The sequence below is a fragment of the Vibrio gallaecicus genome (assembly GCF_024347495.1).
GTDB classification, from domain to species: Bacteria; Pseudomonadota; Gammaproteobacteria; order Enterobacterales; family Vibrionaceae; genus Vibrio; species Vibrio gallaecicus.
Map to the genome: position 1 here is coordinate 1,730,146 of NZ_AP025491.1, position 57,671 is coordinate 1,787,816.

40 protein-coding genes (2 of these 40 only partly in view) are annotated in these 57,671 nt (G+C 41.9%); 19 read left to right on the forward strand and 21 right to left on the reverse strand.

The window, feature by feature from the left end; all coding sequences use genetic code 11:
- The 7 genes from otnK to OCU78_RS22610 all read left to right on the forward strand — a co-directional run.
- Positions 1 to 577: the final stretch of a 3-oxo-tetronate kinase gene (gene otnK / locus OCU78_RS22580; protein ID WP_137371892.1), read on the forward strand. It extends 680 nt beyond the left edge of the window; only the last 577 of its 1,257 coding nucleotides appear in the window; its start codon lies off the left edge, out of view; its stop codon occupies positions 575 to 577.
- Positions 578 to 588: 11 nt separating this feature from the next.
- Positions 589 to 1,236 (forward strand): 3-oxo-tetronate 4-phosphate decarboxylase, encoded by a 648-nt coding sequence (otnC, locus tag OCU78_RS22585; RefSeq protein ID WP_180033657.1) that lies wholly within the window; start codon positions 589 to 591, stop codon positions 1,234 to 1,236.
- On the forward strand, positions 1,236 to 2,012 hold the full coding sequence (gene otnI, locus OCU78_RS22590) for a 2-oxo-tetronate isomerase (protein ID WP_137371893.1): 777 nt from the start codon (positions 1,236 to 1,238) through the stop codon (positions 2,010 to 2,012). The genes otnC and otnI overlap by 1 nt, the downstream gene beginning before the upstream one ends.
- Before the next feature lie 165 nt (positions 2,013 to 2,177).
- Positions 2,178 to 3,632, forward strand: coding sequence for a GntP family permease (locus tag OCU78_RS22595; RefSeq protein ID WP_137371894.1), 1,455 nt, complete (start codon positions 2,178 to 2,180; stop codon positions 3,630 to 3,632).
- 163 nt (positions 3,633 to 3,795) lie between these two features.
- Complete coding sequence (locus tag OCU78_RS22600) at positions 3,796 to 4,959, forward strand: glycerate kinase (protein ID WP_137371895.1); 1,164 nt, start codon at positions 3,796 to 3,798, stop codon at positions 4,957 to 4,959.
- A 282-nt stretch (positions 4,960 to 5,241) separates the two neighbouring features.
- Positions 5,242 to 6,693 (forward strand): catalase, encoded by a 1,452-nt coding sequence (locus tag OCU78_RS22605; RefSeq protein ID WP_137371896.1) that lies wholly within the window; start codon positions 5,242 to 5,244, stop codon positions 6,691 to 6,693.
- 216 nt (positions 6,694 to 6,909) lie between these two features.
- Positions 6,910 to 7,782 carry a patatin-like phospholipase family protein gene (locus tag OCU78_RS22610; protein WP_137371897.1) on the forward strand — a complete coding sequence of 291 codons (873 nt, stop codon included), beginning with the start codon at positions 6,910 to 6,912 and terminating at the stop codon, positions 7,780 to 7,782.
- Between the two features lie 255 nt (positions 7,783 to 8,037).
- Here the strand turns inward: OCU78_RS22610 and OCU78_RS22615 are convergent, their stop codons facing one another.
- The 5 genes from OCU78_RS22615 to OCU78_RS22635 all read right to left on the reverse strand — a co-directional run bounded on the left by OCU78_RS22615 (position 8,038) and on the right by OCU78_RS22635 (position 14,760).
- Positions 8,038 to 9,030 (reverse strand): 2-hydroxyacid dehydrogenase, encoded by a 993-nt coding sequence (locus tag OCU78_RS22615; RefSeq protein ID WP_137371898.1) that lies wholly within the window; start codon positions 9,028 to 9,030, stop codon positions 8,038 to 8,040.
- Between the two features lie 251 nt (positions 9,031 to 9,281).
- Positions 9,282 to 9,620 (reverse strand): DUF1971 domain-containing protein, encoded by a 339-nt coding sequence (locus OCU78_RS22620; RefSeq protein ID WP_137371899.1) that lies wholly within the window; start codon positions 9,618 to 9,620, stop codon positions 9,282 to 9,284.
- Between the two features lie 142 nt (positions 9,621 to 9,762).
- Positions 9,763 to 10,623: a ferredoxin--NADP reductase gene (locus tag OCU78_RS22625; RefSeq protein WP_137371900.1), complete on the reverse strand. Its 861-nt coding sequence runs from the start codon at positions 10,621 to 10,623 to the stop codon at positions 9,763 to 9,765.
- Positions 10,624 to 10,941: 318 nt separating this feature from the next.
- Positions 10,942 to 13,968, reverse strand: coding sequence for an efflux RND transporter permease subunit (locus OCU78_RS22630; RefSeq protein ID WP_137371901.1), 3,027 nt, complete (start codon positions 13,966 to 13,968; stop codon positions 10,942 to 10,944).
- 9 nt (positions 13,969 to 13,977) lie between these two features.
- Positions 13,978 to 14,760: an efflux RND transporter periplasmic adaptor subunit gene (locus OCU78_RS22635; RefSeq protein WP_137371902.1), complete on the reverse strand. Its 783-nt coding sequence runs from the start codon at positions 14,758 to 14,760 to the stop codon at positions 13,978 to 13,980.
- A gap of 293 nt (positions 14,761 to 15,053) precedes the next feature.
- Between OCU78_RS22635 and OCU78_RS22640 the strand changes: the two genes are divergently transcribed.
- The 3 genes from OCU78_RS22640 (at position 15,054) to OCU78_RS22650 (ending at position 18,003) form a co-directional block, all read left to right on the forward strand.
- On the forward strand, positions 15,054 to 15,734 hold the full coding sequence (locus OCU78_RS22640) for a response regulator transcription factor (protein ID WP_137371903.1): 681 nt from the start codon (positions 15,054 to 15,056) through the stop codon (positions 15,732 to 15,734).
- A 2-nt stretch (positions 15,735 to 15,736) separates the two neighbouring features.
- The gene (locus tag OCU78_RS22645; protein WP_137371904.1) at positions 15,737 to 17,014 is read left to right on the forward strand and encodes a sensor histidine kinase; all 1,278 of its coding nucleotides are present in this window, start codon (positions 15,737 to 15,739) and stop codon (positions 17,012 to 17,014) included.
- Positions 17,015 to 17,112: 98 nt separating this feature from the next.
- Positions 17,113 to 18,003: an acyltransferase gene (locus tag OCU78_RS22650; RefSeq protein ID WP_137371905.1), complete on the forward strand. Its 891-nt coding sequence runs from the start codon at positions 17,113 to 17,115 to the stop codon at positions 18,001 to 18,003.
- Between the two features lie 136 nt (positions 18,004 to 18,139).
- On the opposite strand, the gene OCU78_RS22655 is transcribed toward OCU78_RS22650, so the two are convergent.
- From OCU78_RS22655 to glgX, 3 genes are all read right to left on the reverse strand, one after another.
- Entirely contained in the window at positions 18,140 to 18,844 is a 705-nt protein-coding gene (locus OCU78_RS22655; protein ID WP_137371906.1) for a tRNA (adenine(22)-N(1))-methyltransferase, read from the reverse strand.
- Positions 18,845 to 19,011: 167 nt separating this feature from the next.
- Positions 19,012 to 20,754, reverse strand: a complete 1,743-nt coding sequence (locus OCU78_RS22660; RefSeq protein ID WP_137372262.1) for a sensor domain-containing diguanylate cyclase — start codon at positions 20,752 to 20,754, stop codon at positions 19,012 to 19,014.
- A gap of 268 nt (positions 20,755 to 21,022) precedes the next feature.
- Positions 21,023 to 22,984: a glycogen debranching protein GlgX gene (gene glgX, locus OCU78_RS22665; RefSeq protein WP_137371907.1), complete on the reverse strand. Its 1,962-nt coding sequence runs from the start codon at positions 22,982 to 22,984 to the stop codon at positions 21,023 to 21,025.
- Between the two features lie 438 nt (positions 22,985 to 23,422).
- On the opposite strand from glgX, the gene OCU78_RS22670 reads away from it, so the two are divergent.
- The 3 genes from OCU78_RS22670 to OCU78_RS22680 all read left to right on the forward strand — a co-directional run bounded on the left by OCU78_RS22670 (position 23,423) and on the right by OCU78_RS22680 (position 26,655).
- A complete protein-coding gene (locus OCU78_RS22670) occupies positions 23,423 to 24,763 on the forward strand; it encodes a carbohydrate porin (protein WP_137371908.1) in 1,341 nt (446 codons plus the stop codon).
- An 80-nt stretch (positions 24,764 to 24,843) separates the two neighbouring features.
- A complete protein-coding gene (locus OCU78_RS22675) occupies positions 24,844 to 25,701 on the forward strand; it encodes a MalM family protein (protein WP_137371909.1) in 858 nt (285 codons plus the stop codon).
- A gap of 111 nt (positions 25,702 to 25,812) precedes the next feature.
- Positions 25,813 to 26,655 (forward strand): alpha/beta hydrolase, encoded by an 843-nt coding sequence (locus tag OCU78_RS22680; RefSeq protein ID WP_137371910.1) that lies wholly within the window; start codon positions 25,813 to 25,815, stop codon positions 26,653 to 26,655.
- A 124-nt stretch (positions 26,656 to 26,779) separates the two neighbouring features.
- Here OCU78_RS22680 and OCU78_RS22685 read toward each other — a convergent pair whose 3' ends face one another.
- From OCU78_RS22685 to OCU78_RS22695, 3 genes are all read right to left on the reverse strand, one after another.
- A complete protein-coding gene (locus OCU78_RS22685; RefSeq protein WP_137371911.1) occupies positions 26,780 to 29,644 on the reverse strand; it encodes an amylo-alpha-1,6-glucosidase in 2,865 nt (954 codons plus the stop codon).
- A 101-nt stretch (positions 29,645 to 29,745) separates the two neighbouring features.
- A complete protein-coding gene (gene malE / locus OCU78_RS22690; protein WP_137371912.1) occupies positions 29,746 to 30,924 on the reverse strand; it encodes a maltose/maltodextrin ABC transporter substrate-binding protein MalE in 1,179 nt (392 codons plus the stop codon).
- A gap of 383 nt (positions 30,925 to 31,307) precedes the next feature.
- Positions 31,308 to 32,939: a glycoside hydrolase family 13 protein gene (locus tag OCU78_RS22695; RefSeq protein WP_137371913.1), complete on the reverse strand. Its 1,632-nt coding sequence runs from the start codon at positions 32,937 to 32,939 to the stop codon at positions 31,308 to 31,310.
- Between the two features lie 198 nt (positions 32,940 to 33,137).
- Here OCU78_RS22695 and OCU78_RS22700 point away from each other — a divergent pair, with 198 nt between their 5' ends.
- Positions 33,138 to 34,049: a LysR family transcriptional regulator gene (locus OCU78_RS22700; protein WP_137371914.1), complete on the forward strand. Its 912-nt coding sequence runs from the start codon at positions 33,138 to 33,140 to the stop codon at positions 34,047 to 34,049.
- Between the two features lie 252 nt (positions 34,050 to 34,301).
- Here OCU78_RS22700 and pulA read toward each other — a convergent pair whose 3' ends face one another.
- Both pulA and OCU78_RS22710 read right to left on the reverse strand, forming a co-directional pair.
- On the reverse strand, positions 34,302 to 38,714 hold the full coding sequence (gene pulA, locus OCU78_RS22705) for a pullulanase-type alpha-1,6-glucosidase (protein WP_240701687.1): 4,413 nt from the start codon (positions 38,712 to 38,714) through the stop codon (positions 34,302 to 34,304).
- 390 nt (positions 38,715 to 39,104) lie between these two features.
- Positions 39,105 to 40,880, reverse strand: coding sequence for an alpha-amylase family protein (locus tag OCU78_RS22710; RefSeq protein ID WP_137371915.1), 1,776 nt, complete (start codon positions 40,878 to 40,880; stop codon positions 39,105 to 39,107).
- A gap of 271 nt (positions 40,881 to 41,151) precedes the next feature.
- Between OCU78_RS22710 and OCU78_RS22715 the strand changes: the two genes are divergently transcribed.
- Positions 41,152 to 41,481, forward strand: coding sequence for a DUF1294 domain-containing protein (locus OCU78_RS22715; RefSeq protein WP_137372264.1), 330 nt, complete (start codon positions 41,152 to 41,154; stop codon positions 41,479 to 41,481).
- 149 nt (positions 41,482 to 41,630) lie between these two features.
- Here OCU78_RS22715 and OCU78_RS22720 read toward each other — a convergent pair whose 3' ends face one another.
- Positions 41,631 to 42,215 carry a LysE family translocator gene (locus OCU78_RS22720; RefSeq protein WP_137371916.1) on the reverse strand — a complete coding sequence of 195 codons (585 nt, stop codon included), beginning with the start codon at positions 42,213 to 42,215 and terminating at the stop codon, positions 41,631 to 41,633.
- 231 nt (positions 42,216 to 42,446) lie between these two features.
- Here OCU78_RS22720 and OCU78_RS22725 point away from each other — a divergent pair, with 231 nt between their 5' ends.
- The 3 genes from OCU78_RS22725 to OCU78_RS22735 all read left to right on the forward strand — a co-directional run bounded on the left by OCU78_RS22725 (position 42,447) and on the right by OCU78_RS22735 (position 45,630).
- Positions 42,447 to 42,887 carry an Lrp/AsnC family transcriptional regulator gene (locus tag OCU78_RS22725; RefSeq protein WP_137371917.1) on the forward strand — a complete coding sequence of 147 codons (441 nt, stop codon included), beginning with the start codon at positions 42,447 to 42,449 and terminating at the stop codon, positions 42,885 to 42,887.
- Between the two features lie 103 nt (positions 42,888 to 42,990).
- Entirely contained in the window at positions 42,991 to 43,926 is a 936-nt protein-coding gene (locus OCU78_RS22730; protein WP_137371918.1) for a LysR family transcriptional regulator, read from the forward strand.
- A gap of 501 nt (positions 43,927 to 44,427) precedes the next feature.
- Positions 44,428 to 45,630 (forward strand): tetratricopeptide repeat protein, encoded by a 1,203-nt coding sequence (locus OCU78_RS22735; RefSeq protein WP_137371919.1) that lies wholly within the window; start codon positions 44,428 to 44,430, stop codon positions 45,628 to 45,630.
- Positions 45,631 to 45,813: 183 nt separating this feature from the next.
- Here the strand turns inward: OCU78_RS22735 and sstT are convergent, their stop codons facing one another.
- The 7 genes from sstT to malT form a co-directional block, all read right to left on the reverse strand.
- On the reverse strand, positions 45,814 to 47,031 hold the full coding sequence (gene sstT / locus OCU78_RS22740) for a serine/threonine transporter SstT (RefSeq protein WP_137371920.1): 1,218 nt from the start codon (positions 47,029 to 47,031) through the stop codon (positions 45,814 to 45,816).
- A 503-nt stretch (positions 47,032 to 47,534) separates the two neighbouring features.
- Positions 47,535 to 48,599: a ribosome small subunit-dependent GTPase A gene (gene rsgA / locus OCU78_RS22745; protein ID WP_137371921.1), complete on the reverse strand. Its 1,065-nt coding sequence runs from the start codon at positions 48,597 to 48,599 to the stop codon at positions 47,535 to 47,537.
- 412 nt (positions 48,600 to 49,011) lie between these two features.
- On the reverse strand, positions 49,012 to 49,470 hold the full coding sequence (locus OCU78_RS22750; RefSeq protein ID WP_137371922.1) for a copper chaperone PCu(A)C: 459 nt from the start codon (positions 49,468 to 49,470) through the stop codon (positions 49,012 to 49,014).
- Between the two features lie 158 nt (positions 49,471 to 49,628).
- Positions 49,629 to 50,228: an SCO family protein gene (locus tag OCU78_RS22755; RefSeq protein ID WP_137371923.1), complete on the reverse strand. Its 600-nt coding sequence runs from the start codon at positions 50,226 to 50,228 to the stop codon at positions 49,629 to 49,631.
- Positions 50,225 to 50,665, reverse strand: coding sequence for a hypothetical protein (locus OCU78_RS22760; RefSeq protein ID WP_137371924.1), 441 nt, complete (start codon positions 50,663 to 50,665; stop codon positions 50,225 to 50,227). Before OCU78_RS22760 ends, OCU78_RS22755 begins: the two co-directional genes overlap by 4 nt.
- Before the next feature lie 283 nt (positions 50,666 to 50,948).
- Positions 50,949 to 51,875: a DUF368 domain-containing protein gene (locus tag OCU78_RS22765; protein WP_137371925.1), complete on the reverse strand. Its 927-nt coding sequence runs from the start codon at positions 51,873 to 51,875 to the stop codon at positions 50,949 to 50,951.
- 678 nt (positions 51,876 to 52,553) lie between these two features.
- Positions 52,554 to 55,274 (reverse strand): HTH-type transcriptional regulator MalT, encoded by a 2,721-nt coding sequence (gene malT, locus OCU78_RS22770; RefSeq protein ID WP_137371926.1) that lies wholly within the window; start codon positions 55,272 to 55,274, stop codon positions 52,554 to 52,556.
- Positions 55,275 to 55,849: 575 nt separating this feature from the next.
- Between malT and OCU78_RS22775 the strand changes: the two genes are divergently transcribed.
- Positions 55,850 to 57,671, forward strand: the 5' portion of a protein-coding gene (locus tag OCU78_RS22775; protein ID WP_137371927.1) for a glycogen/starch/alpha-glucan phosphorylase. 632 nt of this gene lie beyond the right edge of the window; 1,822 of the gene's 2,454 nt are visible here — the first part of the coding sequence; its start codon is at positions 55,850 to 55,852; its stop codon lies beyond the right edge, outside the window.

Below are 57,671 nucleotides of genomic sequence, written 5' to 3' on the forward strand. Positions count from 1 at the left end.
TATTGCAAAAAATTGGACAGAGCATCTTGTAGATCAAAGCGATGCAAAACTTGCGGGTAGCCCAGTAAAAGCCCCAACTGTTGTGTTCTCTGGTTCTTGCTCTGTGATGACGAATCAACAAGTGACCGCTTATAAACAACTCGCGCCGCATTTTGCTATCGATGTGAAAGCGTGCTTAACCAATGCTCAATACACAAATGAAGTCTTCGATTGGGTTATGACTCATAGCCAAAGCGAATTTGCTCCTTTGGTATACGCAACCGCCGATGCTGCTGCCCTTAAAACGATTCAAGAAGAATACGGTGCGAAAGCTTCAAGCCATGCGGTTGAGCAGTTCTTTAGCCAATTAGCTATCAAACTGCAAAAAAATGGTGTGAAAAATTTCATCGTGGCTGGTGGTGAAACCTCTGGCGTTGTGACTCAAAGTTTAGCGGTAAAAGGTTTCCATATTGGTCCTCAAATTGCGCCAGGTGTGCCTTGGGTGAAATCCGTTGAAGGTGATCTTTCATTGGCGCTTAAATCGGGCAATTTTGGTGACGAAAACTTCTTTGCTAAAGCGCAAGCATTCTTTTCATAAGCGAGGTTCAGATGAGTGAGATTTTGATGAACGAGCAGCAATTAAGAGATCAAATGGTCACGCTCGCTCGTTCTATGTTTGAACGGGGCTACGCGACAGGCGGAGCTGGCAACTTGTCTATTAAATTACCCAACGGTCACTTTTTGGCAACGCCAACGGGGTCTTCTTTTGGTCGTCTTGTTGCTGAGGAATTGTCAGTCGTCGATATCGATGGCAATCATATTTCAGGTAAGAAGCCATCAAAGGAAGCGGCGTTCCACTTAGCGATTTACCGTAATAATCCTGTATGCAATGCAATTGTTCACCTGCATTCTACATACCTAACTGCACTTTCATGTCTTGAAGGGCTAGATCGTAACAATGCAATTAAGGCGTTTACACCGTATTTCGTGATGCGAATTGGTGAATTACCAGTCATTCCTTATCTGCGTCCTGGCGATCCACAAATCGCTGAAGAACTGGCGAAAAGAGCAGGTGATTATCGAGCATTCTTGTTAGCAAACCACGGCCCGGTAGTAACCGGCACTGACTTTGTTGATGCGGTAGATAATGCTGAAGAATTAGAAGAGACCGCTAAACTGGCGTTCTTACTAAAAGATAAAGATATCCGCTACCTAACTGACGAAGAAGTGATGGATTTAAAAGGGAGAGGCAAATAATGGCTAAGTTCGCAGCAAACCTAACTATGTTATTCACAGAAGTGCCATTTATGGAGCGTTTTGAAAAAGCACATCAAGCTGGCTTCAAAGCGGTTGAATATCTATTCCCATATGCCTTTGAAGCTGAAGAGTTAGCAGAGAAAGTGCAAAAATTCGGTTTTGAACAAGCACTTTTCAACATGCCTCCTGGTGATTGGGATGCGGGTGAGCGTGGTTTTGCGGCGATTCCGGGTCGTGAAGAAGAGTTTAAGGCAAGCGTTGATACTGCATTGATGTATGCCACCGCACTGAACTGTAAAAAAGTGCATGCGATGTCTGGTCTGATGGATGCCAATTTTACTCACCAGCAGCATGTCGAAACCTTTATATCAAATATTCGATTTGCCGCAGATAAATTTGCTGAGCAAGGCATCGAATTGTTGATTGAACCACTTAATAGTCGCGATGTCCCTAATTACTTTGTGGCGCATCAGCGTGACGCTGTCGAGCTAATTAAATTTGTCGACAGACCAAATGTGAAACTCCAACTTGATTTGTATCACGCTCAAATTATGGATGGTGACTTAAGCACTTTAATCTGCGAAGTGGCGCCGTATACCGGTCATATTCAAATTGCATCTGTACCCGAAAGGCATGAACCATCTGAAGGGGAGCTGCATTATCCGCACCTATTTAATGTGCTGGATGATACGGGTTACCAAGGTTGGATTGGATGTGAATACAACCCGAGAGCCTCGACCGAGGAAGGCTTGGGATGGGTAAAACCCTACTTATAGAGATAGTGACTAAGCACGAGCTTTTAATACTGACTCTTTAGCGCGTTACAACATAAAAAGTGGCTAAATAATAAGCCGCTGCATAACAAAGTGCAGCGGGAGGCGTAGCTATGCCTCTCGCATGCAAACCCTACACAACAAAATAGATATAAAAAGGAATATACAATGGATGGAGCACTGATAGGCATTGTAATTGGCATTTTAGCCATGATGGGGATGATTATTAAAACGAGAATCCCAGTTGCACTTGCTATGATTATTGCCAGTATTATCATGGGTTTATTTGCTGGTATGGCACCGACAGATTTAATTAATGCGATCAAAGCAGGCTTTGGTGGTGTGCTTGGTGGCATTGGTCTAATTATCGCATTTGGCGTAATCATGGGCGCATGTTTTGAGCGTTCTGGTGCCGCGGTAAGAATGGCAAAAACGTTTGTAAAACTGTGTGGTAAAGGTCGTGAAGACTTAGCTCTGGGTTTTACTGGCGTATTAGTCGCTATTCCAGTTTTTTGTGATTCTGCGTACATCATTTTGCATTCTCTTGTTCGCGCAATTTCACGAGATACAGGTAAATCAGCGGTGGGTTTAGGTGTGACTTTAGCGCTTGGTCTACTTATTACTCACGCACTTGTGCCGCCAACGCCGGGTCCAGTGGCAGTGGCAGGTATTCTAGGTGTAGACCTAGGTGAATACATGCTGTGGGGCTTGATGGTTTCTATCCCTATGATGTTGCTTTCTATGATTTACATCCGCCGAGTAGGTAATGAATATTACCGTGTGCCAAATGGTGAAACATGGATTACAAACCAAGCTGATTGGGCAAACCTAGAGAAAGTTAAAGAAACGGACGACAAAGAACTGCCAAGTAACTTCTTATCTTTTGGTCCGATTCTTCTTCCAATTGCATTTATCCTAATCAATACACTTGTTGGTCAAGGTGATAGCGCAGTACACATGGCTATTTCGTTGATTGGTAACCCAGTCGTTGCAGTAGGTATCGGTGTGCTGATGGCGCTATACGGTCTTACTCGCCATATTGAGCGTAAAGATATGGTTAGTTCAATGGATGATGCATTGTCTACAACTGGTCTAATTCTTGTCGTAACGGGTTGTGGTGGCGCAATGGGTGCTGTACTAAAAGCATCTGGTGCGGGTCCCCAAGTTGCAGAAGCGATTGCAAGCAGCGGTATTCCACCACTACTTGTACCATTAGCTATTGCCTCTATGCTGCGTCTAATTCAAGGTTCAGCAACTGCATCTATGATGGTAGCGGCAACCATGACACTACCTCTAGTTGAAACGCTAGGTCTAGACCCTGTATTTGTAGCATTAGCTTGTGCGGTAGGTCCTGTAGGCTTCTCTCACTTGAACGATTCATATTTCCACATCATCAATCGTACGTTAGGCATTACTGAACTTGCAGACCAAATTAAAATCTGGTCAGTGTCTTCAACCATCGCATGGGCTATTGGTGCAAGCATCATCATGATTCTTAACCTAGTGTTTGGTAAAGGTGGTACGTTGATTGACCCATTAATTCCACTTGCAGTGTTAGGCGCTTTGTTTGTATGGCTAAAAAGCAAAGAGAAATCACAAGTAAAACCAGCAATCGCTAACTAACCTGCTATCTCTCTTATACTGCCCTTATGATTTGATTGGCTATCAGCTAATCAGTGGTAAGGGCATTTTGGTTTCCACGGCTTTTTGTTTCAACTGCTTATGGTTTCCAATAATTTTGCTTCCCACGACTTATCAAAATTTATATTCCTTTGGATCTATCAGTATGAAAATTGTTATTGCACCAGACTCATTTAAAGAATCATTAACCGCAGTTTCGGTGGCAGAGTGTATTGAGGAAGGATTTCGCGAAATATTCCCAGATGCTGATTACGTGACTCTGCCCTTAGCTGACGGTGGTGAGGGCACGGTTGACGTGTTGTTTCAAGGGTTACCAGGGCAAAAGCGAACGCTTCAGGTTGAAGGACCATTAGGCGATAAAGTTCATGCTGAATGGGCAATGCTAGAGCCTTCAGAACTGAACCCTAATAAAACGGCACTTATTGAAATTGCGGCAGCATCCGGCTTGGACTTACTTTCTCCTGAACAGCGAAATCCGTTAATGGCTTCCTCTTTTGGTACTGGTCAACTGATTTTAGAAGCCGCCGCGCAAGGTGCGAAAACCATTATTTTAGGGTTAGGTGGAAGCGCTACAAATGATGGAGGTGCCGGTATCGTTCAGGCATTAGGTGGTCGTCTATTAGATAGTAATGGACAAGAGCTTAGCCGCGGTGGCGCTGCCCTAGCCGAATTATCAGCCATCGACTTGTCTAGTGTCCATGCGAGCTGTGCAGACATAAAGCTGGTTGTCGCGTGCGATGTTGATAATCCATTGTGCGGTGATAACGGTGCAAGCCATATATTCGGACCGCAAAAAGGGGCGAATTTAGATCAAGTATTGAAGCTTGACTGTGCACTCGCACATTTTTCTAAGGTAGTAGAGGCACAAGATTGTCTTGGTGATGAACCCATTAAGAAGCGCGCGGGTTATGGCGCTGCTGGTGGTGCACCTCTGGGGCTAAGTTTACTATTTAATATGCAAATCAAACCCGGTATTGAAATGGTATTGGATGTATTGCAAGCCGATGAAGTATTAAAAGGTGCTGACCTTGTGATAACAGGGGAAGGGCAGATGGATAATCAAACTTTGCAAGGGAAAACACCTTACGGCATCGCCAAACGCGCGAGTTTGCAAGGTATTCCAACCATAGGAATTGCAGGGTCATTAGGAACTGAAGTTGAAGCTTTGTATGGTGAAATGAGTAGCCTATTTGGAACGGTGCGCTCTCCTCAATCCCTCAATCAGGTGCTACAAGAAGCAGAAAAAAACTTAACGAGAACAGCAAGAAATATTGCCGCGACATTACAGTTAGGTCAGAAGATAACCTAAGAAGTTTATGCTTAAGGTTCTTATATGCTCGATTCATATTTATGGGGTTCATGGTGGCTAAAGGCTGCCTGAGCTTTTAGCTTTTAGCTTTATAGCTTAAGTTTTCCAGCTTAAGTTTGATAGGTTTTATAGATAGCAACGATAAATATAAACAATTATATTTTCTGCTTACTCAGGTCTATTCTTTATCCATACTAATCAAGTGGTTTATTTAAAAAGTGAATTCACTTGAACCTAAGGTGTGACAGAGGCTGTGACATCTTTAACCGTAAGGAATAGACCATGAGTAAGAAACTGACCACAGCAGCGGGTTGCCCTGTTGCATATAACCAGAATGTTCAAACTGCGGGTAAACGCGGTCCACAACTGCTTCAAGATGTTTGGTTCTTAGAGAAACTGGCGCATTTTGACCGTGAAGTGATTCCAGAACGTCGTATGCACGCGAAAGGGTCTGGTGCATATGGCACATTCACCGTTACGCACGATATTACCAAATACACTAAAGCAAAACTGTTCTCTGAAGTGGGCAAAAAAACCGACTTATTTGCCCGTTTTACAACGGTTGCAGGTGAGCGTGGTGCGGCGGATGCCGAACGTGATATCCGTGGTTTTGCTGTGAAGTTTTATACTGAAGAAGGCAACTGGGACATGGTGGGTAACAATACGCCAGTGTTCTTCTTACGCGATCCTTTGAAATTCCCAGATCTAAACCACGCTGTGAAGCGTGACCCACGAACTAACATGCGCAGCGCGAAAAATAACTGGGATTTCTGGACGTCGCTACCTGAAGCGCTTCATCAAATTACTATCGTAATGAGTGACCGTGGTATCCCAGCAACTTATCGCCACATGCATGGTTTTGGTAGCCATACATTCAGCTTCATCAATACTGACAACGAACGCTTCTGGGTTAAATTCCACTTCAAATCTCAGCAAGGTATTAAAAATTTATCTGATGCTGAAGCTGGGAAATTAATTGGTGATGATCGCGAAAGTCACCAACGTGATTTGCTAGAAAGCATCGACAATCAAGACTTCCCGAAATGGACTCTTAAAGTTCAAGTCATGCCAGAAGCGGACGCTTCAAAAGTGTCGTACAACCCATTCGATTTAACGAAGATCTGGCCACACGCTGATTACCCATTAATTGAAGTGGGTGAGCTTGAACTAAATCGTAATCCAGAAAACTTCTTCGCAGAAGTAGAGCAATCTGCATTCAATCCAGCAAGTGTGGTTCCGGGTATTAGCTTCTCTCCAGACAAAATGCTGCAAGGGCGCTTGTTCGCTTATGGTGATGCCCAGCGTTACCGTTTGGGAGTAAACCACCACCATATTCCAGTGAATGCGCCACGTTGCCCAGTACACAGTTATCATCGTGATGGTGCAATGCGTATTGATGGTAATCACGGTGGCACCTTGGGTTATGAGCCAAACGATCAAGGGCAATGGGCGGAGCAACCCGATTTTGCAGAGCCACCACTGAATCTAGAAGGCGCGGCTGATCATTGGAACCACCGTGAAGATGAAGATTATTTCTCACAACCGGGTGACTTGTTCCGTTTAATGACGCCAGAGCAGCAAGGTATTTTGTTTGATAACACAGCGCGTAACTTAGGTGGTGTGCCTAAAGAAATTCAACTTCGTCACCTTAAACACTGCTACAAGGCTGATCCAGCATATGGCGAAGGCATCGGTAAATTGCTTGCAATCGATGTGAGCGAATTTAAATCGTAATCGCGAACTAGACTTGTTAATCAAAAGGCTGTGAGTTACTCGATCAGCGGCCTTTTTTGATCGCGTATTCAACAATTTTTTGCCTAATATTATGAATTATTGAAGTTTTATAGCTAATAGTTTTTACCTATCAAAATGATAAATTCAACCCATTATCTTCACGTTCTAAATGTGATTATCCTATTCTCATTAGTTGATACAGCAGTAGAGTTTGAGATGAGTAAAAGCGCATTAATTGTAGAAGGTGGAGCAATGAGAGGCATCTTCGCCGCCGGAGTATTGGATGCTTTTATGGAGGAAGGATTCCGACCTTATGATTTTGCCATTGGCGTCTCTGCTGGTGTGTCTAACCTTGTTGGTTACTTATCTCAAGCACCAAAGCGCAGTTATAACGTGATAACGACCATGGCGACTGACAAAGTTTTCTTTAACCCAACTCGCTTTGCTAAAGGCGGTAACTTGGTGGATGTTAAGTGGTTATGGGATGAATCCAATAACCGTTTCCCGCTTAACTGTGAGCAATTATTCTCAAGTGTTCCGTTGCTTGCTGCTGTTACAAATATCGATACTGGTAGTGCGGATTATTATCGTATTAAGCCTGAAAACTTATCGAATGTTGTGGAAGCAACCACTGCTCTGCCCATTGCTTATCGTGAAACGCCATGTTTTTCAGGTGGTTGTTACACAGATGGTGGCGTGGCGGACTCGATTCCAGTTCGTGAAGCATACCGCCGTGGTGCTCGTGACATTACCGTGATTTTGTCTCACCCTCTGAGCTATCAAATGAAACCTCAAAAGTATCAATGGATGCTAAAAAAGCTGCTGTCTAAGTATCCAAATATTGCAAAGTCCATGGCTGTACGCGCTGAGAATTACAATCAATCTTTGGAGTTCATCCGAAATCCACCTAAAGATGCGATCATTAAAGTTATTGCTCCACCAGAAGCGTTCGCGGTTAAACGGTTAACGATGGATCAAGGGATTCTAAACGCAGGTTATGAGATGGGCGTTCAAGCAGGTGAAGAGCACCTAGCAATTCGACAAGGGGTACACGGGCTAGATACTGAAAATTGCCATTTCTGTATCTAATGTTTATGGATAGCCAGTTAAAGACCTGATGCTTAGGCAACCTTATGTGCAGTAGTTTATGAGCAATTGTTTAGAAATAATAGTTTATAAACAGTAGTTTCATTTAGACTAGCGATTCATACGATCAAATTGAAACTATTAAATTGAAACGATCAAAAAGCCACGCTTACTGCTGTAGCAAGCGTGGCTTTAGTGGTTTGATTTATCTGTTAATCAGCGATTACATTAAGTCGAGGCTTCATGATTCTAGCCAAGCTAGATCAATTCATTGCCACTTTTTTTATCACTGAAAAATGCTTCAACGCTGGTGAGTGTAGTGTTGGCAATGTTGAATAAAGCATCTTTGGTTAAGAATGCTTGGTGCCCTGTAAATAACACGTTATGACAAGCGGATAGGCGTCGGAACACGTCATCAACAATCACATCGTTAGATTTGTCTTGGAAAAACAACTCTTTTTCGTTGTCGTATACGTCTAGACCTAGTGCGCCAATTCGGCTTTGTTTTAAGGCTTCAATAGCAGCGGTTGAATCCAGTAGTTCACCACGGCTGGTGTTCACTATCATCACACCGTCTTTCATTTTGCCAAACGCTGTTGCATCTAGAAGGTGGTAATTTTCTTTACTCATTGGGCAGTGCAGCGTAATTACGTCAGACTCTTGGTATAGCTCATCGAGCTCCACATATTTTGCGCCAAGCTCTTCAGCTAGTGGGTTTGGATACGGGTCATAGCATAGAATGTTCATGCCTAGACCTTTCAAAATACGCATTGTTGCTAAGCCAATTTTCCCCGAACCAATCACACCCACAGTTTTACCGTGGAAGTTGAAACCAACCAGCCCTTCAAGAGAGAAGTTAGCATCACGAGTTCGTTGGTAGGCTTTGTGTAGCTTGCGGTTTAAACACATCATCATGCCGACAGTGTGCTCGGCAACTGATTCTGGCGAATAAGCTGGCACGCGAACTACTTGTAAACCGAATTCTTTTGCGGCTTCTAAATCGACTTTGTCAAATCCAGCACAGCGCATTGCGATGAGTTTTGTACCGCCTTTCGCCAATTTTTCAAGAACGGGACGAGACAGGTCATCGTTTACAAAAGCACAAACTATTTCGCTTTGATAAGCCATTTTTGCTGTTTTTCTGGTGAGGCGAAAATCGTGAAAGTGAAATTCAGCGTTGAGATCCCCTTTAGCAAGATTGAATGATTTTTCGTCGTATGATTTTGAGCTAAAAAAAGCAATGTTGAGCATAACTTCCTCTCTGTACGAAAGATGCGAATATCGTGTATTCAGGCTAATAATTAGGGCAGTTTGCTAGAGATTTATTATCTTGTCTATCATCATTAGTCATTGTAATTATTAAGGTTATTATATTTAATTCTAGCTGTGCTTATTTTGGAATTATCTTCACTTAGCTAAATGGCTTGTTTTGGTTTTACCGTATTTATCGCGTTTAATTGAATCATCAATGAATTTCACAACGAGTGAGATGAATAAATCGATCACTTATCTTTTCGGGTATTGAACATTTTTTTGGTTTCTTTTTCTGACCAGAAATTGATATTGAATTGAGCATCTTCGCTGAGCTCAACTCGGTGCCAATATTGAGGAGGGCTTGTTGCAAATTGACCTGCATTAATCACCACGACGCTTTCTGGTTCGGTTGCGTCAGCGTTAGCAAAACCATAGAAAGTTACCGTTCCTTCCATCACGCAAATCTGGCCAAACACTCCTTCAGCAGTATTGTGATGGTTAAGTAATGCCGCAGGTATGTTGTCCTTTGAGAAAAATGGCGTTGAGCGTTGAATTGTCCAGTGAGATGGAATTCGTAAATGACTCATAATGAACCTCTGATAAATAGAAATATGGATTTTTTGATAATGACAAACATGAAGCTTGTGATAATTAGAAGCATGGAACTTAGAATTACTGTTAATGAATAACTGCCCGTAGCGATTGAATCGAAGGGCGGGCTCGGAACGATTACCAGTAATTATCGCTACTGAATTGCCCCGCTTGACGGCGTAAGTGTTTGGTTAATCCGATTTTTTTAAGCGCTTCACTTGTGTCGCGAACCATGGCGGGATTTCCACAAAGATAGAAGAAACTATGTTGCTGATCGATGGCGATGGAGGAAGCGTGTTCGAGTTCGCCTCGAAGTAACAACGTTGGGATTCGTCCGCGCAATGTTCCGGTGATTGATTCTCTAGAAATAATTGGCACATAACGTAGTTTTCCTTGAAATTGGTGAACAAGCTGCGCGATGCGCGACTGATAAGTGAGATCTTGCTGAGTTCTGACGGCGTGAACCAATATGATGTTGGCAAATTTATCTGCCATGTGAGGTGTTTCAAGCATGGCAATAAAAGGACCAATCGCGGTACCTGTGGCTAACATCCACAAATCTTTAGCGGCTGGCGGTATTTCTTCTAACGTCATGAAACCGCTGGGCTCTTTCCCTACAAAAATCGCATCGTGAGTATTTAATTCATGAAGTTTTGGTGACAGTTGACCGGAGGCGTCTTTAACAATTAAAAACTCTAGGTGCTGGTGCCCTAGTGCATGGCTTGGTGAGTTCACCATGGAGTAAGCTCGGCGCACATACTCTTGTCTTTCAGGGTTACTGTTCTCTGGAAAGGCTGTTGATTCAGTCGCTATTGCCGGTTCAGTAAGTCTTAGCGGCTCATTAACAAGTGGCAAAGCCAGTTTAGTAAACTGCCCCGCAAGGTAAGGTGAAACAGGGGCGTGCACATGTAGGCTGAATAGTTGGTCGTTCCATTCTATTTTCTTGGTTACTTTTCCTTGAACTAAACCGTGAGGGATACCTTGAGAAACATTGTCCATAGAGCCACCTTATCGATTGGGTTATCCACTGGTGATGCCTATTACATTCGGTACACCAGAAGCCTGTACTAATCATAGTGCATTAACCATGCCGATAATGAGAATTGTTATCAAATGGGTCTTCAGCAAACATCATGAATTTATTTGAGTCATAAAGACCCATAAATTTGATGTCATTATGACGTGCATGTGTTTTCCTGAAGAAAGAAAGAAAGAAAGAAAGAAAGAAAGAAGAAGCCTCTTATTCCACCTTTACACCACTTGGAGTGATAGCTTAAAGGCGAAAACAAAAGGCTTCAGATGAAGGATATGGATGGGCTATTTACGTTTGGTTCGCCCAAAACAAAGCGCGTATAGGCTAGGGATGACGAATAAGACAATTGGCAATGAGAACAATAAACCATAGCCTAGCGTTAAAGACATAGGTCCCATAAACACATCGGTTCCGCCTAAACCATAAGCGAGAGGCAGTAGACCCACGACAGTGGTTATAGAGGTTAATAGTATCGGTCTTAAGCGGCTAGCAGATGCCTCAATCACCGCTTCCAAAGTGTCTTTACCTTCTGCTCGAATCTCGTTAATGCGGTTTATCAGTACCAAAGAGTTGTTCACCACGACGCCTGTCATACCAAGCACGCCAATCAAGGCAAACATAGATAAAGCTTGCATATGAACGACTAGTGCCATTAATGCCGCCACAACTGCAAACGGGATCACAGCCATAACGAGTAACGGCTGTATCAATGAATTAAACATCACTGCTAGAACAAAGTAGATAGCGATCATGGCAGCAGGGAACGCTAATACAAAGCCACTCATGGTTTCATTGGTACTTTCTGCTTCTCCGCCCACATCTAGCGTCACGTTACTCGAATAATGACCTTGCAGCTCGGTGAGCATTTTCTCTGAAAGTGCGACAGAGCTGAGTGTGTCATCCGTAATCTGCGCCGTAACGGTGACTTCTCTTTCTGCGTTGTAGTGTTTGATTAAACGTGGTGCTTCAATGTTCTCTACTTTTGCTAAACGGCTCAGTGGTACTTGGACTCCATCTGGCGTAAATATTTTGGTGGTTGCTAAGCGCTTAATGTCTCTGTATTCGTCTTTCAAAATGACACGAATATCTACTTCTTGATCACCAAGCCAAGTCGATGTGACTGAGTCGCCTTCAAACGCAAGGCGAAGTGTGGTTGCTAAATCAGATACGGTTAAGTTGTATTTCGCTAACCACTCATATTGAGGAACAATGCTCAACTGAGGGTCTTTCAACGCTTCATTGTTGGTAACGCCACTTATACCACTCTGTTGATTCAGCCAATTACTCACCGCCGTTACTGCGAGGTTACGCTCATCTGTTGTGCCCCCAAGAACGCGCATTTCAATCGGCTCTCCCGGAGGTGGACCTCCAGCATCAACCGAGAACTTCACAAAAATCCCGTGGTCATTGTTAGCCACTTTCTCGTTTAACTGAGCAATAATTTGGTCAGCGGTGCGATCACGTAATTCATAGCTGGTCAAAATCAGCAAACCAGTACTTACAGGTGATGAGTAAGTCATGTTGTAAGAGACACGTTCGTTATCGGGTAAAGCTGCGATCGCCTGTTCAATATCATTATGAACGTCACGTATTTTCTCTAATGGGGTCCCTGGTTTAACTTCCGTGTAAATCTCTACGTATTTAGCCGCTTCAGATGGAAATATATCCAATTTTAATGCCATGACCATGCTGGTCGAAAGGGCGCTAATGACCAGTGCTGAAGCGATAACTGACTTCTTGTATTGAAGGCTGAATGTCAGCATTTTTTTGTAGGCGTTGATAATGCCTTCAAAGCGGTCTTTTTGTGTTTGTTGGTTGTCTTTTCCTTTGGTGTTTAACGCACTTGCTAAGTGAGCGGGCAAAGTGAAAGTACATTCAGCCAGTGAAAATAGAAGGGCTGAGATCACCGTGATCGGAATAACGATTAACACTTTACCCATTGTGCCGGGCATAAAAAACATAGGAATGAAAACAAGAGCGGTGGTCGTTAAGCTGGCGATGATTGGCTTAATGACTTTTTGCGTCCCAGTGATTGCCGCCTCTAATGCACTTTTACCTTTCTCTTTTTCTTGGTAAATACTCTCGGCCACAATAACTGAATCATCGACAATAATACCGATCACCAAAAGTAAAGCCGCAAGCGTAATACTGTCTAAGTTTAAGCCCACCATAGGTAGAATAAACATCACGCCTAAAATACAAAATGGAATAGAAACCGATACCCAGAAAGCCACTTGTCTTTTAAGAATTAAGCTTAAGACTGCCAGCACTAATACCAAACCAATACCGCCATTGGTAGACACGATAGAGAACTTATCATTCATGTCATCAGCAAGGTTTAAACCATACTGAAACTGGTACTGGTCACTATATTGAGCTTGTTCTTTTTCCACTAACGCTTTTATGCTGTTCACTGTCGCGATGATGTCTGAACTGGCACTATTCGTCACTGAAAATAGAACCGCTTCTTGACCGTTAATTACTCCCATTTGTGTCGCTTTAGCAAAGGTATCTTCCACGCTTGCTACATCAGATACTCGTATGACGGAACCATTTGGCAGTGATTTAATGACGATATTCGCAATGTCTTCTGCCGAATGAACTTGTGTCATGGTGACAATTTTTTGCTCACTCACCCAAGATTCCACCACCCCACCAGATTGAGATAAATTGCGTTGGTTAATGGCTTGCCCAACTTCATCAAACGTTAATTGGTAACGGCTGATTTTTGTAGGGTCGATCTCTACCCAGAACTCGCGCTCGTTGTAACCAGACATGCTGACGCTACTGACCCCTGAAAGCGCATTCACTTTTTTCTCTAGTTGGTAAGCATATTGCTGCAATAAGTCTGAGTGTACTTGTTCACTGTTTGCAAGGCTGACACCAAAAGTCAGCACCTCAAAAGATGAGGTTTGTTTTTGAGTCACGACTGGTGGATTCGTGATATCTGCCGGTAAGTTGTTCACACGGTCGATTGCTTGTTGAATGTCTCGTAATGCTCTAGCCGCATCTTCCCCGGGTAAAAGCTCGGCTTCAATAAAAGACATGCCATCAGTTGATTGAGAGGAGAAGTAATTGATGCCTTGGACGCTGCGCAGCTCTTTTTCAATAGGGTTAGTGATATTCAGTTCGATATCTTGAGCGGTAGCGCCTGGGTATAGAGTTTCGATTTCAACCGTTTCAAAAGCAACATCAGGATATTCTTGAAGCTTTAAAGTATATAAAGAAGCGACGCCGAGCAGCAGTACCATGATCGTGATGATGCGAGCTAAGAAGCTTCTCTGTGCAAAGTAAGCGATAAGAGATGACATGGTTTTTACCTATTGAATGACAGCAATATTAGAAAGCGTTGTAGAGGCATGAATGGACATGCCTGGCTTTAGCTTTTGGTTGGTATTGTTAATCTCAACTTCTACGGGGTAAGCCATAGTTTGGCTGTCTACTTCGACACCAATGCGGTTGATGGTTGCTTGAAACTTTTTAGCTGGATCGGCTTCAGCCCATAGCTCGATAGGTTGACCAACATTGAGTGAATTAATGTCGTATTCACTTGCCAGTAACCGAACTGTTAATGTGTCGATATTGACGATCTTATAAAGCAGATCCCCCTGATTAACCCATGCGCCATTATCTGTATTTCGATTGACTACAAACCCTGAGATGTTGGATGTGATTTTTGTGTTTTTAAGGTCAAGTTGGGCATTCTCTAACTCAATTCTTGCAAGTGTCAGGCTGGCTTTTGCACTTAGGAAATCGGCATTCGCAATATCTAATTCGTTTTGAGATAAGCTGTTTTTCTTACGCAGTTCTACATAACGCTCATAGACAGATCGCTTGAGTTGCAAGTCTGCTTTAGCAAGTTGTAGATTGGCGGTTTGTTTCGCTACCGCAAAATCGAAGTCTTGTGTTTTAACCGTAGCGATAACTTGCCCTTGTTGAATTGCTTCACCAGAGTCAAAGTTGACACTCTCAACAACACCGCTGATTTCTGCGACCACATTCAACGGGGATTTGCTGATCGTTTGACCGATGAGGTCAACGGCAAAAACAGAAGAGGTAAGAAGAGAGCCGCACAGCAGGCTGATCAGTAGTTGTGGTTTCATGTGAGTATCCCTTTAATTTGATACGTCTAGTGTTACTTCTCTCTTGTCGAGTTTTTGTCGATATGGATTATATAAACTCGTATATTTTATAGAATGACATACTTATATGTTTGAATGATTGTATTTTTGGCTTGGAGTGAACGCGGTTTTTTTCTTATCAATCATGGTGTTGAATTATGTGTGTACGAAATTCGACATTAATTCGACATTGAGCCATTATTATTTCATTCGCATCGTAGTAAATGGGTGTTGCGGTAAATAATTGGGTATCAGGGTAAACAGGCGAGCAGATAATGTTAAAAGGTAAACAAATTTTAATTGTTGAAGATAACGATGAACTTCAGGGGATTTTGGCGGATTTCCTTGAAGTGAAAGGAGCGACAGTAGACTTTGCCGATAATGGTGATTTAGGGCTTAAGCTTGCGTTAAGCAATGAATTTGATGCCATTATCCTTGATGTCATGATGCCGAGAAAAGACGGCATGCAGGTAGCGAAAGAACTCCGGGAAAGAGGGTGCACCACACCTATTTTGATGCTAACGGCATTGAATGGGCGTGATGATGTGTTAAAAGGGTTTGAAAATGGAGTAGACGACTTTGTGAGTAAGCCTTTTGACTTTGAAGAGTTGGAAGTGCGACTTACGGCGTTGATTAAGCGATTTAGAGGGCATGTCGCTGCGGTTGAGTTGTCTTTTGGGGAGCTTGTAATCAATGAAAAAACCAGGCTTGTTCAGCGAGCGGGTCATAACCTCGTGACTACCCCAGTTATGTACCAAATTTTGCTTTTGCTGGTGAAAGCGCAAGGAGAAGTCGTAACTCGTGAGTCTTTAATACAACAACTTTGGGGTGATGACTCACCCGAAAATGACGTGTTACGTAGTCATATTTATCTGCTCAGAAATATACTGGATAAGCCTTTTGCCACACCCATGCTGAAAACAGTACCTAAATGTGGCTTCAGGTTAGAGCTATGAGTATGAGTCGGTGGTCAAAACTTAGGCTTCAGTTGTTTGGTCAACCAAAAGTACACAACATATCTCAAGTTAAAAAACGCTTGATTGTGACTTTTGCTAAAATTGCGTTGTCGACATCCTTTGTCGTTTTCTTTGCTTTCTCTCTTCGCTTAATTTTAGGGGAGGATTACCAACTTGAAGTTCACCTTAAATCTTTCGAAAATATTGCGACTAAACATTATGAACTGGAGCAAGTGCCTACAGCCCAGTTAAGCCAGTCAGTTACCGCGTATTTTGACGAAAAATATCTGCCTGAATACTTACAGAAAGAACTGCCTTTTCAAGAAAACAAAGTCACTCAGTACCGAACTTACAGCAAGCAAGGCATGATGATTTATCACGTGCAATTTGATTTCCAAGGAGTGCGTTTACCGCTTTATTTGACTATCGGCACTAGGTCGATAGATTTTGGTGATGATAGCTGGGATACATTGATGGGTATATCTATGCTGCTAATCATTTTTTTAGTCGTAGTTTTAAACTTCTCAGTGAAAAGAACGTTTGATGAGTTGATGGCTCCTGTAGCTGAGCTTAGCAAACAGTTAAATTCAGGCGTGAAAGGGGACTTTACAGTATCTGAACAAGGTGTTGATGAATTAAAGCAGCTGACAAGAGAATTAAACCATTATCAGAAAATGAGAGACCGTGTCGCTAAACAGGAAATGATGTTTGCAAAATATGCTAGTCATGAATTGAAAACACCAATAGCGATTGTATTGGGTGCTGCGAACTTACAAGCGATGAAAGATGATCCTGAGTTCCAGACTAAACAACGTGAAAGAATTTTGACCGCAGCAGGAAACATGCACGCTACAGTGGAGGTGCTGCTCAATATTGTGAAACAGGAAGATGCGAACCTGAATCAAGAGCCTTGGTTGATTCAGACTAGCGATATTACCTTAGCTGACTTTAGTAAAAAGCGCCCAGAAGCAGTAGCACTGAACTTAAACATAGCTAAGGATAGTCAGCTAAACTTCCCTCCTGTTGTACTGAATATGATTTTGAAGAATCTAGTGCAAAATTCGATTAGGTTTACAGTGGAAGGCGAAATATCGATAAGCATTGCCTCTAATGAGATTACAGTTTGCGACAGTGGTACAGGGTTATGTGGAACCAATGAAACAGAGCATGGACTTGGGTTGTTGATTGTACGGCGCTTATGCATTACTTATGGCTGGAAGTTTGAGATTGAAGATAATGAACACCAAGGTTGTACCGCAAGGCTTTCGCGTACACTTTAGGGGGTAATCAAGTGATCAAATCATCAATATAATTAGTCGAGAGATTATTTATAAGATGAGTATAATGTGCGCTTTTCGTTGTTAATGTAGCCTTGTTTATGTTTGATAAATTCCGCATGGTCTTGAACGTCTTGTTTGTGACTGTAAATACCGCAATGACCGCCTTCACAGTGAGTTTTTTTGGGTTAATTAAGTTGATTCTTCCTGTCCCTACCGTTCAAAAGTCGTGTACACGCTTGGCTAACTTTACCTTCTGGTGCTGGGCGTCTTTGAACTTGTGGATGCTAAATATTAATAACAATATTAAGTGGCAGGTTGAGGGAGCGGAAGACGTTTCAACAAAGCAATGGTATTTGATGATGGCGAATCACCTTAGTTGGGCAGATATCGTTATTTTGTCTTCCATTTTGAAAGATAAATTACCCATGCCTAAGTTCTTCTTAAAACATGAACTGTTGTATGTACCCTTTGTCGGGCTCGCATGTTGGGGGCTGGATATGCCATTTATGAAGCGACATTCTCGTGAATACCTACTCCGTCATCCAGAAAGACGTAATGATGACTTTGATGCTATCAATAAAGCGTGTGAAAAATTTAAGCTAGCGCCAACAACTCTGGTTAACTTTGTGGAAGGTACTCGCGTTAATCAAGAAAAACTAGCAACAGTTAGAACGCCTTATCAACACTTGTTAAAGCCTAAAACTGGTGGCGTCGCTTTTGCTCTATCTGCAATGGGACCGATTTTAGATGGTATTGTTGATGTGACGTTAGCGTACCCAGAGAACCAAGTTTCTCCGTTTGAGGACATGCTAAAAGGCAAACTAACTTCTGTTGTGGTACGCGTGAAAGTGCACCCTATGGATGACAACGTAAATGGTGATTACTTCAAAGATAAAGCGTTTAAACGCCGTTTCCATGCTTGGTTGAATGAAACCTGGCAAGAAAAAGACGAATATCTACAAGGTGTTTATCGTAAGTACAGTAAATAGCTTATCGATGAAAACATCTGAATAATCCTATAAAAATGCCAGCATAGTCGCTGGCATTTTTGTATCTGGATCTAGGCAATTCTATATAGGTATTTTACTGGATAGCTGTTGGTCATTATTAGATAACTTCAGGTAATTAACTAGATAGCTCGGGTAATTGGATCGCTTTGTAAGCTTCAATGATGTGCTCTACCTGATTTTGCTTTCCTAGCTGTAAACGCTGGTAATGTTGAAGGGTTTTACTGCGGTAATTGAGCGCGGTTTTGAGCTGAAGCTCGGTATCGGCTTGCCATATTTTCTCGCCAACAGGGTGAACTTTTTGACTCGGTTGTTGTTGGGGCTGATTGCTGAGCAACATGATCTCGTAGAAGCGGCGGTTTTCTTCTAGTAAGCATTCGTCTTTCATCTGAAAATTGAGCTGTTGTAATTGCTGTCTTAATTCAAACTGCTGGTGGACCGGGCATATTAAAAAGTCGAGTGCTAACGTCAGATACTGTGCATGGATAGATTCGATAAAATGTTGAGTCAGATCGCCCCCCACACCCGCAATAATGACTAGGTGTTTTCCTTCATACTGATCAAAGGCAATATCAACCACATCGCCGCAATGTACTTCCCAAGTTGACTCAGTTGCTTCAGATTTTGGGAAATAGCGTGCAAGTTTGATTTCTAATTCATCCATTAACTGGGGCACAATATCAATGAAATGAATAGTGGGAGCTTTGTTCGCGGTCAGTAAGTGAGTACCAAGAAAACCGTGGTCACAACAACAATCCCATATATGGGTGTATTCGTCACCGACGAGAGATTCAATGGTTTGCAGTCGCTTACTCAGTTTCATTCTTTTATAGCCGTTATTTGGAAATCATAGGGAATAATAGGAGGCGCATTGTAATGGTTTTTCATAAAAAAAAGCACCCGTTTTACAAGGTGCTTTGATTAAGACTAATGATTTGAACAAAGCTAAGTTTCAATGAAGAATAAAGCAGCGCTAACCCTGATTATTAACTAAGAGGCTACCTCTTGGTTGGAGACATACATTTCTACTCGGTTTCTTCCTAGCAGCCTTGCTTGTTTTTTTGCATGTTCAGCGTGAGCTAGGCTGAATGCATGAGACTCAATGATTTTGGTATAACCGATACTTGCGCTCAGTGTTAGCGAATCTAACGGTGTATCAATGACTTTTTCTGACAGGGCGATCCTACATTGGTCTAATTGGTATTTTGCATCTTCATTGTTATTCGCATGAAACAAAATACCAAACTGATTGCCGTTTAATCGAGCTACACTTACCCCTTTTGGTTTTGGGAAATGGTCTCGAATAGTCTCGGCTGTGCTAATAATGGCGGTGTCACCAATTTGCTCGCCATAATGACGATTAATGTACTCAAAATTATCAATGCTTAGACGAGCTAAAAAAGTATCAGGTGTGTTTTTGTAGAGCTCTAAAGTACTGTTAAAAAATGCCTTATTCTCTAGCTGAGTCATAATGTCTTTACTCTTCAATTGATGATTAAGGAGTAAATTAGCCAGAGACACTTCAGAGTAACTTCTAGTTAGTCGCAAAATACTATTGTTAATAGGAAAGTAACTATTTACATAGATAACGGCAATTAACTGCTCTGTTGAATAAAGTGGTATGCAGTAGTGGCGTTGGTGGATTTTTAGTTTCTTAGCCAGAGGATCTGTATATTGGCTTCCTTGATAAGTGAGGGTATCCGGTTTAAAACGAGATGCTAAATCACCATCAGAATGTACGATGGTTTTATTGCCATGGTAATCAAGCGTACTGAAGTTGTGCGAGTTTGGGTCGTATAAACAAAATTGCACACCGCGGTGGTAAGTGAACTTATCAAAAATAGATTTTAGCTGATGCTTGAAGCTTGCTAAGTCATTCACTTGGTTGAGTGTCGACAGTGATATATTCAATTGGTGCGAAAGATAATTGAACACAAACCAGAGTAACAACATAGAGGCAATTAGAATGCCAGCAATAGTGAACTGGTAAGAAGAAGATAAGATCTCACGGCGGTCTGTTCCCGCGATGAATACCCAGTTTAAATCATTATCCGCATTAAAGACGGAAACTTTGAAGTTTCCTCGGTAATAATATTCGTATTTCCCATTGGTTAAGCCTGAATCTAAAAGAGACTTGATCCCTGCATTGTAGCTGATTGACTGGCTACCTATTCGAATTGGATCTGGATGAAACACCAATTTTTCTGTGGTTTGGTCTACGACAAAAATATAGCCCTTATTGAGTGTTTTGAGATCTTTTAGCCCTTGTGTCGTATGCAATAAATCAAACTCGATCCAAATCTCTTCATCTTGGTCTAACTTGCTGTTTTTAATTGCAAATACCCATCGATGATTAGGCTTTTGGTAAACTGAGGAAATGAAAAAATCCCCAGAGACAGTATTGATTGATCGCCACTGAATATTGTTAATAACGTCGTGACTTAAAGGCTGGTTTATCGAAGAAGAATAAATTTGAGAGCTTGGTGTAAAGCGAACAATGTCAGAAAAGTATGAGGACCGCTTGAGTATAGTATTTGCCAGTTCATCGAAGTTTTGCTGGGCGACTTGTTTATTGGGAGTGGAGAGTATGGCTTTCTCTAATAAATTAAGCTTACCGAAAGTGGCTTCGATATTTGATCTTACTAGAGAAGTGGCAATTCTAATATTTGAAGAAGACTGTTCATGAGCAGAATCTTCTGCTTCTTTCAACTGTACCGCGGCTAAATAAAGCATAAAGCCAGTTAATAATATAATGTACGGCCTTGTTAGCCGAATGAGTGTTTTAGGTAAAGCCATGATATCCAAAGACGTGGTGAATCTGTTTTTTATTGTGGAAGCATAGTAAACAGTTTTCACACTCACATCAATGCAAATGATTCCATATAATTTTCGGAATTTTGTGATGATTAGCTTAAAAAAAAGCCAGCTATAAAGTTAGCTGGCTCTTATCAATTTGTAATGCTTTTTTAAGCATTAAGCATTAAGCATTAAGCATTAAGCATTAAGCATTCGGCGTGTAATGCAAAATAGCCATTGAGGTTGGTGATAGCAACATTTCACCTTCTGCTGAACAGGCTTTCACGTTCCGTAAGTTAGTATCGCAGATGGTTACCCAGCTTTGATTTCGGTCACTTGGCAAAGTAAACCTAGCAGGTGCATTTGTTTGGTTTATTAAATAAATGAGTTCGTTGCCATCTTTACCAATTCCTAAGTGTAACGCTACAGAGCTTAAGCGGTTCCAGTCATCATGATCCATGATTGTGCCATCTACACGGCTCCAAGAAATTCGGTTTGAGTTTCGCTTATCACCACTAAAGGCTTTGATGAACGGCACCATAAACTCTTGGCGAGCGGCAACCATTTCTGAAAGCCAGCTTTTGAAGTAATCTTTACGCTCAGAAATGTCCCAATTCAACCAACTTGTTTCGCCATCCTGGCAGTAAGCATTGTTGTTGCCTTTTTGGCTATGTGAAAGGACATCTGCAGTTAGAATGTGCGGAATACCAAAAGCAAACAGCAAACTTGCCATAAAGTTGCGCTTTTGTTTTTCACGAGTCGCGATAACTAATAAGTTTTCCGTCTCGCCTTCTATTCCGTAGTTTTCAGAACGGTTATCACCATGACCATCTCGGTTGTGTTCACCATTATCTTCATTGTGCTTATGCTTATAAGAAACGAGATCCTGCATAGTGAACCCATCATGGTAAGTGATGTAGTTAACCGTCAATTTATAAGGCCAATGGGCAGCGCTATAAATGTCTCTAGAGCCCATTAAACGGGTCGCAAACTCTTTCAAATAACCTTGGTCACCTCGCCAAAAGCTGCGTGTGATATCTCTTAACTTGTCGTTACATTCATTCCAACCGAGTGGAAAGTTGCCAACTTGGTAGCCATTTGGTCCGATATCCCAAGGTTCTGCAATCAGTTTGGTTTCACGAAGAACCGGATCTTGAGCAACGGCTTTGAAGAATGCAGCTTCAGGGTTGTAGTCGTCCCCTTGTCGCCCAAGTGTTGCGGCTAAATCAAAGCGAAAGCCATCCACTTTATATTCGCTAACCCAATAGCGAAGTGTATCCATCACTAAATTTAAAGCAGGCTGGTACGTGAGATCGACAGTATTTCCGCAACCTGTGAAGTTCGCGAAATGTTGTCCATGTTTAATATAAAAGCGTTGATCGAGTGCTTTGAGATTAAAGACTGTGCCACCTTCGCCACCTTCCGCTGTGTGGTTATAAACCACGTCTAAAATGACTTCAATACCATTACGGTGAAGTTCTCTAATCGCAGTTTTCAGTTCTGTCACTGCATCTTTATCTGCATAACGAGGGTCTGGAACCATGAAAAGGTAGGGGTTATAGCCCCAGTAGTTGACCTTTTCCATATCCAGAAGGTGGGGTTCATGCATACAAGCTGCAACGGGAAGTAGCTGCAAAGAATTGATGTTTTGTTGCTTATAGAAAGCCAACATTTCAGGGCTCACTAACCCTAAATAGCGACCTTGGTCTTTGGTTGGAATTTCTGGATGAAGTTTTGACAGCCCTTTTACATGGGTTTCAAATAATACGGTATCTTCGCGGTCAATTCTTGGGTGTTCGGTACCTTGCCAATCGAAGCTGTCATCGGTCACTACACACTTTGCCATGGAGAAGCTTTTATCATTCGTGTAAGGCGTGCTGTAATGTAAAGGTTCACTTAGTGCTTTAGCGTAAGGGTCTGAAAGTAATAAAGAGCCATCGCAATTTTCAACGATGTATCCGTATTTTTGCCCTGCTTTAATATCTTCAATGAATGTATGTTTAATTCCTGCGTACTCTCCCTCTAATTTATATGTTTTGAATTCATCTTTATCGTCAAATAAAGCTAGGGAGATAGATTTACATTCAGGTGAATAAATTGAAAAGTTACAACCAGCATTACTTAGCGTAGCGCCTAGTGGATAAGGGCGAGAGAGAGTTTTAGTCATTACTTATTATTCTTGTTCAGTTAAACAACATTAGTTAACTATAAGTAAAAAGCTTTGTCACAGTAAGGTCAAGCATCTTCACAGATTAATTATTTATTAAAATTTTTTATTATTAATTCGTTCAATGTATATGTTTGATGTGCGTCCCATTTATACTGAATAAGTCGATCTAGGTGCGGTCTACTCCTCCTAATTTAAGTGATCCAACTCCCTTAAACACCGTTCTGTATATTTTCTACGCCTTTCTCATCCCCCCTAAATTAGATTAGGGTGGAGGAAGTCAAAGTTGTCATCCTTTCTTAATATTGACCCCGTTGAAACAAATTGTAGGGGAAACCCTAGTACCTCTCTACGTTACGTTGCCATTACTGCCTTTGGTTGTTTCATGAGAGCAAAAATAAAAATATTAATAATGAATCGTCCTTAATGGAGTTAAGAATGAAAAAAGTAAGTTTGATTGCTGCTGCAGTGGCTTCCGCACTAATTGCTGGTTCAGCGTTCGCAGAAAGTGAAGTTGCATTAGATGTGACAAGTGGTGACTCTGCAATGGAAGTAGAGGTTAAAAACCCTACTGACGTATTATCTGATGGTTGGGAAGTGCATGGTTACATGTCTTCTAACTACCGACTAATTGATGGTAATACTGATGCTACAACATTCAGCAAGGGTGATTACCATGTAGCTGGTTCTTCGGCAACGAGTGAAAGTACTAACCAAGTTGAATTTGTAATTAAAAAGCATTCTGAATACGGTAATGGCGTGTGGGCTAACTACAACGTTAGAACTGAATACGGCAACGGCAATTCATACGCTTATTCTTCATCTGGTAACCAGAAAAACAACACAGATTCACAATTTGAAGTTAAAGAAGCATTCATCGAAATCGGTGCTCTTCCATACCTTGGTGAAGATTCGGTAGTTTGGGCTGGTCAACGTTTCTTGAACCGTTCTGCTGGCATCCTTTCTGGAGAGTTCTGGAAGCAATCTTCTGGTGTTGGTGCAGGTTTTGAAACGAAATTAGCAGGCAACAAGTTTGGTATTGCAGCTGTGTCTGCTGATCCAAAAGCTACTGTAAATGATACAACTAAAGAACGCCAAACTCGTACATCTTTGGATTTCTATTACTACGGCGTTGATGCTGGAATTGGTAGTTTAGACTTTGATGCGAAGATCATGAAACAAGACCGAGTGACAGGCAGCAATGCTGACGAAGCTGAGTCTGGTGTTGGCTTATCGGTTACTTTAAACTCTAGCTACTACGGCTTAGACGGTTGGGCACAAACTGGTATCGCTTACGGTACAGGCATGGCGACTAACCGCGGTGTTAACTTTGGTGAGTGGAATGAAACATTCTTAGAAGATGATAATTCACTATTTATTACTTCTTACGGTGTGTTGAACATTTCAGATAAAGTTCAACTAGGTACTGAGTTTACTCACTGGGAAATGCTAGAGATTGGTGCTTGGGGTCTAGATGAAGGTGGTTCACGTACTATGTTTGCTGCTCGTCCATCTTACAAAGTAAATGATAACCTACGTTTTGAACTTACTGCATCTTACTCAATCGAGAAAGCTGAACAATGGCATGCTAAAGACGGTTCTTGGGTATTCGTTGAAGCGGCACCAGTATTTACAGTTAACGCAGACTACTTTGGTCGTCCGCAAATCAAACCTTACGTTGCTTACATGACTGCGCTAGAAGATGGCGTTGGTAACAAAGGTATTGATGGCTCTAAAGATGAAACAGTAGTGGGTGTTCACGCTGAAATCTGGTTCTAAACCATTTATAGTACTAAGGCAGCCTTTGGCTGCCTTTTTGTGTTTTAACTAATCAACAACCAATAGTAAGAGAGATTACAATGAAAAATAAAAGCTCTATTTTAGCCGTGGTACTAGGTGCCTTGCTAGGCGGTTGTGCATCTGACGCTCAGGTTCAAACTGAACTTTCTCCCCCAACCAATTCAGAAGTTTGCTGCAGCGATTTTTCGCAATTCCCCTATGCGCAGCTAAACGACAAAGAAGATTTAAAATTTGATATTGATTTAGGCTCGCCGGTAGGTAACTTCACTACGGGTAACAGCCACTTTGCAGGCTTTAAGTTTAGTGAACGTTCAGGAGAAATGGTCGTCACTTTAGCAAGTTTGATGATTGATGACTCGGTTTTTGCCCCGGAAGTCATTTTTCTAGATGAAGCCTTTCAGCCAGTGAAAACATTAAAGTTCGATGATTTCAGAATACAAGCATCTGATGCTTTTACTCGAACAAGCTATGCTGAACGTTTGCGTGTTGATGCAACCAAAACGCCTTATATGATCATCTACACTCCAGCGGATGAACTTGGTAAAACAATTAAAGTGGATCACCCAGCCAAAGTACGCGCCAAAGAGTATGGCGAAGTGATGCCAATGGTGATTGACCCGGTATACACCAACCGTTTGGGTGGTCGCCTTACTCTTGAAATTGAAACTCTGAAGCTTCGCCCATACCGAGCGACAGCGGCGGTAGCACCAGTAGCCGTTGCCCCTGTTGTTGCAGAACCGGCAGTGACTACCGCTATTAAGGTTCAACAAGAAACTCAAGATTTCTATATTTCTGCTATTCAAAAAGCGGTGAAATCAGGCGATGTGCCTAAAGCTCTAGGCCTACTTGATGAAGCAAAAGCGTTGAATGTTGAAGGTGCTCAAGAAGCGTTTGTACGAGCCGTTAACGCTAAATAGTTCCATTTAAGGCATATATCTATTATTCATTAACGCTCCGAAAGGGGCGTTAATTTTATGTATTTATCAATTATATTTTTGAGCCGAACTTTGTTGGTTTAAGGAGATGTCATGCATACAGAGGAATCAACACTCGTCATCCATTCTGATTTTTTTATCCCGCAACTCAACCGCTCCCGGACGGTTCGCATTTATTTACCAATAGGCTATGAAGCTTCTTCAAAACGCTACCCTGTGCTTTACATGCACGACGGACAAAATGTTTTCGAAGAAAAAACGGCCACTTATGGAATGAGCTGGAAAGTTCGTGACACGCTAGATGCCATGCAAAACAGTTCAAAGCAGGATGGCATGATAGTCGTAGCGGTGGATAGCAGTGAAGAGCTAGATAAAATGAGCCGCTACGATGAGTATTCACCATATAAAGCCAGCGAGGAAGTGCTTAAGCTAGGTATTGAAGAAGTGCTGCTAAAGCATGGGGGAGAGGGAAATGAGTACCTTGCCTTTATATGTGAGACCTTAAAACCATATATTGATGGTCATTACCGAACCAACCCGCAACGTGAATCTACTTATTTGGCTGGAAGTTCAATGGGCGGTTTAATCAGCCTTTATAGTGGGATTAAGTATCAGCAGGTATTTTCTAGTATCGGGGTGTTTTCCCCTGCATTTTGGTTTAATTACTCTGCGTTTTTTAAGTTAGCGTCTGAAGCTGAGTTTGGATTACCCATGACTATTTATATGGACATGGGAACCAATGAAAAAAGAGATGGCTCAAAGGTCGATTTTGCTGAGGTTTATCTATCAGGTTCGCGGGATATGAAAACCTTGTTAGAAGATAAAGGCAATGTTTCGTTGTTCTATGTTGAAGGTGAAGGGCATGAACATAATGAAATAGCGTGGGCTGAGCGTTTCCCTGTATTTATTCGCAGCATTTTGGATCATCAATCCTGAATATCACAAGTTTCAAAAAATACGTTTAATAATAGAAAATGGCGTTTGAGGTAAACTCAAACGCCATTTTTGATCGATTTATCTCTTTTAATTGAGTGCTATGAAGGGAAGAGAGTGTTAAACGTTAGTCCTTGGCAACTTCTAAGTTCTCTTCTGTTCTTTTATTTAAAAGATAATCTTTGGTTAACACACTTTGGTGCTGGAGCGTGAAGTCTGGTTTAGCAAAGTGCAAATTATCCAAAGATGGGTATTGTTTGCTCGGAATAATACTCACACTGTTTGGCTCGGTGCTTGTGGTTACTTCACCTGTTTTATGATTAATGACGATGTCTAAATCCACATTTGCTGGGCATTCAATTTTTACGTCTGTTTCATTACTTACCTTCAAAGTAATGCATAGCTGTAGTTTGTTGCTGTGTAGCTTGTTGGACTCTTGTTTATGTACTGATGTTTGTGCCGCGCTGATCACGTAATGGCTAGTATCATTTTGCTTGTTAAACTGAACCTTAAGCAAGCTACTCTCTCCATAAGGAAGAGTTGCACTTAGCTCCGTCCATGCACTTGGTAGCCTTGGGTTCAAATGAATACGATTAGCCAACAACTGTGGGCGGTAGCCTAAGTAGTCTTGCTGAGCATTACGAGCGTATTCAGAGACAGACCAAGCTTGGGCAAATGTTCCAGATTCAACTAACGGGCTTTCAAGCAGTTGGTTTGATAAAGAAGAACCATCAGTAATCGTCTGGTAAGCATCTAAGTTTTCACTCATTGCACCACGGCAGCCTTGCTTTAAGATCTGCTGACCTAGATTCCTAGAGAGCTCGTAGCTTAACTCTTGTTGGTTTAATCGGTTAAGCGCACTTACAGTGAAACCAGCGTTCCACCCCCAAATTGTACCGTTATGGTAGGCCGCGTCTTTGTGGTATTGAACCTGGTTGTCATGGTAAGGGTGAAAATCAATATGTTCTTGCTGAAGCGAGCAAATACCCCAAGGGAACAGTAAAGTTTCAACCGCATTTTTCACTATATGCTGTTCAATGCCATCATCTGCCAAAGCGCTATCTTGTGGGATCGACAACACCATTAATTGGTTCGGTCGAATGCTGTAATCAGGCTTATCTTCATTAGATAAGTGATCCGCTAATTGCTGTTTGTCTGCATCCCAGAATTTATTGTTGAAGCTCTCTTTGATGCTAGAAGATAGCTTATGCCATTCTGACTTAGCGTCTTGGTCATCCACTAACTCAGCCAATTGCATTGCACAATTTACACTTTCAAACCACAATGCTTGAATGTCATTAGCTTTTGGTCCTCTTGGCGACCAAGGTGTAATGCCATTGATTTTTGCGTCCATCCAAGTGTCAGGATGGCGGTGTGACATTAAATTGTCTGAATCGAGGTATTCTTTTTCAACGCCCTCAATAAAGCGTTTCACTGTTGGGTAAATGTCTTTAGCAAACTCAGTATCACCCGAGTAATTTATGTACTCTAAGGCTTCTCGTATCATCCACGGCGTGCCATCGGTGGTGTTGTAAATAATATTGGATTTACTGGTGACACGGTTAGGAATACGACCAAAGTTTTTAGATTCTTTATCTAACATTTGCATAGAGGCAAAGTTTTGAATTACTGCTTTGGCTTCATCAAATAAGCCATTGACTAAGCTAGTGCCAGATAGAGCAATAAAGGTGTCTCTGCCCCAGCAATCTTTAAACCAAGGTAGCCCAGCCCAAATACCTGTACCAAACTCATGACTAATAAAGGTTCGGCTAGATAGACGAGCCCACATCACCGATTTATTGAAGTGGGTGTCGTTCGTCCACAAGTAGTTTTTAAGTAAAAATTGGTAGATGCTTTGTTGATGAGAAATAAATGCGGACTCTTCAACGGCTTTTACTGCTTGAGCTTGAGTCTCTTCAAGTGTGTCACCAAAAGATAAGTACACACACAATGAATGCTCTGGTTGCTGAGTTTCCAGTTTTAGTTTCACATTATTTTCAGATAGGTGCATCACCGCGTCGAGTTCTGGTGAATTGGCGAGTGTCATTTCTTTTGCTGAAATTGATTTATCCGCAGCAATTGAAATAAAACGCGGGCTGCCTTCTGGGCAAATACTGTCGTCAAGCTCTATGGTTATGCAGTTTTGCTTAGTGTGAATGCTTGAGTGTGTGGTCGGAATGTTCAGTTCAGGGACTATTGCTAATATGGCTTTGTCTTCAGCGTTCACATGTAAACAAGCTAATCTTGACCCTTGAATGATGCTCAAGCAGTCTGAAGAAGTAGGGTTTGAGATGTTTCTCTTTTGATTGGAATAGTGATGCTCAATGCCATAAGGCATCAAACTGGCACGATTAGCGGATTCTTTGTCATTAATTTTATGATCTACGAAGCTGGCAAAACCGCCTAAAACCCAACCTTGGTGGTGGCGATACTTACCGCTGTTCACAAAGCTATGCGTAGTTCCGTGATAGTAACCATCTACGTTATCACCGAATACAAACGGAAAACTTTCCATTTCGGTTATCGCGAGCTGTTGGAATAATTCATAGTGTGGGAGCGCAAAGTCAGGTTTGTGCCAGTCTATTTTTGATTGTGTTGCAGTGTCCGTAATTAGGATTGTATCCGTGAGCTGTCTTGTTGGGCGGTGGTTTTGAGGCTCGCCTTCAGCAAAGATAATGGTAGGAACATCACCTTGGAAATTGAGCTCTAACGTAAATAAACCTGGAGCTGAAGGTGAAAACAGAAGGTCGTTTCCAATTCCCTGAGTGGTGACAAGCTGAGTCAGTGTATCCGTTTTGCACACGGTAGGATTATTGGCATGGCCCGATAAGGTCCAATTCTCTGTACCGTCTAAGTCGGATATCTTGAAGCGATATTGATCCGTAGATAAACAGACAGTTGTTTGTAGGCAGTGTTCGGAAAGCGAGACGAAAGGGGTATCTAACCCCCAACCATTAAAAGTGCCTTTAAGATAGAGAGTAGGGATTTGCATAGCGATGTAATTTCCAGAAATGAAAAAAGGCACAGCGAACTGTGCCAAACTTACGGACAATTAGTACTTGGAATACAGTACTTGAAATATAGGACTTGGAATTATTTAGTAATTTGTTTAGCAGCCATATCTAGCGCTTCTCTTACTGTTTGCTTACCTTGCATTGCGTTATCAATTGCAGCGCCTTCAGCAAACCAGTAAGCGGTCATTTGAGGGATGTTAGGCATTACTTCACCGTTTTCTGCATTGGTCATTGTTGACTTAATGCGCTCATCGCTCTCTAGGATTTTTTGGAATGATTTCAGTGTAACGGCACCTAGTGGTTTGTCATCATTCATGATTTTTAGAGACTCATCTAAGAATAGGTAGTTCTCTAAAAATTCTACTGCTAGGTCTGTGTTTGGACTTGCTGAGTTAATACCCGCACTTAGGATGCCAACGAATGGGTTACCTTTACCACCATTTAAAGTTGGTAGAACCGCAACGCCATAGTTAACGCCCATTTTATCTAAGTTGCCCCAAGCCCAAGGACCATTGATAGTCATTGCTGCATCACCTTTAGTGAACGCCGCTTCAGCTACTGAGTAATCCATATTAGGGTTTAGTACGCCCTCGTTAACCATATCTACTAAGAATTGAAGACCGCGAACACCAGCAGCGTTGTTTACGCCAGTGCTTTTCTCATCGTAGCCATCTGCTGTTTTCTCAAAAGCAAATGCGCCGCCAGAAGAAATAACCGGCCATGTGAAGTAAGCATTCTTAATATCCCACATGATTGCTTGCTTGTTTTGCTTCTGCATATCTTTTTGGATATCAGCTAGCTCTTCCCATGTTTTTGGTGGGTTTGGCAGTAGGTCTTTGTTGTAGATAAGAGAAGGGGCTTCAATAGAAACAGGGTAGCCGACAATCTTGCCTTCAACCGTTACTGCGTCCCAACTGAAGTCAACAATCTTGTTTTTGAATTCTTTACTTGGTTTGATTTCATGTAGAAGACCAGATTCTGCATAACCACCGAAGCGGTCGTGTGCCCAGAAAATGATATCAGGACCGCCGCCAGTAGCCGCGTGCTGTTGGAATTTAGCTTCTAGAGATTCAGGGTGCTGAACAATGATTTTAACGCCTGTATCTTCTTCAAATTGTTTACCAATTTGAGCAAGACCGTCATAGCTTTTATCGCCATTGATCCAGATGGTGATTTCACCTTCTTCCATCGCGACAGCAGGAGCATTACATAAAGCAGCAAGGGTACAAATAGACAGAGTTTTTAATACATGTTTCATAGTTCAGTTCCATTTTCAGAAGGTTATCCATAAGTGATAAGAGCTTCTACTAGTTCTTATTATCTTGGGTGAATTATAGCGATGCAGGGGAAGAAGGAGAAATAGGATTATGAGTGCTAGATATAGCTTTAATCTATACCTTTGGTGAAAGTCACCTTAAATAAAGGCTATTGGAATTTTTTGTGATATAGAGCGTTTTCATAAGTGTGAAGAATCGCTCAAACTCTTTTTGGTAAAGGAAGAGGAATGTTTTTACGTACTCAGTTGCTTAGCAAATAAATGTGTTTTTTGAATAAAAAAAGAGGCAAGGATATGAGACTTGCCTCTTTGGGTTGCTACGTATTTTCTTTGATTTAATTTGCTATAAAACCTTATGAATCAGTTTAAAGCTTCACAGCAAAAGACTCGTATGGCTTCAAGTTCAGTGTTTCTGATATTGCAGTGACAGCTTGGTAGTTGTTAATCAAGCAAGTTAGATCTTGTTTTTGGTACTCAGTTGGTACATCTAGCGTTAAAGCTTCATCTGAGAAGTTACAGATAACGAATAGTTTCTCTTCGTTAAGCTCTCTTACGTAGGCAAATACTTTGTCGTGGTCTTCAAACACAGGAGTGAATGACCCATGAACAATGGCAGGATGCGCCTTACGTAGTTTGATTAAATCTTGGTAGTGATAGTAAATAGAATTTGGGTTGGCTAACGCCTCTTCCACATTGATTTCTGGGAAGTTCGGATTCAGTTCAATCCATGGAGTTCCCTTGGAAAAACCAGCATTTTCACTGTTGTCCCAATGCATCGGCGTACGAGCATTATCACGGCTATTTTCGTGAATCGCATCCATCATGTGTTCATGAGTCACGCCCGATTCTGTGCGTACTTTGTAAAAGTTCTGGGTTTCAATATCCTTATATTGCTCAAGGTTTTCAAAAGCAACATTGGTCATACCGATTTCTTCACCTTGGAAAATGTAAGGCGTGCCTTTTAAGAAGTGTAGGCAGGTTGCCAGCATTTTCGCAGACTCCACGCGGTACTCTTTATCGTTACCATATTTGGAAACCAGTCTTGGTAAATCGTGGTTGTTCCAGAACAGAGAGTTCCAGCCACCATCAGCCAACTCTACTTGCCACTTAGTTAGTACTTGCTTGAATTCTTTCAAATCGAGCGGGATTGGGTTCCACTTGTCACCGTTTTCCCAAGTCAGGGTAATGTGCTCAAATTGGAAAACCATCGACAGTTCATTTCTGTCTTGTGCGCTGTATAGTTTGGCAATTTCAGGTGTTGCGCCCCAAGTTTCCCCAACCGTTAATAGGTCTTTTTCACCAAAAGTTTTTTGGTTCATTTCCTGCAGTAGGCTATGTAAACGAGGACCGTTTCCTGTGATGCCTTTGTCGATTTCTTTACCGATAAGGTCAATCACATCTAGGCGGAAACCACCTATGCCTAGGTCAATCCACCAATTCATCATGGCGTGAACTTCATCTTGAACTTTGGTATTTTCCCAGTTCAAATCTGGCTGTCTTTTTGAGAATAGATGGAAGAAGTACTGCTGAGTATGTTCATCCCAATGCCAAGCACTGCCACCGAAAATTGACTCTTGATCATCTGGAGCACTGCCGTCTGGTTTAGCATCACGCCAAATGTAGTAATCACGGTATGGGTTGTCTCTAGAAGAGCGCGCTTGTTCGAACCAAGTATGTTCATCAGATGTGTGGTTCACGACAAGATCCATCACTATTTTTATGTCACGTTTGTTCGCTTCATCAAGTAAGCGCTGCATGTCTTCCATGCTACCGAACTCTTTGGCGATGGCTTGATAGTCAGAAATGTCGTACCCGTTGTCATCCATTGGAGATTGATAAACAGGAGACAACCAAAGCACATTAATACCAAGATTTTTCAAATAGTCTAACTTGCTGATGATGCCATTTAGGTCACCAATGCCATCATTATCTGAATCTAAGAAGCTACGTGGGTAAATTTGATACACCACGGCGTCATGCCACCATTTTTGTTCCATTATTCAATTCCACTCAATAAAACGATTGGGCTTACTATAGTGATTTTATGCGAGGTGGGGAAATAGCGTTAGACTCATTTCTCTATAGGAAAAAGCTATATCATGGCTGTTGTTTGATGTATGTTTTACATAACGCTATAAATCGTTGAAAAACCAACCGCGCATTTTGTGATGTTATGCAAATAAAGAGAAAGCAATATGAATAAGCCATACCGATATTTTTTGATGGTTGCCCATACTGGCAGCATAAAAGGTGCCGCTGATAAGCTCAATATCAGCCAACCTTCTTTGACTGCTGCCATTAAAAAGTTAGAAGCCGATGTTGGTGTGCCTATTTTTATTCGTAAATCCAAAGGTGTGGAATTAACGGAGTATGGGCGTTTATTCCGAGAGTATGTGCAAGAGCAACAAGAAAAACATTTGAGCTTAATGCACCGCTTTACCGATATGCAGCAACGCCAATTGGGTAAGTTAAAAATAGGAACGGGTGAAGCGTGGTGGGAACAATTCGTTTGCCACTCCGTTAAAGAATACAAATTAATAGAGCCAGCTTGCTCATTGCATTTGGAATTTGGAAATAATTTGTCTTTGATGCACCACCTTGTCCAAGGTGATATCGACTTGTTTGTGGGGCATGAAGTCACGGGTTTACATGAGCGTTGTAAAGTGACGTTTCATCCTTTGTTTCAAGATAAAGAAGCCATTTTTGTTCGAAAAGATCACCCGCTGCTGACTAAGAAAAAATTGGGCATGGGTGATCAATTGAAGAGTCAAGAACAGTACCCGTTATTACGAGTGACGCCTGAGCATTCAAGGCACAATTCGGTTCTCTCTGATCATGTTAATTCCCAAGAAGATGCAATGGAAAGCCAGTTGGTTGGGCGTGATGTGTATGATGTGGACTCACTTTTCGCCAGCATTGATATGTTAAAAATGACTGATGCGGTGATGCCATATAGTCAGAAAATGTGCGCTTGGATGAAAGAGCGAGAGATTGAAACCTTACTGGTGAATGAAGAAAGGTTAGGCAATGTCGGGATTTATACTAAGCAGGGGATTGATGATCAAAAGATCCAACGATTTGTCCAGATTTTGCAAAAATCGATTTAAGGTAGTTATGTAAGCCCGCTACCAAACCTAGATTCAAGCTATGCCAAACCTAGCTTTAAGCTGAACCAAAACCTGATTTGTATACTGTAACTTGCTTGAGGCTATTGAAGCTAAGCTTATAGAAAATAATGCTTTAGAAAGCAAATCTCTAGAAACGAAAAAGCGCCAACCTACTATAGGTTGGCGCTTGCTTTTAGTTGGCGCTGTTTTAGAGCAGCCAAGCTTTATGCTTTCATATTACATTTACTAAAATTACTTAGCAGTAATCGTTAGCTCTTTGTTTAGAATGTTGAATGCCACTTGGTAGCTACCTGCTGTTGCAGGAGTAAAAGCAATATTGCCGCTTGAGTCAGTAATCTCTAGAGATTCAGACCCCTGAACCACATCATTAAATGCATGTTCACATTCGCCCCAGTTACCACAAGTCATTTTAAACTGAGTTGTTTCACCGGCAGTCAGCTCCGCTGTTGTAAATGAAATCATTTCAGGCTTATCAGCATCTGATGTCATTTTCTGAGCATCACCGTGCGCCCAATCGCCAGAAATTGTGCCTGGGATGAACCACGTTTTACCCACATAGCTTTCGCTTAGTACAGCATCAACCACAACAGGCGTCTCAGTATTGGTTGCATCAAGTGTGAACTCGTACATGCCCATTTCAGAGAAGTTACTTGGGCAGTTATCACCACCACAGCTAATTTCTGTATCCCATGAGCCTTTAGTAAATTTGTAGCCAGTATCTTTAGCAAGACCTAGTTGAACTGTATACAAACCGCCATTAGCGTAAGGTACTTCGATAGTTGATGGATCCCAAGATGCAGCAGGGAAGTCACCAGCAATGTAGATCTTGGTGTTACCAAATGGAGGTAAATCATCAAGTTTTTCGCTCACTGGCAAACCTAGCCCACGTTCGCCGTTACGAGCTTGTACAAACACTGCGCTAGACCAAGCAGGAACCGAGAACTTACCTTCTGCAAACTGTGAAGCACCGGCTACGCCGCCATCCACATGTTCTTCACTTAATGCAAAACCAGCAAGTTCGATGGCTTTGCTTTCGTGGTCAACAAAATCACCAATAACTTGAGTTTCTGGTGATGCGTTGATAACCACTACGATTGAATCAAGATTTGCATCTAGGTCAGTCGTTTGTGTTGAACCGTTATCAATGCTCATTACAATCAAACCTGGAGTTTGACCTTTGCCTGAATTACGGAAGTCGACACGTTTCATGATTTCTTCAGCACTTGGCAGTGTCATCAAATCAGAAGCACTACGGATGCGTAGCATTTCTTTGTAATTTGAGTACATCAATTCCAAGTCTTTAGCTTGTGGCTGAGCATTAACGTCGGCCGTTACTTGACTGATCAAATCATAGTTAGCGAAGTCTTTATCTTTTGCTGGTAAGCCTTTGTTCCAGTTGTTGTCTGCAAGAGTAAAGTCGACAAGGTTGTACCAATCGCCGTAGTCGTAAGAGTCACGCTGCATTGATTTAGAACGTAGCAGTTCACCACCCATATGGTTGAACGGCATTGCTTGACCTAGTAGAACGGTCGCCATACCAACAGACTGCATTTGAACGCGAACTTCAACTGATGCCTCTGAAGGCACTTTGTACATGTTGATGTCCCAGAACGTTTGGTTATCGTGCTTAGAAACGTAGTTTTGAACTTCCCAAGGTTGTTCTGCGTAACCGGCTTGCTGGCCGTTATAGTCAATGCTTGAACCTACTTGAGTTGTCCCTTCGTAATCGACCATCTTGAATTTCTTCAAGTTGCCAGCCATACCTAAGCGAGTTAAGTCAGTTTGGTGAAGGGCGCGAGCTAATTCTGTATCAGACACATTGCCTTCTGCATCTCGGCTTAGCTCATTAGGTAATACTGCTGCACCAGTAGCAAAACCTTGAGTTTCACGGATGCCGTTAGCTTCATCAAATGGGCTACCGCCACGTACTGCATCTCTCAATCTATCTGAGAATGAGCCAATACCAGTGCCACCAAGGTTCGGTTGAGTTGCTTGTACAAAACGTTTGTTGTTCTCAACTTCACCAAAGTTCCAGCCTTCACCGTAGAAGTAAACTTCAGAATTGACTTCACGCGCTGCGGCTAATGTTTGCTCCATTTGTGAAAGTGGATGGTGACCCATTAAGTCCCAACGGAAAGCATCAATTTTGTAAGCTTCAACCCAAGTTTGGATAGAGTCATCAATCAGCTTGGCAAACATAGCATTTTCAGGCGCTGTGTTTTCACAACAGGTTGATGTTTCTACTAGACCTGTATCCGGAACTAAACGTTGGTAGTAAAGTGGAACGACTTTATCCAGTACCGACTTGTCGTTCATGCCTGAAGCGTTGGTATGGTTGTACACCACATCCACAACGACGTTCATGCCGATATCTTCTTTAACTGACTTCACCATTTCACGGAATTCTAGGATACGCGCTGTACCTTCTGCATCGCTAGAGTATGAACCTTCAGGAACCGTGTAATGGAATGGGTCATAGCCCCAGTTGTATGAGTCGACTGAACGAACGTATTCGTTAAGTCCTTCAATCACTGGGTTTTCTTTCGAATCGCTTGCTTTTAGCTCTTCAAATGCATCAGCAATCGTGCCACCACTTGTACAGTAGCCACTGAATCGGTCATCTTTTTCAACAGATGCATTCAGTGAACAAAGTTTACTAAACGGTTCGTCGATATTGGCAACTTTATCGGGATCTTCGTTGATCGTCGCGATATCAAATACAGGCATTAAGTGCAGGTGAGTCATACCTGCTTCACTTAGCTCTTTCAGGTGGTTTACTGGAACTGAGTTTTGTTCGGTGAAGGCTAGGTACTTACCTTTGTTGTCTGTACTTGCATCTTGAGCTGAGAAGTCACGGACATGAGATTCGTAAATCACCATGTTAGACAAATCACCATTTTCAGGATTTTGAGAGTGTGGTGCGTCTAAACCATCCCAACCAGCTGGTTTCAAATCATCTGAATCTAAATCGATGGCTTGGCTGTATAGAGAGTTTGTTGAAAGGCTCACTGAGTACGGGTCAGTTACTTCGTAGCCGTAACCTTTTTGCTCTCTTGGTTGGAACACTTTCATTGCGTAACGGTAGAATTTGTTGTCTACCGCGTCAGTTTCTAGTTCAACACTCCAGCTACCAGAAGCAGTATCTTCAGTCATTGCGTGACGTGAAGCTTCAGACTTGTCGCTGTTGTAAACCACCAATTCAACTTCAGAAGCTGTTGGAGCCCACAGACGGAAAGTCACGCCGTCATCACCATAAATTGGACCGTATTCTAGATCGGCAGCATCTTCAGCGAAAATAGCATCAATCGCACCAGCAAATTGAATGGCAGTTGAAGAACGCAGTGCTGATGGTTCATTTGCAGCACCATTTGAAGAAGCAATGGCAATTAAGCTGCCTTTCATCAAAGACGCAAGTGATAACTCACTTGGTAGATCTGGCACTTCAAATGCCGGGTAATCAGCAAGGTGAGGGAATTGTTTTTTCTGTGTGTCAGTGAGCGTTGCACCAGTTAGTTTGATCGATGCGCCGGTGACGACACCGTTTTCTGATACATCGTACTTACCGTTTGAGCTGAACATGATTTGCACAAGGTCAGCACCGTTGCCTGCGCGCCACACCATGGTGTTGTCATCAAGTAAAATCGCCCCAACGGTATCAATAGTGAACTCTGAAGATGGACCGCCTACTGCAAACGCGTCATCTCGGGTTGGGTAAGACGTTCCGCTGCCAGGAATATAAGTGACGCCTGGGTTATCTGCTTGACCTGAAATATCAATCACAAGGTCGTTACCAATAAGCTTATCTTTGTTGGCGTTACGGAAAATTACGTTGAAACATTGAGTGGCATCATCAGTAACCGGTACATACCAAACTGGACCAAACTCATCAGAGGCATCTGGTGTTACGCTTACGTCGTCCCATCCACCATTTAGGTAGTCTTCACCCGCAGCGGCACAACTGGCGTTATTCCAGATATGCAGGTTTAAGTTTGCGTAGCCGTTTTTATCAGCACCGTCTTCTTTGTAATCACCTAGTGCATCGTATAAGTGTAATGCAAAGTGACCAGACGGTGGAGCGGGTAATTCACCAGGTGCTGATACTTCTGGTAATTTTACGTCAGTACCGGTTTGATCAAGCCCGTGAGCCATCATCATAGTGTCTTGGCGAGAACCTTCAACTTTGTCGCCAGTATGAGTCACACCTAGTGACTTACCAGCATCATTACTGTCTAAGGTCACGGCTGCTTGCTGAGTTGTACCATCTGAAATATTGCACGCGCCTTGTGCTTCTGTTGCAGTAACTAACCAAGTAGGACCAAAATTATCAGACGATGTTGCCGTAAATGATTTGTCACCACACTCTAGTACCCACTGGCTAAAGTCGGTGGTGACATTTGCCATACGAGAAACTGTGGATGTCGTATCTGCAATGTAGCTGACAGAAATTTCAGTAGCAGAAGGAGCTGCAGCAGCAGAAGGTAAGACTACATTCGGTGCAAGTTCCACTTCTGAAGGTACAGAGGTTGAGGGTGTTGGTGCGACATAAGTTGAGTCATCGTCGCTACAACCCGAGATTACTGTTGCTGTTAGGATTGGCAGCATAGCCTTGGATAAGGTCGATAGCTTAAAGGTTTTTGTATTCACGTTTGATATCCATATAGTTTTTATTTCAGTTGAATATCGTAGTGTTTAATAGGTCGAACGGTGTGTGAGCGGTATAGCCAAAGTTATTTTGGATATGGAAATTTAGAAAATACAGTGAGGTCGTCACGCTTTGTATAATGAAAACTAATATTACCTTTGATCAATCACTCACAAATTATCTATTCATGAGGTAAAGGCGTAGAGCATGGGAGTAGGAGGAGAGGATGAGCTCTACTCCTAAGAAGTGTGAGCTTAATGCCGATATTGAACGAACTTGTTTTTCACAAAAAATAAAGGGTGAGCAATTCACCCTTTATTTGTTCTCTTGATAGTTAAAAACCTATTAAATTGGGCTTTAAAGTCTGTTTTTTATGCACTAAATTTTCCGAATTAAAATGGTAGAGATAATACTAATGCCGATGTTGCTAATGGTTCTAATTGCAAGCTGATGAAGCCTTCTCCGTGGTTGTTCACTTTTAATGTAGCCTTTGAATGGTTGCCAATACATTCACTCATATCATAAACCCCTTCTTTTAAATCAATGGCTTGAAGAGTGCTTTGTGGAATCACTAGATCTATGAACTCCGAGTTATGCTGGTGGAAGTTTGCTGAAGCAATCACCAGTTCATTTTGATCATGGCGAATAAACGCGTAGCAGGAATCACTTAAATGGTTCGATTGATGTAAGTCGACATAAGCACCTGTCATGGATGAATGCTTAAGGGTGAAATTCATCACTGTTTTATAGAAGGCGCGAAGTTGCTTCTCATCATCATTGAGCTGCCCGCCGTCGAACTTCCCGTTATTCATCCACTTTTGGTGTTGAGGTACGCCAATGTAATCAAAGATAGAGGTACGAGAAGGTTGCCCAAATCCTGCATTTTCAGCCCCAGATTCACCGACTTCTTGACCAAAATACAACATGGTAGGTGAGCTACTTAATAAAGCACTGACTAGCATTGCAGGCTTAGCAATATTGGGATCACCGACAAATTCTGGTGAAGCAATTCTTTGTTCATCATGGTTATCAAGGAAGTGCATCATATGGTGTTCAATGTCTTGAAGTTGATGCTGAATTTCCGGAATGATAGCGGTTGATGCTTTGCCCTGCATGATGGCTTTCAAACCATCATAGAGATCGACCTTATCGTATAAGTAATCCATCTTGCCTAGCTTGATGTAATCTCGGTAAAGATGAGGTTGATACACTTCGGCCATTAAAAACGCTTCTGCATTCTTCATTTTGATTGAAGAGTTGAGGTAGCTCCAAAATTCAACTGGCACCATTTCCGCCATATCATAGCGGAAACCATCCACGCCTTTAGATAGCCAGTATAGAGCTATATCTCGGAATTTAACCCAAGAGTCAGGGACTTCAAATTCAAGCCAAAAGTGATAATGATCCATGTAATCGCGGTGTTCAAAGTCACGAGGTAACTCTGGGAAATCTTTGGTGCCATCAGGCTTAATGCCATAGTTCACTTTTACGGTTTCGTACCAGTCGTCGAAGTTTGGCTTGGAAAGGCGAGATCCATTACCTGTCCATTTTGCTGGGTTTTCAATAAATGGAGTCGCTAGGCTCGGATGATTTTCTCCACCAAGAGGCATGAACTCAGAGATAATATCTGGCAATTCAAATGCAGCGTTAGGGATATAATAGAAGTTATTATCGCGATGGTACTCTACGCTGGTATCGTCTTGGCTACCGAAATCTTTGATACCAGGCGGGTTGTTTTCCCCTTTGTATTGGCGTGCAACATGATTGGGTACGATGTCGATAATGACTTTTAAGCCGTTTTCATGGCTTCTTTGTATTAGCGCTTCGAACTCTTCAAGGCGAGAGGTTGGCTCATTAGCTAAATCAGGGTTTACTGAGTAGTAATCTTTGACTGCATAAGGAGAGCCAGCACGCCCTTTGACGACACTTGGGTGATCATTGGTAATACCAATGTCGTTGTAATCCTTGATGACAGCATGATGCGGGATGCCGGTATACCAAATATGGGTTATACCAAGATCTTTTATTTCAGCCAGAGCGTGATGCGTGAAATCACTGAATTTTCCTACTCCATTTTCTTCCATCGTACCCCATGGAGTATTGGTGGTATTTTTGTTGCCAAACAAACGTGTAAAAACTTGATAGATAGCATGTTTATTATTATTCATTGTTATAATTCCTTTATATTCCATCATGTTATGTAGGGATGGATAAGGCATTTAGGCTAACGTATTTGTAAAAAAGCTTACTCATCCTTTATAAAAGATTTAAGGGCGTAGCTGAGTTTTCTTTGAAGGCTTGAATCGCTAATCTAGGCGCGTCAGTGAATACTTCGCGCATTGAACATTCAGTCAGTTTAATAAAATTTAAATCTAAGGAGTCTTTTTGTCTCTCACTATCATTTTTAGCTGTATTTATTTAAGCATTGTCGCAGTGAGTATGCTGCTTTTTACTTCTTCTCAGGCGCTGTTCGTCGCCTACATTGTGATGAGCATTTTAACCTTCGCGCTTTATGCGAAAGATAAACGAGCGGCAATAAAAGGTAAGTGGCGAACCAAGGAAAGTACGTTACACCTGTTTTCTTTGTTGGGAGGTTGGCCTGGTGCGTTACTGGCGCAAGCGAAATTACGCCATAAAACTCAAAAGCAGCCATTTAAAGCTATTTTATGGATGTCGATTATCGGGAATATCAGTGCATTTTTGTGGGCTTTGACGGCGCAAGGACAAGCCGTGTTACAACCTATCCTTGCGAACTTATTGGTTAACTAAACTATTGGCTAACTAAATTATTGAGCAGCTATGTATCTAAGCAATTGAGCATTTAAAATGAACTGAGTTTTCAGCCGTGTTAAAGCGTTAGATAACTAGATAACGTTTTGACTCAAGGCCTAGAAGTTAGGTGAGTCAATGACTAGAAATTAGAGCATTGGAATTGTCGACGCGAGCAGTAAACCAGCCATCCCATAGTTGAAGCTCTTAATGCGCATTGGGGTCGTTAGCCAGTGCTGTAATTGTTTACCCGCTGCAGTCCAAAAAGTCACAGAAGGTAAATTGGCCAAGGTGAAAATCCCTGCAATGATGGCTAATTCCCACCAAGAGCTTCCAGAGCTATAGACCGAAACCGCTGTTAATGCCATTGACCATCCCTTTGGATTCACCCATTGAAAACTCGCCGCACCTAGAAAAGTCATGGGTTTGAATGTGTCTGAATTTTTAGCTTTGCCACTGGTAGCAATCTTGATTGCAAGGTACACCAAGTAAGCCAAACTCAGGTACTTTAAAACTTGGTGCGTGACTGGGTAAGCATTAAATACGCCCATTAAACCGAACCCAACTAATAGCAACATTACGGCGAAACCGAGTGCGATACCCAACATGTGTGGGATGGTTCGAGCAAAGCCGACATTAGCTCCTGAAGTCATTAACATGATGTTGTTTGGCCCTGGAGTAAAGGTCGAGACAAACGCAAATAACGCCAATGCACTGAGTTGTTCTAATGGCATAGTTTTCTCCATTTTTATTTATGCTGAGTAAGCACCGTATGCATGTGATGTACGAGCTTAAAATATGAGTGAATGCAAATAGTGCGAATGCAGAAGTGGTAAACCAACGAGCATTGAAATATAGGCATGAGAATCTTGTCTGACCGGTCAAGCTTCATACTAGGTGGAAAGCACCGCAATTTTGTGTTTATATTCATCTCATTAAGGATTTTTGAGCAATAAACAACGGCTATGGATAGATTTGACGAAAGAATATTGCATGAGCTAAAAGCTGACGGCAGAATCTCCAATGTAGACCTTTCTGAAAGGGTAGGGTTATCTCCATCAGCAACCCTAAGGCGAGTGCAAGATTTAGAGAAAAAAGGGGTGATTCAAGGCTATCGCGCGGTATTAGATAATGTGCAAATGGGCGTTGGTTTTATTGCTTACGTATCGATTGGTTTATCTAGCCACAGCAAAGCGGCTCAACTTGAATTCGAACAGCATGTCAGCTTAGAAAGTGAAGTAGTTGAATGCCACAATATTACGGGTGCAAATGAATATTTATTACGAGTAGAAACCCGTGATTTACCAAGTTATAAAAAGTTTCACGCTGATGTTTTAGGTGAATGCGCGCAAGTTCAATCCATTTCAACGATGGTAGTGATGGATACGCCAAAAGACGAACGCTAGCCATAACTATTCAATGAAAATCTTAGTTAAGGTTATGAAGTTTAATGATTTTAATTAGCGCTAAAGTTGTATGAAATGTTGGGTTATTGATTAAGGAAAGAGAGTGCCAAATACTAACCAGTTATTATTGTTTCTTGATGTTGTTCAGCAAGGGTCTTTTACCAAAGCTGCGGCTTTACACAATATGGATAACTCTTCACTTTCAAAACAAATTAAGAAGTTGGAAGCTGATCTTGGTGTGCAGCTTTTGAACCGCTCTACTCGGTCCTTTTCTTTGACCTCTGCCGGTGAAGACATTCTTGCTCAAACCCATGTTCTTCAAGATACGCTTGACCAAATTCAAGGTATTGCTGATTCGTATCAGTCTGAACCTAAAGGTATGTTACGAATTACGACTCCCATCTATTTTGGTCAACAATACCTGCAGCCGATAGTATCTGATTTTATGAAGCGCTACCCTGATGTGCAGATCACCTTGTCTTTAAATGATAAAAAAGCCGATATCATTGCTGATCAGTACGATATTGCTTTTCGAATTGGCAAGCTTGCAGAGTCTAATCTAATTGCTCGAAAAATTGCAGACACTCACTTTTTGCTGGTGGCTTCTAAAGAGTTTGTTGAGCAGCACGGTATGCCTGAAACTCCGCAAGATTTGATTAAGCTTCCTGCAATAATTTACAGCAATAGAGATATTAGGTTAGACCACCTTCGCATTAATGAAAGTCCGGGAAGTGACCTGTACCATAGTTGGAAAATGAAAGGCAATTTTGTTGTTAGTGATGTTCGAACGATCGTTGCTGGGGTCAGTGATGGGCTCGGCTATACCTTGCTTGACTTGTCTAACCTTCATTACTCAATGGAAGAATTGGGCTTAGTCACTTTATTGCCTGATTATCATATTTCGAGGTTAGATACCGCTATTTACGCAATATACCCGCACAGAAAGCAGACTAAGCTAGTCAAAGAATTTATCCAGAGTGTGCAAGACTATATTGGTAGTCCCCCTATGTGGGAAAAGAACCGACTAAAAAAGCAATAAATTACTGAACAAAGAATCTACCGCATAATAAAGGGCGTGCTTAAATGAGCGCGCCTTTGTTGTATTCGTCAGTATTAATGCTTAATAACACCGTAAACTAATAAGTATTTATAAGTTGAATTTACAATGTAAACTCTAACAAATACAAAGGTTCATGGACTATTTAAACCTCATGATATGTTTGCTTATACTTCAAATATCCTTTTAGGCAGTTCTGCCTTATTGGTTACTCCTAGAATCCAATATAGACCCACCAATTGAAAATGTATGATTGAAGATCACAATGGTCAACTCCAAATGAAATCTCATGTGCCAATGGCTGTATAGTGGCATTATCATCAAAAGTTGCTCACTTATGTCATTTTTTCCGGGAATATGCTTATTAATTCATGCGTCTTCTTCAGGTTTTCCATGAATAGCCGCTAAAATAGATATCATCTAAAGCTGATTGTATTTTCCACTTCGGTATTTGAAATCAGCTTACCAACATTAAGAATTTTTATGAGTACTATGGGAATCGCAATTGGTGCGACAGCTCTATCACTTTTGCTTGTGTTCATCTGGCTTATGTCGCTGTCTTTAAGAAAGCAGCGCATCGAGGAAGAAAGAAAAGCGCGTGAAGTGGCTTACCGAAAAGCGATTGAAAAAGCACGAAAACAAGAGAAGCAAGAACGTCTTTTTAAAGCTGAAACTGGGCATCTTCCCTCTATTCTCTTTCTAGCAAAAGAAGCGGAAAGAACGAATTTGAAAGAGGCTCTATATTGGTATGAAAAAGCCGCGCAGTTGGATGACATGAATGGCATGTATGGCATTGTGCGTATCAGCATGCGTAAAAGAGAAGATCTGATTCTAAAAGAGCAAGCGAATTTCTGGCAGCTAGCGATTGCTGGTTTAGAAGGGGATTTGAATGCTAAGTTTGAGATGGGTAAAGCGCTAATTTTCGGAAGAGGGACAACCAAAAATATCCCTAAAGGCTACTCATTAATTGAAGAATCAGCATCAGCAGGCAACCCAGAAGCCATGATTTTCATGGGTGATTGGAATGTTGATAAAACTAATCCTGAAGCCTCAGCCGAAGCTTCTGTAAAATGGTATAAAGGCGCAGCAGATAAAGGGAAAATTGAAGGGAGCCTTAAGCTGGGTGCAAGTTATTTAAATGGTGTAGGTGTTCCTAAGAACCATGGAATGGCATGTTATTGGTTAGAGAGTGCTGCTGAAAAAAGCCACCCTGAAGCGATGTGCCGTGCGGGTGAAGCATGGAGAGATCAAGGTGAGCACGGAAATGCGATTTCTTATATTTGGTTGTTTATGGCGGCCCACTTTGGTTATGAACCTGCAAGACCCATTAGAGATATTGTAGGGTCAAATTTAGGGGTTGATTCAGTTGTAGGTTTGCAGTCCTTAACGAAACCACTTATTGCGAAGTTAACCCAAAAATCAGTAGCTAAACATTCAATTATCCGAGCGTTAAATAAGCTATACAAACGTGGAGTGCCGATTCCTAAAAAAGTCGTTGAAGTGGAAGATGATTCAGACGAGATACAAGTTGATACGCAGCAACAGGAAAGCTTACAACGAGAACAAAGCCTAAATGATGTCGACCAAAAAGCAGGTGAGCAAGCAAAAGCGCCAGTTGCTGTCGAACCTTCGATACCTACTACGGCACTGGATTTTTCTCAGCCACTTAAGCCGCCCAAGATTTAACCGATTAGATTTAAATTAATTAGCTGTAAACGACTTAGTTTAAGCCCTTCAGTTCAGCGGTCGCTTATCTAAAGCTTGTCGCAACGAAATATAGATAAAACAGATAAAAAGAAACGGGGAAGCATTAGCTTCCCCGTTTTTTGTTGGAACTTAATCCAATTTAGCTCTGTCGCTCAGAATGTATTACTGTGCTTTTTGTTGCTCAGCTTTACAAACGGCCGCTGTGAACACAACATCAGTTGAGCTGTTCAGTGCTGTTTCTGCAGAATCTTGAATCACACCAATAATGAAACCAACCGCAACAACCTGCATTGCCACATCATTAGAAATACCAAACAGACCACATGCAAGTGGGATCAGCAGTAATGAACCACCCGCTACACCAGAAGCACCACATGCTGAAACCGCAGCAACAAGGCTAAGTAAGATTGCTGTGAAGATATCAATTTCAATACCCATAGTATGAACCGCTGCTAGCGTTAATACTGTAATCGTAATTGCAGCACCAGCCATGTTAATGGTTGCGCCTAGTGGAATAGAAACTGAGTAAGTGTCTTCATCAAGTTCAAGCTTCTTACATAAGTTCATGTTTACTGGGATGTTAGCAGCACTTGAACGAGTAAAGAATGCCGTCACGCCTGACTCGCGAATACATTGCAGCACAAGCGGGTAAGGGTTTTGCTTGGTTTTCACGAATACGATTATTGGGTTAACGACAAGAGCAATAATAAGCATTGAGCTTAGAAGTACTGCTAGAAGTTGACCATAGCTTGCTAGAGCATCAAAGCCTGTTGTTGCGAACGTTGCAGAAACAAGACCGAAGATACCAAAAGGAGCAAGGCGAATAATAAAGCGAACAATGTGAGACACGCTGTTACTTAAATCTTCAAATACCGCTTTCGTTGTTGATGATGCGTGGTGAAGTGCAAGACCAAGACCAATAGCCCAAGCAAGAATGCCAATGTAGTTAGCGTTCATTAATGCACTTACTGGATTATCAACAAGCTTGAATAATAATGTGTTTAGGACTTCCGCAATACCTTGAGGAGGGTTCGCACCTTCAGCGCCAGCAACCAGTGTCAAAGTGGTTGGGAACATGAAGCTTAATACAACAGCGGTTAGAGCTGCTGAAAATGTACCAAAAAGGTAAAGTACGATGATTGGTCGCATGTGGGTATGCTGACCTTTTTTCTGGTTTGCAATAGAAGCAGCAACAAGAATGAATACCAAAATTGGGGCTACCGCTTTTAATGCACCAACAAACAGGCTACCAAGTAGACCTGCATCTTGGGCTGCTGATGGTGACACCATTGCTAGAATGACACCAAAAACAATACCCGCAAGGATCTGGAGAACTAAGTTCCCACGAGCAATGCGAGCGACGATGTTGTTATTTTGCATAAAATACCTGCAATTATTTAGTTGTTATAGTTTGTCGTGTTTTATAAAAGCACGATCATTTCGTCTATTCATTAGCCGAATAGTCGTTATGGTAACTACATAATATTTTGTGTCTAGGATTAGTTTGTTTTTAGGGTAATTGTTTGCTCTATGTGCTTAATTTAAGTTCTAATGTTTATTTTATGTTAATTATTGGTGTTATTAACTATTTTACTTAACTTTTTTGTTGGTGTTTTTTAACCGTTTTAGTCAGGATTTGATATTCAGTGAGTGAATAGAAAGTGCTATATGAGATAGGTGTCTTAGGCTGGTATTTAAGCCGGTATTCGTACCTATAGTTACTGTGGGGCTTACTCGATTAAAAAAGAGCAGATTCAAGACAGCATTGCAGGAAATAAAACGCCCCTTAAAAAGGGGCATGGTAAGGTGATTTCAATGATTTATTCTGTTTCTAGGTTTCTAGGTTTCTAGGTTTCTAGGTTTCTAGGTTTCTAGATTTAAGCCTAAGAGCCACCTTGTTTGATGTTACGGCTTTCCGATTGTACGTTTCGGTACATTTTAGAAAGCTGTTTGTAGTGCGAACGTTGCTCGGCCAGAGTAGCGCCATTTCGAGCTTGTTCTCTCAGCAACTTTTGGTAATTCTTAAAGCGCCTTTCTGTCAGGTCTCCACTTTCAATCGCAGCCGTGATTTTACAACCAGGCTCTGATTCGTGGTGGCAGTCTGAGAAGCGACAGCGTAGAGCGAGCTCTTCGATATCAGAAAAGGTTTCACTTACACCATCAGCACAGTCGGCTAATTGAAGCTCACGCATCCCTGGAGTATCCAGAAGCAAACCGCCACTTCTAAGAGAATGAAGTGATCGAGATGTCGTAGTATGACGACCTTTACTGTCGTCTTCTCTAATTCCCCCAGTTTCTTGCTCTTCACTGCCTATTAATGAGTTAACTAATGTTGACTTCCCAACACCAGATGACCCCATGAGCGCGACGGTTTTACCAACTTTGCAAAAATGTGCCAATACCTGAGTAGAATCGATATCTAAACTGTTCACTGACTCAACCATTAGCATTGGGTCGAGTTGTTGAACTTGCATGATTTTGTCTTCTACATCGTCACATAAGTCTTTTTTGGTTAGAACAATAACGGGTTCTACTTGTGCTTCATTGGCAAGCGCTAAGTAACGTTCAATTCTGCTTAAGTTAAAGTCATTATTGAGTGAAACTACGATAAAAACAGTGTCAATGTTAGCGGAAATATACTGCTCAGACACTTTACTGCCTGCGGCTTTTCGACTAAATAGAGATTGCCTTTCTAGCAAGCGGTCAAACTGTTGTTCTAGCGTTAAGATCACCCAATCACCGACCGTCATAGCTGGTTGGCTATGGTGAATAGGTAAGGTTATTTCACCTTGTTCACTTGCTAGAGTATAGCCACTTCTATGATGAGCAACAACGCGAGCAATGATAGATTGGTCGTAGTCTTCAAGTGTTAGTTGTTGTTGGAATACAGGTTGCCATCCAAGTTGTTGAAGTGTCATTGGATGAGAAAATGCAGTTTGTGAATTCATTATTTGTTTACCCTAGACGTGCGAACTGCATGAAAAATTTCGTTTATTTGCGAGCTATTTAGCTTGCTGTACAGTAATGCGCTCGAGACGTCATAAAAACGTTTGAGTTAGGGTCAAATGGAATTGATGTAGACCCCGGTAATTAATTACACGGGTAAAGGTAGCGGGGGTAATAACTCAAATTTAGCTATTGGCTAGTGTTGAAACTGGCTAGCTGTGAAATTGAGTAATTAAATTGGTAGGAAATTAGTTGTCTTTAGGAGTTTCTACCAAGTTATACGCGCGATACTTTTACAGTCGTGTTTAGGTTCGTCATTACAATCATCTTGTGTCCTCCATTGGGTTAAATACGCGCTAAGCGTAACAGAAAACGGCGAGTGGTAAAAGTACTCGCCGCTTGTTTTAAAGAAGCTTAATGATGGGAGTGGTCCATCTTCTTCATGCCGCTCATAACCTTTTTCACAGGTACTTGCAGCGTTTGGGTTTCACCGTTTGCAAAGGTAAGCGTCATTTCAATTTCTTCCCCTTCTGCTAAACGTTTATCTAAATCAAATAACATGATGTGTAAGCTACCTGGCTTGAGTACTGCGTGGCCGTTTGCTGGTATTGCAATGCTTTGTACTTGGCGCATTTTCATTACATCGCCATCTTTAATCACATCATGAAGTTCGACTTTTCCAGCTGCGGGTGTTGATGCTGAAATAAGGGTACGTTCATTATCACCATGGTTCATAAGCGTAGTGAAAACAGCACTTGTTACTGATGATGGTGCCATAGCGCGGGCGTATAAGTCATGCGCCATGATGTCGGATTTAGCTTGAGCAAAAGGAGTGAGGAGCAACCCCGCAAGGGCGAGAGCTTTTAACTTCATGTTATTGTCCTTAATGGTTTTATTATAGTGTTATCGTGCTTTTAGTATTGAGCACTTTAATTTTATTGGGTCATTTCGTGACCCTTTCTTGGTCAAATTATTAAACCTAGCGATTTATCTACTTAAGCCACTTATCAGCCTAAATCGTTTGAATCTAACTAGTTAACCGCAAGCTCTTTAATCGCATTTACGATGGGAGCAGGGGTTAATGTGTGTGGCACTTTCGTAATTAGCGTACCGTCTGGCTTCAAAAAATAAAAATAAGAGCTGTGGTCTAACGTGTATTCCAGCTCAGAATCTTCAAGCACTGTTTTTCTAAAAATGACACCATAGTTATGAGCTAAAGACGTAGTTGCCTCTAACGAGCCAGAAAGCCCTTCAATCATAGGGTGGAAATATTGCGCGTATTGAGAAGACGCATCTGCAGCATCACGTTCAGGGTCTAAAGATATGAACATAGGACGAAGCTTAGCTTTATCTTCATCGGTAATTTGATTCAGCGCGCCAGCTAGCATGGCTAATGACGTTGGGCATACGTCAGGGCAACGTGTGAAACCAAAGTAGACAACCCGAATTCGTGGGTCGCTTTCATCAAATATGGTTGCTGGCTGACCACCTTTTCCATACAAAGTAGTTTCAGAAAGCTGTTGAGCTTTTTCTTGTTTGGCTTGAGTAGTCGCTTGCTCGTCTAAATAGACTTTTACGCCAAAACCTAAAACAAACGCTACGATTAGCGCTAAAGACCAATTTTTACTCATCTTGCCATCCTTATTGCTGGGTGAATCGTGGTTGTGCCGTCGGTTAACTCTCCAACCCAAGTCATTTTTTCAAGTGTACATACAGGAAGAATAATTTCGCCCTCATATTCATCCCCGCCTATCGATTTTAACTGATAAAGCGCGGTGCCCATCTCCATTTCTAGCCCTTTTAGCGATAACAGTAGTGTGTCTTGCTTAGCATTGGGCCAGATAACTCGAATTGTAGAAGGAATCAGGGGTTGGGCTGTATTTTTATCAAGTGACATTGAAATGGAGTCTTGTACACATGAGTCTGTTGACAGCATGCAATAGTCCGCGAGGTCGACATTTTCCATATCTGACCCAAGTGACTCTTGGACCTTATTGATAGCTTGAGGTCCATAAAAACCAGCGGCAAGGGCAGTAATCACCGCAACAACTTTAAATGCAGAATGCATCAGTCATATCCATTTGATTCTATAAAGTCGCGATATTATCACAATCGCCAATACGTATTTGTATCAAAAGGAAATTATGTGCTGATGCTAGTATTTTCCACAGGGTTTTTCTCATTGCTTATTATCATGATATTTATGGAGAAAGGCAGAAAGTAAGCGCTAAATGAGGGAAGTTGAAAAGAGGTAATGTGTAGTCTTGAATAAAAAGCCGCCTATAAAAGGCGGCGTTTGTAATGAAGCTATGTGTATTCAAATAAAGAAGTAAATACGTTAGATAAAGCGATTATTTCTCTTTACTGCCGTCGCCTGCAAACTTCTCTAGAGCAAGAACAAAAGTGATTGCAACAAGCATCATGGCAACTGCCAATACTAACTGTGACGGTTGTGATGTGAGGGACTCAAATTCAAATGGCGATAGGTTTTCTTGAATTAAAGGAACTTGCTCACCTTTTGAGTTGGTGCGCCAGCTGATGGTTTCTTTCCAAGGCCAGATTTTTGGAAGTGTACCAATCATTAAGCCGGTTAAAAAAATCAGAGTGAAATCTCTGAATGAACGAAGCAACCAAGAAAGCACATGTGAAAAGGTTAAAAGACCAATAACACACCCGCCAAGGAATAAGGCTAATACATCAACTTGAAAGCCTTTAACCGCCGCTAATACCGGTGTATACATGCCAATGAGAAGTAAGATAAAGCTGCCAGAGATTCCCGGTAAGATCATCGCACAAATAGCAATTCCGCCTGCGATTAAAATGTTGATGCTAGTAGGCTCCATCTGCAGAGGCTTCAGTATGGTAATACTGTAAGCGAATGCTACCCCTAACAGTAGAAACACAAAACGCAAAGCGTCTCTTTTTTCGACCTGTTTAAGAATATGGTAAATAGAGACTAGGATCAGTCCAAAGAAAAATGACCACAGTGGGATAGGGTGAGTGACCAGTAGCCATGAAATCAATTTGGCTAATGTTGCTATGCTGGTAAAAATACCACCAAACAATGAGATTAAGAAAAAGCCGTTGATGTGGTTAAATGCGGCTTTAAAACCTTCACGCTTCCATATGCCGAATAGGCTTGGGTTGATGCGTCTAATACTCTCAAGAAGAGTATCGTAAATTCCAGTAATAAAAGCGATGGTACCGCCCGATACGCCAGGTACAACATCTGCTGCGCCCATTGCCATACCTTTAAAAAAAGTGCTTAAGTAATTCATTGCTGCATATAGTTAATGATAATTGCCCGCAGTATACAAAGAATAGTGTAGAAAAAATATCAATTCTGGATGTGCAACTCGATGTCTTATGCGATTACGTTCGACGGATCGTAAAACTAATCAAACTGGGATTTGCTCACCCTTTGATAGCAACAGTATTCATATCTATTTTGCATGCAAATGCAAAGTGCAATTGCATAATGCAAATTCAGATTGAAAATTAGGAGTTTTATGCGACATTTGACCCAAAATAACCTAGTTTAAAGTTGGCACGCTACCTGCATTATATAAATCGACCCTTCTTAAGCCGAGGGTCACCTAGCCAACTGACGTTGTTAGTGAACCAATTTGTTCACGATATATATAGAGCCAATCGCGCTTATTGCGATTGGCTATTTTTTTGTCTGTCATTTGTGCCACTCTTCTTCACTTACTTGGCTTATGAGTGAATAACCCGTCATCCAGCGTATTCTCCTTCCCAAGACCCAAGATAAGCTAAAGCGGAACTCAAAGCTCTACCATCGCACACTATTTATATAATCTTACTAGTTAGGTTTTACTCAGTCATAAGCTTATTATGCAAAAAAGCCAACCCAGAATCGTTTCGATTCAGGCTGGCTTTATGTTTATTCTAGCTGGGGTTCTATGTGTGAACAGCGCTAGTCATTGATTGGGGTATTAGTATCCCATCAACTGTAATAAGTTCTCAGCAGTACTGATTGCTTCCTTTCTATTCGCAATATTCAGTTTCTGATAAAGGTTTCGAATGTGAGTCTTGATGGTTGTCCCTGCAACATCGAGTTCTTGGGCGATTTGTTCATTACTAAACCCAGAATAAATTAATCCTAGTACTTGCCACTCTCGTTGAGTCAGTGGGCTGGTGCGCACTAGCTCTGGGATGTTCGGGTGGTTCACTAAGTTTTCGACAAAGTCTTCATCAAAATGAATTGAGCGGCTGCGTTGTGTTGTAGAAATGTCTTTCATGATTTGTTGCGCTCGGTGGCGCTCTAAATCTCCAAGACCAGGTTTGCTACTTAATTTATCGAGAATGTGCCCGATTGTACTGCCATCAACCAAGAAGTTACCCACCATGCCGGTTTGGTTGGTCATTTGCAGCGCTTCTTCCAGAAGAGTTCGTGCATGGTCTTCATTTTGAGTTTGAATATGGTACACCGACTCAACAATGAGGTTTCGGTTCGTATCAGTAATCAAATGAGATTTAGCCGCTTCACTTTTTAAGAAATTTAAAGCGGTTTCTGCCTCTTCAAATTGATCCAAATAAATATGCGCTCGCACTATATTGCGCCATTGAAGTTGGCAGAAATGGTTGCTCGCCGTTTCAGGGCGTGCAGCTGCGTTTAGCCAATCTTGGATCGCTTCTTTGTTACCTTTGACTTGCCAGAATAAGATAAGTGACAAGGACGCATTAGCTGTCCAATCTACATGGTAAGTAGACTGGCGCAGTAAATGCTGGATTTGATCAATAAACTTTGCGGCTTTATCTATTTCACCGCGGCTAAGAGAAATACGCGCCAGCATTGAGTAGCTGTGAAGATGCTTGCTTGGTGAGTGGTGACCAAGAATATCTAAGCCCTTATAGCAACACTCTTCCGCCTCGTCTAATCGGTTCCAACACCAGAAGATTTGAGCGCGAACACGCAGTAAGAACTCATGCAGAGGGACGTATTGCAGTTGGTGTTCTTCAATTAACTTGAATGCACTGTCTTGCAGCTCAAATGCAGCTTGAACATACCCTTGAGCAATCAATATTTCACTTTGCTGGAGAATAGCCCATAAAGCTTGATGATAAACTTGATACTGACGAGCCAGTTTCTCTGTTTGCTGCATCATGGGTAGTGCACGGCTTAAATTACCCATAACGTGATTAACTTCGCCTACTACAGATGTCGCTACAATGCGGCTACGATAGACATTGGTATTGAGTTGGCTTAGTGCTAATTCAGCAAGTTCTAGAGCGTTTTCTGGATCACTACTGTTGATCGCAACTTGAGCTCTGAGTGCATTGTATTGCCCTTTATGTTGAGTATCTAACACAATGTTGCGCTCTTTATATTCCTTTTCGGCTTCTTCTAAAAGCGTACCTACTTGGTCATATCTATGTTGGCTTTGTGCAAGCCATGCTCTTAACATTGAAAGCTTCGGGTTGCCAAATAACTGGTCTCGTGTCAGTTGTTTAACTGCCATTTCCAAAGATGAAAGTTCACCCTGGTTAAACATCTTCCAGCCAGTGTCATTTAAGATTTGGACAATCAATTCACCGTCTTGTGCTCTTTGAGCATGTCGTAATGCTTGGTGAGGTGTATCTTGTTTCAGCCAGGCTTTTGCAGCAGAACGATGGAGCTCTTCTTCTTGTTGAGGGATTCTTGCTTGGCGCTCATGAGCTAAAAACTCTGCAAATAAATTGTGGAAACGGTACCAGTTATGCTCGCCTTTATGTTCACCTTCCAGCGGATAGATAAATAGTCCATATCGATTTAATGACTCGATCATACCTAAAGCGTCCTCACGTTCGGTGAGCGCGCATACGAGTTCATCATTAAAGTGATCAAGAACGGAACATTGCATTAAGAAATGTCTTGTTTCCTTATCCAGCAAGTCAAACACTTCTTCGACAAGGTAATCCCAAAGGTGCGCATGGTTGAAGTGAGAAACTGATTCAGCTGCTTGAACTAGAGTGCGCTTTTGGTGTTGCGCCTGTAAAGCAATTAATTGTAGGGCAGAAGGCCAGCCCTCAACATAGCTACATAGGCTGCCTGCCGTGGAGTCATCTATTCCATTCGCGACTCTTAAGTTAAAGAACCGAGTGGTTTCTTCTGTATCAAAGGCTAGAGACTCATTACCAATTTCAATCATCAAGTCACGGACACGAAGGTTTGCGGTGCCTAAAGGTGGTGTCGCGCGGCTTGTTGCCACTAGCGTTAGGTTGTCTGGCATGTGCTTCAAGAAGAAACGCATGGCTTCATGAATATCGTCATTAGCGATCAGATGGTAGTCATCCAGAACTAGAAAACACTCCTGATGAAAATTAGACATTTCTGCAAATATTTCACTTAGCAAAGAGTGAAGTGATGAAAATTGTCTTTTTTCCGCAAGTTTTTGAGAGTTTGGACATGCGTTTTGTGTGGCTTTATTTAGCGACTGAAGCAGGTAGTTAATGAACCTGAAAGCATCATTGTCGCTGTCATCAATACTGTACCAACCCACGTTTGGTTTATCTGCGAGCCATTGGGCCGCCATGGTCGTTTTGCCATAGCCTGCTGGGGAGCGAAATAATACAAGCTTATAAAATGGTGCTTGCTGTAATAGCTCCAATACTCGGGGTCTTACGATTGCATTATGTAAGCGACCAGGACGAGTCAGTTTTGATGGGATCCACATATCGAGTCTAACCTTTTAAGTGGTTGGTATAAGCTGCATATGAACCTTGGTTGCGAAATGCCATGGTTAAAGGGTAGCAGTACCAATTATCGTTTGAATTATGGGGGCATGTTACGTGAAGCGGAATGCAACAAACTATGATCGACTTCTTAAATCTTGCTCTTCTGCTTGTTTTGACTAATCTACGCCCCTTTTTTGTGATGTTTATCACTTATTGCTTGGGTTTTTGATTGTGAAGTGGTTCCTATCTGTACGGAAAATTATGCAACTTATGAAAGATATTGAAAATTTTTCGTGATCTGAACATCAAAATTGATAAGTGATTAGGTTTCTGTAAACAGAAATATTCCTAATTGAGGTTAGGTTATCGAATAGAGGCTTGTGATCGTAGTCACTCGAAAATTTTATTATGCGTCAGATGATGAGATTCAGATCACTAAGTGATTACGGGTACGCCCTCTACTCCCTCTGATCTACTCCTTATAGGGTGTAGTTTCGGGATGATGTTTAGTTAATGGTGACCATGCACGATATGTCACAGATGAATTAGAACTATTAAAAGCGAGATTTCTGAAATGAAACCAACTCAGCAAAAAACTTTCGATAAAGTGTCGTTCCAAGAAAGCGTTAAAAAGCATTTATCTGCAACTTACGCAACAACGATTGAAACAGCAGATAGCCGCGCATGGTACCTAGCAATGGGGCGTGCGCTAGCAGAATTGACAACATTTGATCTGCTAGAAACTGAAAATGATGAAAAAATCAAAAACGCGAAGAGCGTTAACTACCTTTCACTAGAGTTTTTGATTGGTCGCCTTACTGGTAACAACTTAATCAGCATGGGTCTGTACGAGCAGATCACTCATGCAATGGAAGAGCTAGGTCAAAACCTAACTGACCTACTAGAAGAAGAACGCGACCCATCACTAGGTAATGGTGGTCTTGGTCGTCTTGCTGCTTGTTTCATGGACTCTTGTGCCGCTCAAGAATACCCAACAGTAGGCTACGGTCTTCACTACGAGTACGGTCTATTCAAACAATCTTTCCAAGATGGTCGTCAACAAGAAGCACCAGACGCATGGCGTGGTGTTGAAGGTTACCCGTGGGAAGTTGCTCGTCCAGAACTAGCACAACACATTGGTTTTTACGGTCATGTAGAAGTTGAATACATCGACGGTAAAGAAGTTCGTACTTGGGTTCCAGGTATGGAAGTAAAAGCAATGCCTTGGGATCTACCTATCGTAGGTTACGAGTCAAACACGGTTTACCCGCTGCGTCTTTGGGAATGTCAGGCAATCGCACCATTCTCACTAGCAAGCTTCAACAACGGTGATTACTTCGAAGCGCAACACTCGCTAATCGATGCAGGTAACATCACTAAAGTACTTTACCCGAACGACAACCACGAGAAAGGTAAGACTCTGCGCCTAATGCAGCAGTACTTCCACTCAGCAGCGTCTGTTCGCGATATTCTACGTCGTCATGAAGCAGCAGGTTTCTCTCTAGAAGATTTGCCTAAACAAGAAACGATTCAGCTTAACGATACGCACCCAACGATTGCGATTCCTGAGCTAATGCGCATCTTGATTGACGAGAAAGGTCTATCTTGGGATCAAGCATGGGAAATCAGTGCTCATACGTTCGCTTACACGAACCACACACTACTTCCTGAAGCGCTAGAGACTTGGTCTGAATCTTTGATTAACCGTCTTCTTCCACGTCACATGGAAATCATTTTTGAAATCAACCACCGCTTCATGCAAGAAGTTCGCAAGATGTGGCCTGGTGACGGTGAGAAACAAGCGAAGCTTTCTATCATCCAAGAAGGTTTCCACCGTATGGTTCGCATGGCAAACCTATGTGTGATTGGTTCTTACAAAGTAAACGGTGTAGCTGCACTTCACTCTCAACTGGTTAAGAAAGACTTGTTCCCTGAGTTCAACGAAATCTTCCCAGGCAAACTGACTAACGTAACGAACGGCATCACGCCACGTCGTTGGTTGAAGTTCTGTAACCCAGGTCTATCTACACTAATCACAGGTAAGATCGGCACTGAATGGCCAGCAAAACTTGAGCAGCTTGAAGGCATCGCTAAGTTTGCAACAGACGCGAAATTCCAAAAAGAATTCATGGCTGTTAAGAAAGAAAACAAACAGCGCCTTGCTGATTGGGTTCAAGAGAACATGGGTATCGAGCTAGATACTAACGCTATCTTCGACGTTCAAATCAAACGTCTTCACGAATACAAGCGTCAGCACCTAGATTTGCTACACATTCTATCTCTGTACCACCGCATTCTTAACGAACCTGGTTTCGAGTGTGAGCCACGCGTATGTTTCTTCGCAGCTAAAGCAGCACCTGGTTACCACCTAGCAAAAGAAATCATCTTCGCGGTTA

What these genes read in the sequence shown, in the direction of transcription:
- otnC (WP_180033657.1), top strand. Translation starts at nt 589, where the DNA reads ATGAGTGAGATTTTGATGAACGAGCAGCAATTAAGAGATCAAATGGTC.
- otnI (WP_137371893.1), top strand. Translation starts at nt 1,236, where the DNA reads ATGGCTAAGTTCGCAGCAAACCTAACTATGTTATTCACAGAAGTGCCA.
- OCU78_RS22595 (WP_137371894.1), top strand. Translation starts at nt 2,178, where the DNA reads ATGGATGGAGCACTGATAGGCATTGTAATTGGCATTTTAGCCATGATG.
- OCU78_RS22600 (WP_137371895.1), top strand. Translation starts at nt 3,796, where the DNA reads ATGAAAATTGTTATTGCACCAGACTCATTTAAAGAATCATTAACCGCA.
- OCU78_RS22605 (WP_137371896.1), top strand. Translation starts at nt 5,242, where the DNA reads ATGAGTAAGAAACTGACCACAGCAGCGGGTTGCCCTGTTGCATATAAC.
- OCU78_RS22610 (WP_137371897.1), top strand. Translation starts at nt 6,910, where the DNA reads ATGAGTAAAAGCGCATTAATTGTAGAAGGTGGAGCAATGAGAGGCATC.
- OCU78_RS22615 (WP_137371898.1), bottom strand. Translation starts at nt 9,030, where the DNA reads ATGCTCAACATTGCTTTTTTTAGCTCAAAATCATACGACGAAAAATCA.
- OCU78_RS22620 (WP_137371899.1), bottom strand. Translation starts at nt 9,620, where the DNA reads ATGAGTCATTTACGAATTCCATCTCACTGGACAATTCAACGCTCAACG.
- OCU78_RS22625 (WP_137371900.1), bottom strand. Translation starts at nt 10,623, where the DNA reads ATGGACAATGTTTCTCAAGGTATCCCTCACGGTTTAGTTCAAGGAAAA.
- OCU78_RS22630 (WP_137371901.1), bottom strand. Translation starts at nt 13,968, where the DNA reads ATGTCATCTCTTATCGCTTACTTTGCACAGAGAAGCTTCTTAGCTCGC.
- OCU78_RS22635 (WP_137371902.1), bottom strand. Translation starts at nt 14,760, where the DNA reads ATGAAACCACAACTACTGATCAGCCTGCTGTGCGGCTCTCTTCTTACC.
- OCU78_RS22640 (WP_137371903.1), top strand. Translation starts at nt 15,054, where the DNA reads ATGTTAAAAGGTAAACAAATTTTAATTGTTGAAGATAACGATGAACTT.
- OCU78_RS22645 (WP_137371904.1), top strand. Translation starts at nt 15,737, where the DNA reads ATGAGTCGGTGGTCAAAACTTAGGCTTCAGTTGTTTGGTCAACCAAAA.
- OCU78_RS22650 (WP_137371905.1), top strand. Translation starts at nt 17,113, where the DNA reads ATGTTTGATAAATTCCGCATGGTCTTGAACGTCTTGTTTGTGACTGTA.
- OCU78_RS22655 (WP_137371906.1), bottom strand. Translation starts at nt 18,844, where the DNA reads ATGAAACTGAGTAAGCGACTGCAAACCATTGAATCTCTCGTCGGTGAC.
- OCU78_RS22660 (WP_137372262.1), bottom strand. Translation starts at nt 20,754, where the DNA reads ATGCTTTATTTAGCCGCGGTACAGTTGAAAGAAGCAGAAGATTCTGCT.
- glgX (WP_137371907.1), bottom strand. Translation starts at nt 22,984, where the DNA reads ATGACTAAAACTCTCTCTCGCCCTTATCCACTAGGCGCTACGCTAAGT.
- OCU78_RS22670 (WP_137371908.1), top strand. Translation starts at nt 23,423, where the DNA reads ATGAAAAAAGTAAGTTTGATTGCTGCTGCAGTGGCTTCCGCACTAATT.
- OCU78_RS22675 (WP_137371909.1), top strand. Translation starts at nt 24,844, where the DNA reads ATGAAAAATAAAAGCTCTATTTTAGCCGTGGTACTAGGTGCCTTGCTA.
- OCU78_RS22680 (WP_137371910.1), top strand. Translation starts at nt 25,813, where the DNA reads ATGCATACAGAGGAATCAACACTCGTCATCCATTCTGATTTTTTTATC.
- OCU78_RS22685 (WP_137371911.1), bottom strand. Translation starts at nt 29,644, where the DNA reads ATGCAAATCCCTACTCTCTATCTTAAAGGCACTTTTAATGGTTGGGGG.
- malE (WP_137371912.1), bottom strand. Translation starts at nt 30,924, where the DNA reads ATGAAACATGTATTAAAAACTCTGTCTATTTGTACCCTTGCTGCTTTA.
- OCU78_RS22695 (WP_137371913.1), bottom strand. Translation starts at nt 32,939, where the DNA reads ATGGAACAAAAATGGTGGCATGACGCCGTGGTGTATCAAATTTACCCA.
- OCU78_RS22700 (WP_137371914.1), top strand. Translation starts at nt 33,138, where the DNA reads ATGAATAAGCCATACCGATATTTTTTGATGGTTGCCCATACTGGCAGC.
- OCU78_RS22710 (WP_137371915.1), bottom strand. Translation starts at nt 40,880, where the DNA reads ATGAATAATAATAAACATGCTATCTATCAAGTTTTTACACGTTTGTTT.
- OCU78_RS22715 (WP_137372264.1), top strand. Translation starts at nt 41,152, where the DNA reads ATGCTGCTTTTTACTTCTTCTCAGGCGCTGTTCGTCGCCTACATTGTG.
- OCU78_RS22720 (WP_137371916.1), bottom strand. Translation starts at nt 42,215, where the DNA reads ATGCCATTAGAACAACTCAGTGCATTGGCGTTATTTGCGTTTGTCTCG.
- OCU78_RS22725 (WP_137371917.1), top strand. Translation starts at nt 42,447, where the DNA reads ATGGATAGATTTGACGAAAGAATATTGCATGAGCTAAAAGCTGACGGC.
- OCU78_RS22735 (WP_137371919.1), top strand. Translation starts at nt 44,428, where the DNA reads ATGAGTACTATGGGAATCGCAATTGGTGCGACAGCTCTATCACTTTTG.
- sstT (WP_137371920.1), bottom strand. Translation starts at nt 47,031, where the DNA reads ATGCAAAATAACAACATCGTCGCTCGCATTGCTCGTGGGAACTTAGTT.
- rsgA (WP_137371921.1), bottom strand. Translation starts at nt 48,599, where the DNA reads ATGAATTCACAAACTGCATTTTCTCATCCAATGACACTTCAACAACTT.
- OCU78_RS22750 (WP_137371922.1), bottom strand. Translation starts at nt 49,470, where the DNA reads ATGAAGTTAAAAGCTCTCGCCCTTGCGGGGTTGCTCCTCACTCCTTTT.
- OCU78_RS22755 (WP_137371923.1), bottom strand. Translation starts at nt 50,228, where the DNA reads ATGAGTAAAAATTGGTCTTTAGCGCTAATCGTAGCGTTTGTTTTAGGT.
- OCU78_RS22760 (WP_137371924.1), bottom strand. Translation starts at nt 50,665, where the DNA reads ATGCATTCTGCATTTAAAGTTGTTGCGGTGATTACTGCCCTTGCCGCT.
- OCU78_RS22765 (WP_137371925.1), bottom strand. Translation starts at nt 51,875, where the DNA reads ATGAATTACTTAAGCACTTTTTTTAAAGGTATGGCAATGGGCGCAGCA.
- malT (WP_137371926.1), bottom strand. Translation starts at nt 55,274, where the DNA reads ATGTGGATCCCATCAAAACTGACTCGTCCTGGTCGCTTACATAATGCA.